63 protein-coding genes (2 of these 63 only partly in view) are annotated in these 55,541 nt (G+C 62.0%); 39 read left to right on the top strand and 24 right to left on the bottom strand.

Features of this window, described 5'->3' with window-relative positions; translation table 11 throughout:
* The 13 genes from BOS5A_RS13935 to BOS5A_RS13875 all read right to left on the bottom strand — a co-directional run.
* On the bottom strand, positions 1 to 992 hold the 5' portion of the coding sequence (locus BOS5A_RS13935) for a hypothetical protein (RefSeq protein WP_070157085.1). It extends 865 nt beyond the left edge of the window; 992 of the gene's 1,857 nt are visible here — the first part of the coding sequence; its start codon is at positions 990 to 992; its stop codon lies beyond the left edge, outside the window.
* Positions 993 to 1,243: 251 nt separating this feature from the next.
* Positions 1,244 to 2,260: a TraU family protein gene (locus BOS5A_RS13930; RefSeq protein ID WP_070157086.1), complete on the bottom strand. Its 1,017-nt coding sequence runs from the start codon at positions 2,258 to 2,260 to the stop codon at positions 1,244 to 1,246.
* Positions 2,257 to 2,943 carry a conjugal transfer protein TraW gene (locus BOS5A_RS13925; RefSeq protein ID WP_070157087.1) on the bottom strand — a complete coding sequence of 229 codons (687 nt, stop codon included), beginning with the start codon at positions 2,941 to 2,943 and terminating at the stop codon, positions 2,257 to 2,259. Before BOS5A_RS13925 ends, BOS5A_RS13930 begins: the two co-directional genes overlap by 4 nt.
* Positions 2,933 to 3,166, bottom strand: coding sequence for a hypothetical protein (locus BOS5A_RS13920; protein ID WP_124810436.1), 234 nt, complete (start codon positions 3,164 to 3,166; stop codon positions 2,933 to 2,935). Before BOS5A_RS13920 ends, BOS5A_RS13925 begins: the two co-directional genes overlap by 11 nt.
* A complete protein-coding gene (locus BOS5A_RS13915) occupies positions 3,163 to 3,489 on the bottom strand; it encodes a hypothetical protein (protein WP_070157089.1) in 327 nt (108 codons plus the stop codon). The genes BOS5A_RS13920 and BOS5A_RS13915 overlap by 4 nt, the downstream gene beginning before the upstream one ends.
* A gap of 5 nt (positions 3,490 to 3,494) precedes the next feature.
* On the bottom strand, positions 3,495 to 5,993 hold the full coding sequence (locus BOS5A_RS13910) for a TraC family protein (protein WP_070157090.1): 2,499 nt from the start codon (positions 5,991 to 5,993) through the stop codon (positions 3,495 to 3,497).
* On the bottom strand, positions 5,990 to 6,652 hold the full coding sequence (locus BOS5A_RS13905) for a TraV family lipoprotein (protein ID WP_070157091.1): 663 nt from the start codon (positions 6,650 to 6,652) through the stop codon (positions 5,990 to 5,992). Before BOS5A_RS13905 ends, BOS5A_RS13910 begins: the two co-directional genes overlap by 4 nt.
* 35 nt (positions 6,653 to 6,687) lie before the next feature.
* Positions 6,688 to 7,992 (bottom strand): TraB/VirB10 family protein, encoded by a 1,305-nt coding sequence (locus BOS5A_RS16180; protein ID WP_070157092.1) that lies wholly within the window; start codon positions 7,990 to 7,992, stop codon positions 6,688 to 6,690.
* Positions 7,989 to 8,720 carry a type-F conjugative transfer system secretin TraK gene (locus tag BOS5A_RS13895; protein WP_199857378.1) on the bottom strand — a complete coding sequence of 244 codons (732 nt, stop codon included), beginning with the start codon at positions 8,718 to 8,720 and terminating at the stop codon, positions 7,989 to 7,991. Before BOS5A_RS13895 ends, BOS5A_RS16180 begins: the two co-directional genes overlap by 4 nt.
* A gap of 46 nt (positions 8,721 to 8,766) precedes the next feature.
* Positions 8,767 to 9,402, bottom strand: coding sequence for a TraE/TraK family type IV conjugative transfer system protein (locus BOS5A_RS13890; RefSeq protein ID WP_070157094.1), 636 nt, complete (start codon positions 9,400 to 9,402; stop codon positions 8,767 to 8,769).
* A gap of 5 nt (positions 9,403 to 9,407) precedes the next feature.
* Positions 9,408 to 9,674, bottom strand: coding sequence for a type IV conjugative transfer system protein TraL (locus BOS5A_RS13885; protein WP_070157095.1), 267 nt, complete (start codon positions 9,672 to 9,674; stop codon positions 9,408 to 9,410).
* Between the two features lie 108 nt (positions 9,675 to 9,782).
* Positions 9,783 to 10,100, bottom strand: coding sequence for a hypothetical protein (locus BOS5A_RS13880; RefSeq protein ID WP_070157096.1), 318 nt, complete (start codon positions 10,098 to 10,100; stop codon positions 9,783 to 9,785).
* A 177-nt stretch (positions 10,101 to 10,277) separates the two neighbouring features.
* Entirely contained in the window at positions 10,278 to 11,042 is a 765-nt protein-coding gene (locus BOS5A_RS13875; protein ID WP_070157097.1) for a DsbC family protein, read from the bottom strand.
* Positions 11,043 to 11,578: 536 nt separating this feature from the next.
* Here BOS5A_RS13875 and BOS5A_RS13870 point away from each other — a divergent pair.
* From BOS5A_RS13870 to BOS5A_RS13845, 6 genes are all read left to right on the top strand, one after another.
* The gene (locus tag BOS5A_RS13870; protein ID WP_070157098.1) at positions 11,579 to 12,118 is read left to right on the top strand and encodes a hypothetical protein; all 540 of its coding nucleotides are present in this window, start codon (positions 11,579 to 11,581) and stop codon (positions 12,116 to 12,118) included.
* A 111-nt stretch (positions 12,119 to 12,229) separates the two neighbouring features.
* Positions 12,230 to 12,649, top strand: coding sequence for a helix-turn-helix domain-containing protein (locus tag BOS5A_RS13865; RefSeq protein WP_070157099.1), 420 nt, complete (start codon positions 12,230 to 12,232; stop codon positions 12,647 to 12,649).
* 8 nt (positions 12,650 to 12,657) lie between these two features.
* The gene (locus BOS5A_RS13860) at positions 12,658 to 13,263 is read left to right on the top strand and encodes a GntR family transcriptional regulator (protein WP_190287314.1); all 606 of its coding nucleotides are present in this window, start codon (positions 12,658 to 12,660) and stop codon (positions 13,261 to 13,263) included.
* Between the two features lie 186 nt (positions 13,264 to 13,449).
* Positions 13,450 to 13,590, top strand: a complete 141-nt coding sequence (locus tag BOS5A_RS13855) for a hypothetical protein (protein WP_171905893.1) — start codon at positions 13,450 to 13,452, stop codon at positions 13,588 to 13,590.
* A gap of 68 nt (positions 13,591 to 13,658) precedes the next feature.
* Positions 13,659 to 14,339, top strand: coding sequence for a lasso peptide biosynthesis B2 protein (locus tag BOS5A_RS13850; protein ID WP_070157101.1), 681 nt, complete (start codon positions 13,659 to 13,661; stop codon positions 14,337 to 14,339).
* The gene (locus BOS5A_RS13845) at positions 14,327 to 16,072 is read left to right on the top strand and encodes an asparagine synthase-related protein (protein WP_083277012.1); all 1,746 of its coding nucleotides are present in this window, start codon (positions 14,327 to 14,329) and stop codon (positions 16,070 to 16,072) included. Before BOS5A_RS13850 ends, BOS5A_RS13845 begins: the two co-directional genes overlap by 13 nt.
* On the opposite strand, the gene BOS5A_RS13840 is transcribed toward BOS5A_RS13845, so the two are convergent.
* The 6 genes from BOS5A_RS13840 to BOS5A_RS13815 form a co-directional block, all read right to left on the bottom strand.
* Positions 16,057 to 18,141, bottom strand: coding sequence for a prolyl oligopeptidase family serine peptidase (locus tag BOS5A_RS13840; RefSeq protein WP_124810434.1), 2,085 nt, complete (start codon positions 18,139 to 18,141; stop codon positions 16,057 to 16,059). The two genes, BOS5A_RS13845 and BOS5A_RS13840, sit on opposite strands and share 16 nt — an antisense overlap.
* Positions 18,142 to 18,149: 8 nt before the next feature.
* On the bottom strand, positions 18,150 to 20,705 hold the full coding sequence (locus tag BOS5A_RS13835; protein WP_199857377.1) for a TonB-dependent receptor: 2,556 nt from the start codon (positions 20,703 to 20,705) through the stop codon (positions 18,150 to 18,152).
* Between the two features lie 149 nt (positions 20,706 to 20,854).
* A complete protein-coding gene (locus BOS5A_RS13830) occupies positions 20,855 to 21,922 on the bottom strand; it encodes a FecR family protein (RefSeq protein WP_070157106.1) in 1,068 nt (355 codons plus the stop codon).
* Positions 21,915 to 22,394, bottom strand: a complete 480-nt coding sequence (locus BOS5A_RS13825) for an RNA polymerase sigma factor (protein WP_234419338.1) — start codon at positions 22,392 to 22,394, stop codon at positions 21,915 to 21,917. Before BOS5A_RS13825 ends, BOS5A_RS13830 begins: the two co-directional genes overlap by 8 nt.
* Positions 22,395 to 22,739: 345 nt before the next feature.
* A complete protein-coding gene (locus tag BOS5A_RS13820; protein WP_070157108.1) occupies positions 22,740 to 23,135 on the bottom strand; it encodes a hypothetical protein in 396 nt (131 codons plus the stop codon).
* Positions 23,136 to 23,237: 102 nt separating this feature from the next.
* Complete coding sequence (locus tag BOS5A_RS13815) at positions 23,238 to 23,444, bottom strand: hypothetical protein (protein ID WP_124810433.1); 207 nt, start codon at positions 23,442 to 23,444, stop codon at positions 23,238 to 23,240.
* A 515-nt stretch (positions 23,445 to 23,959) separates the two neighbouring features.
* Here BOS5A_RS13815 and BOS5A_RS13810 point away from each other — a divergent pair.
* The 4 genes from BOS5A_RS13810 (at position 23,960) to BOS5A_RS13795 (ending at position 31,829) form a co-directional block, all read left to right on the top strand.
* Positions 23,960 to 24,898 (top strand): DUF7146 domain-containing protein, encoded by a 939-nt coding sequence (locus tag BOS5A_RS13810; protein WP_070157236.1) that lies wholly within the window; start codon positions 23,960 to 23,962, stop codon positions 24,896 to 24,898.
* Between the two features lie 33 nt (positions 24,899 to 24,931).
* Complete coding sequence (locus BOS5A_RS13805) at positions 24,932 to 26,923, top strand: ParB/RepB/Spo0J family partition protein (protein ID WP_070157234.1); 1,992 nt, start codon at positions 24,932 to 24,934, stop codon at positions 26,921 to 26,923.
* Positions 26,924 to 27,015: 92 nt separating this feature from the next.
* Entirely contained in the window at positions 27,016 to 27,384 is a 369-nt protein-coding gene (locus tag BOS5A_RS13800; protein ID WP_070157233.1) for a hypothetical protein, read from the top strand.
* A 152-nt stretch (positions 27,385 to 27,536) separates the two neighbouring features.
* Entirely contained in the window at positions 27,537 to 31,829 is a 4,293-nt protein-coding gene (locus BOS5A_RS13795; RefSeq protein WP_199857376.1) for a strawberry notch-like NTP hydrolase domain-containing protein, read from the top strand.
* A gap of 66 nt (positions 31,830 to 31,895) precedes the next feature.
* Here the strand turns inward: BOS5A_RS13795 and BOS5A_RS13790 are convergent, their stop codons facing one another.
* A complete protein-coding gene (locus BOS5A_RS13790; RefSeq protein WP_070156500.1) occupies positions 31,896 to 32,861 on the bottom strand; it encodes a MucR family transcriptional regulator in 966 nt (321 codons plus the stop codon).
* Positions 32,862 to 33,025: 164 nt separating this feature from the next.
* On the opposite strand from BOS5A_RS13790, the gene BOS5A_RS13785 reads away from it, so the two are divergent.
* The 17 genes from BOS5A_RS13785 to BOS5A_RS13710 all read left to right on the top strand — a co-directional run bounded on the left by BOS5A_RS13785 (position 33,026) and on the right by BOS5A_RS13710 (position 44,316).
* Positions 33,026 to 33,529, top strand: coding sequence for a hypothetical protein (locus BOS5A_RS13785; RefSeq protein ID WP_070156501.1), 504 nt, complete (start codon positions 33,026 to 33,028; stop codon positions 33,527 to 33,529).
* A 238-nt stretch (positions 33,530 to 33,767) separates the two neighbouring features.
* Positions 33,768 to 34,106 carry a hypothetical protein gene (locus tag BOS5A_RS13780; protein WP_151955602.1) on the top strand — a complete coding sequence of 113 codons (339 nt, stop codon included), beginning with the start codon at positions 33,768 to 33,770 and terminating at the stop codon, positions 34,104 to 34,106.
* A gap of 68 nt (positions 34,107 to 34,174) precedes the next feature.
* On the top strand, positions 34,175 to 34,879 hold the full coding sequence (locus tag BOS5A_RS13775; RefSeq protein WP_070156503.1) for a hypothetical protein: 705 nt from the start codon (positions 34,175 to 34,177) through the stop codon (positions 34,877 to 34,879).
* A 3-nt stretch (positions 34,880 to 34,882) separates the two neighbouring features.
* Positions 34,883 to 35,158 (top strand): zinc finger domain-containing protein, encoded by a 276-nt coding sequence (locus BOS5A_RS16295; RefSeq protein ID WP_070156504.1) that lies wholly within the window; start codon positions 34,883 to 34,885, stop codon positions 35,156 to 35,158.
* A gap of 45 nt (positions 35,159 to 35,203) precedes the next feature.
* On the top strand, positions 35,204 to 35,518 hold the full coding sequence (locus BOS5A_RS13770; protein WP_070156505.1) for a hypothetical protein: 315 nt from the start codon (positions 35,204 to 35,206) through the stop codon (positions 35,516 to 35,518).
* Positions 35,519 to 35,529: 11 nt separating this feature from the next.
* Entirely contained in the window at positions 35,530 to 36,543 is a 1,014-nt protein-coding gene (locus BOS5A_RS13765) for a deazapurine DNA modification protein DpdA family protein (RefSeq protein WP_070156506.1), read from the top strand.
* 100 nt (positions 36,544 to 36,643) lie between these two features.
* Positions 36,644 to 37,840 (top strand): DUF932 domain-containing protein, encoded by a 1,197-nt coding sequence (locus BOS5A_RS13760; protein WP_070156507.1) that lies wholly within the window; start codon positions 36,644 to 36,646, stop codon positions 37,838 to 37,840.
* Positions 37,841 to 37,850: 10 nt separating this feature from the next.
* Entirely contained in the window at positions 37,851 to 38,468 is a 618-nt protein-coding gene (locus BOS5A_RS13755) for a hypothetical protein (protein ID WP_070156508.1), read from the top strand.
* Between the two features lie 102 nt (positions 38,469 to 38,570).
* A complete protein-coding gene (locus BOS5A_RS13750; protein ID WP_066044522.1) occupies positions 38,571 to 38,777 on the top strand; it encodes a hypothetical protein in 207 nt (68 codons plus the stop codon).
* Between the two features lie 73 nt (positions 38,778 to 38,850).
* Positions 38,851 to 39,723: a Mom family adenine methylcarbamoylation protein gene (locus BOS5A_RS13745; protein WP_070156509.1), complete on the top strand. Its 873-nt coding sequence runs from the start codon at positions 38,851 to 38,853 to the stop codon at positions 39,721 to 39,723.
* A gap of 101 nt (positions 39,724 to 39,824) precedes the next feature.
* A complete protein-coding gene (locus BOS5A_RS13740; RefSeq protein WP_070156510.1) occupies positions 39,825 to 40,124 on the top strand; it encodes a hypothetical protein in 300 nt (99 codons plus the stop codon).
* 344 nt (positions 40,125 to 40,468) lie between these two features.
* On the top strand, positions 40,469 to 40,963 hold the full coding sequence (locus BOS5A_RS13735) for a hypothetical protein (protein ID WP_070156512.1): 495 nt from the start codon (positions 40,469 to 40,471) through the stop codon (positions 40,961 to 40,963).
* A 57-nt stretch (positions 40,964 to 41,020) separates the two neighbouring features.
* Positions 41,021 to 41,707, top strand: a complete 687-nt coding sequence (locus BOS5A_RS13730) for a DUF5983 family protein (protein ID WP_070156513.1) — start codon at positions 41,021 to 41,023, stop codon at positions 41,705 to 41,707.
* 11 nt (positions 41,708 to 41,718) lie between these two features.
* Entirely contained in the window at positions 41,719 to 42,231 is a 513-nt protein-coding gene (locus BOS5A_RS13725) for a hypothetical protein (RefSeq protein ID WP_223806385.1), read from the top strand.
* Between the two features lie 89 nt (positions 42,232 to 42,320).
* Positions 42,321 to 43,406, top strand: a complete 1,086-nt coding sequence (locus tag BOS5A_RS13720) for a phosphoadenosine phosphosulfate reductase domain-containing protein (RefSeq protein ID WP_234419337.1) — start codon at positions 42,321 to 42,323, stop codon at positions 43,404 to 43,406.
* A gap of 110 nt (positions 43,407 to 43,516) precedes the next feature.
* On the top strand, positions 43,517 to 43,978 hold the full coding sequence (locus BOS5A_RS13715; protein ID WP_070156515.1) for a hypothetical protein: 462 nt from the start codon (positions 43,517 to 43,519) through the stop codon (positions 43,976 to 43,978).
* 17 nt (positions 43,979 to 43,995) lie between these two features.
* A complete protein-coding gene (locus tag BOS5A_RS13710; RefSeq protein ID WP_070156516.1) occupies positions 43,996 to 44,316 on the top strand; it encodes a hypothetical protein in 321 nt (106 codons plus the stop codon).
* Between the two features lie 145 nt (positions 44,317 to 44,461).
* On the opposite strand, the gene BOS5A_RS13705 is transcribed toward BOS5A_RS13710, so the two are convergent.
* Both BOS5A_RS13705 and BOS5A_RS13700 read right to left on the bottom strand, forming a co-directional pair.
* Positions 44,462 to 46,708: a tyrosine-type recombinase/integrase gene (locus BOS5A_RS13705; RefSeq protein WP_199857375.1), complete on the bottom strand. Its 2,247-nt coding sequence runs from the start codon at positions 46,706 to 46,708 to the stop codon at positions 44,462 to 44,464.
* 11 nt (positions 46,709 to 46,719) lie between these two features.
* Positions 46,720 to 47,784 (bottom strand): tyrosine-type recombinase/integrase, encoded by a 1,065-nt coding sequence (locus BOS5A_RS13700; protein WP_070156517.1) that lies wholly within the window; start codon positions 47,782 to 47,784, stop codon positions 46,720 to 46,722.
* A gap of 418 nt (positions 47,785 to 48,202) precedes the next feature.
* On the opposite strand from BOS5A_RS13700, the gene BOS5A_RS13695 reads away from it, so the two are divergent.
* From BOS5A_RS13695 to BOS5A_RS13670, 6 genes are all read left to right on the top strand, one after another.
* The gene (locus BOS5A_RS13695; protein ID WP_124807287.1) at positions 48,203 to 49,480 is read left to right on the top strand and encodes an ATP-binding protein; all 1,278 of its coding nucleotides are present in this window, start codon (positions 48,203 to 48,205) and stop codon (positions 49,478 to 49,480) included.
* 46 nt (positions 49,481 to 49,526) lie between these two features.
* Positions 49,527 to 49,871 carry a DUF5983 family protein gene (locus BOS5A_RS13690; protein WP_070156519.1) on the top strand — a complete coding sequence of 115 codons (345 nt, stop codon included), beginning with the start codon at positions 49,527 to 49,529 and terminating at the stop codon, positions 49,869 to 49,871.
* Positions 49,868 to 50,074 (top strand): hypothetical protein, encoded by a 207-nt coding sequence (locus BOS5A_RS13685; protein ID WP_223806386.1) that lies wholly within the window; start codon positions 49,868 to 49,870, stop codon positions 50,072 to 50,074. The genes BOS5A_RS13690 and BOS5A_RS13685 overlap by 4 nt, the downstream gene beginning before the upstream one ends.
* 161 nt (positions 50,075 to 50,235) lie before the next feature.
* Positions 50,236 to 50,481 (top strand): hypothetical protein, encoded by a 246-nt coding sequence (locus BOS5A_RS13680; protein ID WP_151955600.1) that lies wholly within the window; start codon positions 50,236 to 50,238, stop codon positions 50,479 to 50,481.
* A gap of 138 nt (positions 50,482 to 50,619) precedes the next feature.
* Positions 50,620 to 51,588 carry a hypothetical protein gene (locus BOS5A_RS13675; protein ID WP_083276931.1) on the top strand — a complete coding sequence of 323 codons (969 nt, stop codon included), beginning with the start codon at positions 50,620 to 50,622 and terminating at the stop codon, positions 51,586 to 51,588.
* A gap of 65 nt (positions 51,589 to 51,653) precedes the next feature.
* A complete protein-coding gene (locus BOS5A_RS13670; protein WP_070156521.1) occupies positions 51,654 to 52,154 on the top strand; it encodes a hypothetical protein in 501 nt (166 codons plus the stop codon).
* An 87-nt stretch (positions 52,155 to 52,241) separates the two neighbouring features.
* Here BOS5A_RS13670 and BOS5A_RS13665 read toward each other — a convergent pair whose 3' ends face one another.
* Positions 52,242 to 52,637, bottom strand: a complete 396-nt coding sequence (locus BOS5A_RS13665; RefSeq protein ID WP_070156522.1) for a hypothetical protein — start codon at positions 52,635 to 52,637, stop codon at positions 52,242 to 52,244.
* Between the two features lie 143 nt (positions 52,638 to 52,780).
* Here BOS5A_RS13665 and BOS5A_RS13660 point away from each other — a divergent pair, with 143 nt between their 5' ends.
* Positions 52,781 to 52,984 (top strand): DUF5818 domain-containing protein, encoded by a 204-nt coding sequence (locus BOS5A_RS13660; protein ID WP_070156523.1) that lies wholly within the window; start codon positions 52,781 to 52,783, stop codon positions 52,982 to 52,984.
* A 125-nt stretch (positions 52,985 to 53,109) separates the two neighbouring features.
* Here the strand turns inward: BOS5A_RS13660 and BOS5A_RS13655 are convergent, their stop codons facing one another.
* A complete protein-coding gene (locus tag BOS5A_RS13655; protein WP_070156524.1) occupies positions 53,110 to 53,328 on the bottom strand; it encodes a hypothetical protein in 219 nt (72 codons plus the stop codon).
* Between the two features lie 168 nt (positions 53,329 to 53,496).
* On the opposite strand from BOS5A_RS13655, the gene BOS5A_RS13650 reads away from it, so the two are divergent.
* From BOS5A_RS13650 to BOS5A_RS13630, 5 genes are all read left to right on the top strand, one after another.
* Positions 53,497 to 53,760, top strand: a complete 264-nt coding sequence (locus BOS5A_RS13650) for a helix-turn-helix domain-containing protein (protein ID WP_030539266.1) — start codon at positions 53,497 to 53,499, stop codon at positions 53,758 to 53,760.
* 21 nt (positions 53,761 to 53,781) lie between these two features.
* Positions 53,782 to 54,090, top strand: a complete 309-nt coding sequence (locus tag BOS5A_RS13645; protein ID WP_070156525.1) for an alkylphosphonate utilization protein — start codon at positions 53,782 to 53,784, stop codon at positions 54,088 to 54,090.
* Complete coding sequence (locus tag BOS5A_RS13640) at positions 54,090 to 54,392, top strand: DUF167 domain-containing protein (protein ID WP_070156526.1); 303 nt, start codon at positions 54,090 to 54,092, stop codon at positions 54,390 to 54,392. Before BOS5A_RS13645 ends, BOS5A_RS13640 begins: the two co-directional genes overlap by 1 nt.
* A gap of 7 nt (positions 54,393 to 54,399) precedes the next feature.
* Complete coding sequence (locus BOS5A_RS13635; protein ID WP_070156527.1) at positions 54,400 to 55,137, top strand: YoaK family protein; 738 nt, start codon at positions 54,400 to 54,402, stop codon at positions 55,135 to 55,137.
* Positions 55,138 to 55,206: 69 nt separating this feature from the next.
* Positions 55,207 to 55,541: the start of a hypothetical protein gene (locus BOS5A_RS13630; protein WP_070156528.1), read on the top strand. It continues 1,180 nt past the right edge of the window; 335 of the gene's 1,515 nt are visible here — the first part of the coding sequence; the start codon lies at positions 55,207 to 55,209; its stop codon lies beyond the right edge, outside the window.

Raw genomic sequence — 55,541 nt, 5'->3', positions numbered from 1 at the left:
CAGTCATCGGCGAAGAACTGTGTGAGGCGTGCATCGACGATCCGGTCCGGCTCGCTCACATGCAGTGTCATCCGGAAATCGATGAGCGTGCAGCTCCCGCCAGCCAGACTGTTGTCCGCCGGGGACCCCATCAGGAAATCGAAGGACGATCCGTTCTGGATCGTCGAATAGCCGCCGGCGGTCCGGCTGATAATGTCCTCCGCGCCGGGCTTGAGCACGGTCGCCCGCCGCTCGATCGTGCAATGCCGATATTGCAGGGATGTGCCGGTGCCGATCGCCGAACCCTTGAGCGCCTGGAACACGCTATTGCCGGTCGAGGCGGCATAAGCGTCGGAGGCGATGGTCGCGGGATTGGACCGGTAGGCGGTCTGGGGCAAAGCGGGGTTGGACGAGCATGCGGTCGATTGCGCGCCCACATATCGGATCGCCGGACCATCGATCACGGCTTCGGCGACGCCATAGCGTGGGTCAGCGGTCGTGAGTGCGCCGATCATCCCGCCGCCCAGATCGCGCAGGACCGAGGGCATATTGCCCCAGGCAAGATTGGCGCCGCAGCTATTGTTGATGCAGTAGCAGCCGGCGAGCTTGGGCATATCGACCGCCGTCAGCTTGAGCGCGTTGGCTGCGTCCACGTCCCAGCGGAAGAAGCTGCACCCGTTCCAGCTGCCCGGCTGGCAGGAGACCACACCATTGGCGCAGATGCCCGACACGGGGACGGGAAGCTTTGACGTGCTGTCGACCGTACCGTCGAGATCGGTGTCGCGCGCGATCGTGACCGAGCCCAGGTCGCCGGTCCCCGAGGGTTGGACCAGCACCTCCAGCATCGTCGCGGTTTTCTGGCAGGCGATGTTGGGCGCGAAGGTGCGGCTGTTGTCGACCGTGGAGATCGACTGACCCGCAAGCCCCGGCGTCACATAATTCTGCTGGAGCGCCTCGCTGTCGCTGGTCTTTGTACGCGACGCTTGCGCTGCGGTGCGCGCACGGTCTTCCATCGTTTGTGCCGAGGCGGATGTGGCGAAGGGAATGGCCAGCGCGACCGCGACGACGGAGCAGGCGGAGAGGATACGCCTTTTCTGCCGACGGGACATTGCGGCCGCGCTGGCCGGGGGTGGAGCGACGCCGCCAGGGGGGCTTGGCGGCGCCGCTCCTGTCCCGCACGGCAGCCCTCGGCCGTAGGGGCCTTGGCGAACAGACCTCCGGAATGGATGGCTGGCGCGTGCGGGAACGGGGGAAAATGATCGGCTCATGGCACCGGTATCCCGGCGCAGCAGATCACCTTTTCGAAGAGCATGAACTGGGCATTGTCCTTGCCAGGCGCATGCTTGGCCGAGGACCAGAGCGATCCCGGACGGCCGATATTGACGCACTTGCCGCCCTTCACGGGCTCCATGATCTGGAGCTTGTAGCGGCTCTTGGTCCACACTGGCTGCGGCACGAACGAGCAGCCATCGGCCGAACTGATCGTGAGCGCGCCGAGACGGCCCATCATGAACACACCGCGCGCGGCAAGCCCCGCCCATGCCTCGACGCTGTCGTCGAAATGGATGTCGCCGGCGATCGGATAGGTCGCGCCCCAGCTCCCCATGCACCAAAACAGCGGGTCGATGACCTTCCCGGCCGCCGCCGCCGCGCTGTCGCCCATGCAGGCAAGCCCGGCGGCGGGATTGCCGAACAGGATGCCCTCGGGCTGGATGATCGCGCCCAGCGTCCCCGACTGCCAGGTGGGCAGCACCTCGGTCATCATGGCCACGTCGAAGCCGTCATTCTCGAGGCAGGGCAGGTCTGTGAACATGTCAAGCATCGCCCAGACCGGCGAGATGTAATAATGCATTTGCGCGAACATCTTGCGGGTGTTGGTGCCGTCCGAGATCGACGACTGGCTGCCCTGGAGCTTGCCGCCGGTCGGCAGGAGATCGGCGCCCAGAGCCATCATGCAGCCGGGTTCGGTCACGACATCGACCATCCGGTTCGGCGACCAGTAGGAGACCTTGACGCCGAACCAGAACTGGATGCCCTTGCGGCAGGCACAGAGCGGCTTGGACGCGGACTGCGCGTCGAGCGCCTTGTCGAGCTTGTCGAAGCTTCCGACCCGAATGCCTCCGACCGTGATCGGAAAGATGCAGGTCCAGCGCACCTTGGTGATGGGGTTGAAGACGGTGCCCGCCTCGCATTTGGAGGCGCGCGCCGGGCTCGGCCAGGCCAGCGTCATCGCAAGCCCGATGAGGAGGCCAGTGACGAAGATGGGGAGGCGCCCAATCATCGCGTCGCTCCTTTCGCCGCGACCACGGTCACCCGGCTCTTCGGACCATATTCGGTGAGCATGAGCCGCGTGCCCGACTGCTCGACGATGACCGGCGCCACCGTCAGTCCGAACCTCTGCTTGACCCGTTCCTCCAGGATGTAGATCGGACGCCCGGTCTTTTCAGAGAGGTCGATCGCGTCGCCATTCTGTGACCCAAGCGCCGAGAGCAGGATGAAATCGCTGGCCCGGGCATTGCGCAGCGCCCAGCCCAGGTCGCGGGGGTGCACGACGACGAGGCGCTGTGGCAGCGTCACATAGGTCAGCGGATTGAAGGTAAAGCCCTTGGGGTAGAGCGTCTTCCCGTCCGGCAGCGTGATATCGAATTCGAGAGTGTAGAAGGGCACGACGCTGCGCACCCGATCGGCGCCCGCTACTCCCAGCGGAGCAGCCTTAAGCGCGGTCCACTTGTCACGCGGGCCAAAGGCTGTGCTCATATCGCCCGGCAGCGTCGCGACCTTGCCCTCGATCTCGGCAAGCGCATCCGGCTCCGCGATTGGCCAGGTGCGCCCGATGGTGCTGCGTGTGCCGCCCGCCACCGGCCCGGTGAGCGCCAGCGCACTGGCTGCGGCCAGGGCGTTGCAGGCGAGAAAGGCAACAAGGATCGGGCCAGGGCGAAGCCGGCGGAGCAGGTTATCGGCCATGACGCTGTCTCCAATGTCCTTCAGGCGGCTCGGGGATGCCGATCAGGGCGGCGACGAAGGCTGAGACGGCAATTGGCGTGAGGATCCAGATCAGCATGCCGGACTCACGGTCGAGCGATGGCGACATCAGCAGCAGCGCGCTCTGGATCTGCATCAGCAGGAAGCCGCTGACCGTTAGACGGATCGCCGCCTGCGAGGGCGTGGAAGAGGTAAGCCCATTCATTTGCCGCGTCTCCGGCGAAGGCGGCTCATCAGCTTAGCGGTGCCGGCCGACAGACTGAGCAACAGCAGGCCCGTCGCCATGCAGGACGCCGCGACGAGCAGCGAGGCGCGAAGCACCATCATGGTCGGTTGCTTGAGAAGGAGCCCGGCCACCAGCACCAGCAGGCCCATCATCACGGTCTCGATCATCACGAGCCGGAAGCGCCACTGAAAGGACTCCGCCTCGAACCGCTCGGCGAGCCGCTGCTCGACGATCAGCTCGATGGCCTCATTGTCGGACCAGTTGAGCGGCAGCTGGTCGGGGTGCGGGGTATAGCGGGCCATGACGGTCAGCCCTCCACCAGGCCGGGCACGGTCGGCGCGCCCAGGATTTCGGATGGATCGACGCCGGCCAGGCGGCAGACCGCCTCGAGTGGCGACAGCCCCTGGCGCATCAACGCCTCGAACGCCGCCACTTCGTCGGGCGCGCTCGTGTTGATCCAGTAGGAGAAGGGATCGACCACGAGCCGGGCGATGCCGAGCCCGAGCGGCGAGTCGATGAACACCTCGGAATAATTGGGCTTCGAGTTGCGAACCGACTTTAAAAGGTCGAGGACGAAGCCCGAATAATCGAGGATCTTGTTGTCGACGGCCCGGTCGTAGGTCGAGCCCTGCAACAGGAAGCGGGTCGCGGCATTTTCGAGGATGACCTGGCCCGTTCCGCCAAACAGCGTGAGGTCGTTCATCGACTGGAGCACGATACCGAACGAGCCCCGATATTTGCGCGCGCGGCGATAGCCCTGGCCGAACGCCTCGGCGAGGCGCGAGAGATCCTGCCCGTCGGTGCGCGTCATGAATTGCGCGGCCTCGTCGCACAGCACAAATCGCGGACGGTCGCGGGCGGAGAGATAGAGTTCCTGCGTGACCGCGTTCACCACCACCATGACGATGACGTTGAACAAGTCGGGCATCGACTTCAGGCGCTCGAGTTCCAGCACGACGAATTCATCGTTGCGGATGTCGAGCGTCGAGGGGCCGTTGAAATAATGGCCATAGGCGCCGCCCGACCCGAAATCGCGCAAGTTGAAGGCGAGCTCACGCGCGACGGGGACGAGGTGATCGACGCTGTCGAGCGCGGTCTCCACTTGCGAGGGATAAGTACCGAGCCACTCGCGCACCGCGTCGATGCCATGGTCGGCGCGACCCGTGTCGATCGTCCACTGGACGGCCGACTTCAGCAGATTCCATTCCGATGTCGTGACGCCCTTGCGGGTGGCCGCATTCGCCATCTCGGCGACGATCGCCACAGCCATGGTGATGGCCGACTGCTTGTCGTCGCCGTCGAGCGCCAATCCCATATCGAAGGGGTTGAGGACGAGATGCTCTTCGCCAATGTCGATGTACCGGCCCGAACAGAGGGTACAGAGCTTGCGGTAGCTGCCGCCGATATCGATGATGCGGATCAGCGCGCCGCAGGCGAAATATTGCTGGCACAGATTGTTGAGCAGGAAGCTCTTGCCGGCCCCACTCTCGGCCGAGACGATGAAGTTATAATTGTTGATGCGCGGATCGAAGAGGTCGAGCGTGACGAGCTGGCCCTTGCGCCCTGTGTAGAGCAGGGCCGGTCGCCCGCCGCCGCGGAAATCCGTCTGGATCGGCGCCATCAGCACCGCAGCCTTGACCGGCATACGAAAGTCACGCTCGAGCAGGCGTAGCGTCGTTCGGTCAGGGTAAAGCCCGAAAGGCAGGCTCATCACCAGTAGCGTCGGGTTGAGATAGCTCTCCTCCTGCATCGAGAAGGGCAAGGGTTCGCCCTCCCACAGCCGCTTGGCGCGCGCGGCGAGATCGCGGGCATGGGCGCGGTCCCTGCCGAACACCCAAATCGTGGGAATGACGCGGACGAACTTGCTGTTGCCCGCCTCGTCAAGGATCCAGCCGATCTCCTCGATCTGCTTGCCGACCTCGACCGCGAAGCTTCCGGCTGCCTTCTGCGCCGACAGAATTTGCGCGCGCTTATGAATCTCGAACTGCGAATGATCGAACAGGATGTTGAGCGTGTAGAGAAACGGTCCGCCGATCTGGTCACTGTCCTCGGACGCCCCGCGCATCCCGCCCATGAAGCGGTTGGCCCGTTCGGCGGTGATCCGCCGCGCCGGCGCCTTGGGGGTCAGGCAGCGCGCGACCTGATTGCCGAGGAACACCTCCGCGCCCTCGAACACGAGATCGGGTCCCGCATCGATGATCTGTTTCGCGATCGGCGGCGCGCCGACGGTGGTGCCATCGGCAAACACGCCTGGCGCCGGGTTCGCGACGCCGTTGAAGACTCGACGATAGAAGGCGACCATGTCCTCGGGCGGCAATCTGCGGATGCCGAGTTTCGACAATTGCTCCTCGACCTGTCGGCGCAGATCCTCGCCGAGCGGGCGCCTTGTCTTGATCGACAGCAATGTCCGGAAGTTGCGGACCGGGATGCCGTGCAGCGCTTTGAGGCCATGACGTCCCTCGCTCAGATAGGCGCGGGTATGGCGCGCGGATGCCTGAATGAGCGGATCGTCGCGGATCTTGAGGTCAAGAAACGCATCCAGCGCGCCGTCGATCAGCGGGTCCGCGAAGGTGTGCAGCTGCAGGACCGTGCCGTCGGGGAAATGGATATTGAGCAAGCCCTGCAGCGCGCCCTGGACATGGGCGAACATATAGGCGGTCGGCACCAGCTCCCAGGCATGACCCCAGGTGTCGTCGATGCACAGGAATGCTTCCGTATCCTCATCCCATGCGACGAGCGGGAGATGATCTGAAAAGCTGTCGCGCCGGACGGCACTGCGCAACCGCTTATAGCTAAGCGCGCTCATGGCTTCGGCTCCGGTGCGGGCGGGGCGTTCGTTTGGGAGACAGGCGCCGGGGCAGAAGGAGCGATGACGGACTCCTGAGCCGGTGCAGGCTCGCCGTCCGGCGCGTTGGTATCGCGGACCTGGCCGAGGATCGGCGCCTGGGATGCGCGGTCGGGCGAGGCGATGAGGGCGCCGCCTACCACCCAGACAGGCTTGTCGGTCACCGAATAGACATAGCGCGGCATATAGAGACGGTCGGGGCGCTGGCGATCTGCATAGGGCAGGATCAGCGTGCGCACCGTGCGCGCCGGCTTCAGCATCGGCGTGACGGGCGCCTCGATCAGACCCTTGAGTTCGCGATAGACGCTGTCGCGGTAGCTGCCATAGGCAGTGCCGGCAGCCTCGGCCTGTGACCGCATGCCCGCTCGGTCCGCATCCTGGCCGCGCAGCATGGCGCGGTCGTTGGTGACTTTGGGGTCGGACTTCGACGCGACGCCGGCCACAGCGTCGGCATAGGCGCGGTCAGGATGGATGCACTGACCGTGATCGCTGTTCTTGCAGTCGAACTTCTCCGAATAGGGCGACATCATCGAGCCGACCGTGGCGCAGCCGCCTAGGGCAACCAGCAGGCTGAGCGAGAGCAGCGAGCGATGAAGAGACTGATGGGCCAGCAGATGCATGGCGGAGACTCCTATGGACTGGGGCGCGGGGAGCATCAGAATTTGCTCCCGACCGATGGCTTGATCTCGAGGGCGAGGCCCTCCTGGATGACGACCACGACGTCCTTCGCCGCGCCGACTTCGACGACGGGGCCGGCCTGGCGGGCCAGATCGAGATAGAAGTCGGTGAGCTTGTCCGACGATTTGGACAGCCCTCCGGCAATGCCGGTCTTCACGGCGTCGCCGGCATCGAGGCTCCGCACGCTGCCCAGCGCTGACGTCGACAGGCTGCCGAACGATCCTTCGACGCTCTGTGAGATGCCGGCGATCGTGCCGGCGATGAACGAGCGGGCGAGCGTCGCGCCGGCACGGGTCACGACCTTGCCGGACAGGCCCTTCTTGCCGTCGGCATCGACGAAGAAACCCTTGATCGCCTGATCGACGACTGCATGACTCTCAAAGTCCACGCAGGAGATCGAAACCAGCTGGATCTCGACCCGCTCCTTGGCGAGGCTGCCGGTCGCATTGCCGATGACGAAGCAGCCGGCGAGATTGGCCTTCACCTCGTTCGGAAGCACGGCGGGCGCCTGGACCCGGGCGATGATCGGCTCGGGGTTACTGGTCGCGTCCCGGCTCGCCAGCGCGTCGATGCCGGTCAGCAGCCGCGCCTTCATGAAACCAGGTGGCAAATAGATCGTCCGCTTCCCTTTTTTTGATGCAGCCCCGCCGCTCGCGCCTCCCTCCGCTCCTTGCGCGGCGGTCGCCGCGCCGATCGCGCCGATCTGGCGCTCGGTAGGCGGAGCAGGCGGTGCCGGGGGCGCGGCAGGCGGGGTCGGCGGTGCTGGAATTTCGTCCGCCGCGCCCTTTGCCTCGCGAGGTACGGGCGGATAGGCGGGCGCCTCGCCGGGGATCGCGGGCGGGAGATCACCGCCATCGCCTGCTGCTGGCGTGTGAGCGCCAGCGCTGCCACCGGGAACGACCTTGCCCTCCTCGATCGCGGTGACCCGGTCGCCGAGCAAGCTCTGTCCGTCGAGGATCTTCTGGAGGTCGCCGCGCAGTTTCACCTCGAGGCTATCGCCGCGAAGCCCTGCGCCCATATCAAGATTGCTGGCCTGGGGCGCCTTGGGCGCTTCCTTCTTTCCGCTAGAGCTGGCGGTGTAGAGGCCGAGGCCGAGCAGCGCGATCGTCGAGACCACGCCCAACTGCTTGGTGCGCAGCTTCTGATCCGAGGTAAGTTTCGACCACTGCGCCCTCAGATCGAGCAACGCGGGGCGGGGCGACGTATCGTTGAGGCTTTCGTCGCCACCGGCACGGGGCGTCGCGGCCGGAGACGTCTGCGGAGTGTCCTCTGGCGTCGTCATGGCTGAACGCTCCTGCGAACGACGATCAGCCGCGCAGTCTCACCTGGACCCAGCGTGAGGCGATCGATCGTGATGGCGAAGATGTCGGCTCCGAGCGCGGTATCGAGAAAGTCGCGCTCATCGAGCGTGGTGGTAGCAACAGCGCGGACGAGATATTCGCTGACCGACAGGCCCGCACCCTCAACCTCGAGGCGGCGTCGTTCCGACAGCGAGGCGGTCGGAAGATCAGCGAGGATCAGCCGGTCGCGCGAGGGCGCCACTTCGGAGAAGGAGGCCGGTACCCGGTCCTGCAGGATCGCCAGCGCAATCCCGACCGCCCGTTCCTCTTCGACCAGCGGTCCCAGGAGCGCGTCATTGGCGCGGGCGCGCTGCGCGCCGCCGGGAACCAGCGTCACCGTTTGTGCCGGAATATCGGCCGGTTCGGCATAGAGCGGGTAGATCGCGCCGTTGCACGAGACGAAGAATTCGGAAGGGGTCGTCACATAGGTGCGCGTCTTGGCCCCCATATCGTCGGTCTCGAGCACGAGGAACTTGACCCAGGCGTCCGAACCGCCGCGCTCGACGGCGAGGCCCTTTTCGGCCGAAAATTTGACGTCCTCGATTTCGCCGCCCACGCAGACGATATGATTGACGTCACGGTTGGACAGCCGGATGCGGCTTGTCTGGTCGGGCAAAGCCGCGATCGACTGGGCGAGGGCGGGCGAAGCGGCAGGGATTGTCGCGGCCAAGATCAAAAAGGCGGGTGCCCCGGCAAGGCGGACACGCCTCGCCCGATTACCGGATATCGGCATTGAAATTCTCCTCCTGCAGGGCGGTCAGCCAGAAACGGCCATTCTCGAGCGCGTAGCGAATGCGCAGATTGCCCCGGAACTTGCGGATCACGCCGCCGATCACGCGGACTTTCTCGACGGGGACAAGGATCTCGCTGCCCGTCCAGGTGACGGGCTGGTCGCCCCGGATATAGGTTGCGATCGAGAGCGTCGGATTGTTGCCGAGCTCATCGAGCAGCCGGTTCAGGCTGTCGCGCAGGCCATTATAGGCGCTGGGATGCGCGATCCGCAGCAGCTCGTGGAACTGCCGGTCAGCCGAATAGGCGGAATAGGTGCCGGCAAGGCCGACGATGTTGAAGGTGATCGCCCGGAGATAGGCCTCGGAGGGCTTGTTGCCCGTCACATAGAGGTCGCCGTCCGCGCCGAACGGGACGATCACCGTTCGTGTGTTCTGGTTCGAGGTGTAGATGACCGTGCCCAGGACCGCGGTGATGCCGAAGAGGCCGGCGATCGCGACCTTGAGAAGTCGATTTTCCTCGAAGAGGTTGGCCGATCCCTGCAGGTAGCGGTGCAGGTGCCAGCTCGGCCGCGTATCGCCGATCATATCGGCCTGGGGCTTGCGCCTGAAGGGAAAAGCCATCTCGCTTACTCGAAAAAGCGGGTCTGGGTCGGACCCGGATAGTTGCGGAAGCGGGCGAGGCCCCAGCGCCAGGCCAGGTGCGGGATGAACCCGCGCGGCTTGGTCCGCTTCCAGGGGATGAAGAGGAGAAGGGCGCCGATGAGAGCCCAGCCGATGATCCCGCCGACGATGACCGCGACGAAGATCGTGGACATCACGACGATGAACTCCTGACTGTCGAACCAGAGGATCTGGAGCGGCCGATGCAGGAACTGTGGCAGACGTTCGTCCACGCCCTTCTCCCTTGCTTCACCACGCCGCTGGGCGTGGGTTCCGGAAGGCGACCATCGCCTTCCGTCTCGTGAGGGCGGCCGGCCCGCCCGGCGCGCCCGGTCCTGGTCTCAGATCAACATGCCGAAGGTCTGGAGGATCGAATCCGCCTTGATGAGGCAGACCGCCGCCACGATCGTCGGGATGCCGATCATGATGTTCGAGAAGAGCCGCGAGACACCGAACAGGAAGGCGGCAACGCCGCCCACGAAGCCGAGCGGACCCTTTACACCCTGGTTCACGACGATGTCGTAGATGTCGTAACCGAGGTCGCCTGCGGCAGGGGCCTGGAACGCGTAAGCGACGCTCGTACCAGCGATCGCGGCCAGGAGGAAAAGGACCGCCGCGTCGATCGTGCGGAACGTCCTTCCCCGAAGCATAGTCAACATATGCAGTCTCCTTGTGCGTGGGGCCGTCCAGGACATGCTTGCCGGTACCGATCGGTGGTCGTGTCCGGCCGGCGGCAGTGCTGGACGGCCCCTGGAGGCGCGCTCCCGCCGGCATCTCGGTCCCGGCGGCGCGTTGAACGCGCACGCGAGGTCCGCCAAAATCGTCAACTGTCGCCGTCAGGGGCTGGGCTTGGGTTTGGGGCTCTCGGCGTCGAGAAAGGCCTCGAGCTCTGCTTGCTGGAACCCCGACACGAGCTTCCCATCGACGAAAAGCGTCGGCGTGCCCGACACGCCCATCTTGCGGACCGTGTCCGCGTCGCGTGAAACCTTCTCGGCACCTGCCCGGCATTTGAGCAGCGATGCGGGCTGCGCGCCGGCATAGACCGCCTTGAAGGTCGCCTGGGGGTCAGGCGAGCACAGGATGTGCTCGGCCTTGGCCGCCGCTTGCGGGTGGATGCCGCTCACGAAATAGACGAGGCGCTGGACCGGCTTGCCTTCGGCCTCCTTCGCCAGCCAGAAGCGCTCGAGCGCCTGGCAATAGGGACAGTCGGGATCGGTGAACTCAATCACCTTAGGGGCGCCTGCGGGGCCCACGACCAGCGCATCGGCAGGATTGATGGCGCCGACGCGCTTCCTGGCGCTGGTGTCCTGCGCCAACGCTGTCAGATTGACGCCATTCTTGTCGTAGATCGCTGCGAAGAGGAGATGCTGGCTCTCCGGCGCGAAATAGATGACTCGTCCACCCGCAACGGCCTGATATATTGGGCCTTTGACAGGCGCCGAACCAAAGTCCTCGAAGGTCAGGTTGGTGAAGGTCTGGCGCAATTGACGCTGAGCTTCTGCGGCCGCGGCCGTGAGGGGCTCGGCACCGCTATCCTGAGCGTAGGCGGGTGCCGTTGCACAGAGCAGGGCAGCCGAGATCAGCTTAGCGCTGCGGAACATGGTTGGGCTCCGGACGAACGAGGGAGGTGCACGCGAAAAGTCGGCTGTCGAGCGTTAGCGCGCTGCCGATCTTGATTGCGGCAGGGGCGACAGGCGGCAAAGAGCGTGCGGTCTTTTCGCGGATGGAAAAGCCAAGGTCGCTTTGAACGACGGCGAGCTGGGGGCCGCGAGTGCAAGGGTAAGCCTCCGCATCGGGCCGATAGGTTTGAGCGCTGGCCGGTACAGCGCTTGCGCAGAGCAGCAGGGCTGCCGCAAGCGCCGGTAATGGGCATGGGAAGTCCATGGCACATGTCTCCTCGTGGCGCCGCGAGGCGCTCGGGTTCGGGGTTTGGTTAGGCCGGGTGGATGGCCGGGACTTGAGTCCGCAGTGGCCACCGATCCGGTGCGTCCCAGGGCATGACGATCAGGTATCGCCGCTGCAATAGGGAGGGCACTGAAGTGCCGAAGCGGTGAAACAAAGCATCGGAACGACGAAAGTGAGGAGTTGATCTCGCGATGCGTTGAAAAGATCAAATTTGGAAAGAAGCGGCACTATAATGCCGTTTCTGCTTCCATTCGTCGTGAAAATGCTCCCGTTCGGCTCGCCGGCGCGGGACAATGCAACAGCTAAGGCAGGAGAAGGAGTGATGGCTCGAGCTAGACGCAGTTTCAAACTCCGGCTTTCGCCGGCAGGGCTCGACGTTCTTATCGACTCGCATTGCCACCTGATTCGCGTTACCCGGTCCCTGATTGCGTGGGGAACGACCCTTCATGTTGCGGTCGAACATCTCAGCACCTTGTCAACCACCGAAATCGTCGACCAAATGCAGCTCCAGGAGCTTGATTGTCTAGGTGGCGCCGAAGAGCACCATGTCGGAGCGTCCAATCGGCTCTGGGATATCGCCACAAGCATTACCGAACGGGTACAGAAGACATCGCCCGAGGGTCGCCAACCCAATCTCGGTACAATTTATCTCCTGGCGCTGATGCAGATCCCCAAGGCAGGTAAATCAGACCTGATAAACGCCTTCGATCGCGCATTGCAGTCTGGAGCGCGAACACCGGCAAGTCGGGAGGTTGATGATCTTGCCGGATAAATAGCGACAAAGTGGCCGAGGTTGTGTCTTGACGGTGGTGGTAAGTACACCTTAGCTTTCAATTTAACGAATTGCCTTGGCGGGCGGTATCTCCCGTAAGGAGACGCGGACATGTCGCATGATTTAGCGACTTCCGTTGCCGAATGTCCAATCCTGTACGTCAAAGTGCAGTCCGGGCGGCAAATTGAAGAGGCACGGAAGAGACTTCGCCTGACGCAACGCGATCTGGCGAGAGAACTTGGCATGGGTGTACGCTGGCTTCGCGAGATCGAGGCCGGCAATCCCCGCTCGCGGCTCGACGACCATCTGCTCTGCGCCTACAGGCTCGGACTATCGACGGGTCATATCCTGATACCGCTGCTTTTTGCGGGCCAACGGATGTGCTTTCCGCGACAGCTCGCGATGGGCGACCTCAGCGATCTTGAGCGGATGTGTATCGAGATGATCGCGCAGCGGAACCTTGATCATCTCACGCGCGCCCTCACCCCGGCCTGGCAGGTGGCGGCAATTCCTGCGGGTGCTGGATTATGATGTCAGCGATGGATCCGCCGCTTCAGGAAATGCTCTACAGATCATTGAAAGAAGATTACGCTGCGGGCGTATTTTCCCCAGGGCGCCGGCTCGATGTGCAAGAGATTGCAGACCGATATCGCGCAAGCAAAACGCCTGCGCGGGAAGCCCTCTGTCGGTTGATGGGCGAGGGATTGATAGAGCCGCACCCCGACGGTGGTCTTCGATTACCTATGTATAGTGGTGAAAGGTTGGCCCACCTATATGCGTGGAACATGAGCCTTCTCATGGGTCTGGTTCACGAAGTCAGACTATCAGCGTTGAAACGAGCAATTGAAGAGGCGACCCCGCAGAATCTGCAACGGACGCCCGTAGCAATCTCGCACGCGGTGGGTTCGCTATTTCTTTCCCTTGCATCGGCGACGGGCAATGAGTTTGCGGTCTTGTCTGTCAGCAACCTGAATGAACGGCTCCATTATGTCCGAATCGGCGAAATTCAAGATCTCCGCGACGCCGCGAAAGAGGTCAGAATTTTGACAAATATTTCGGTGACGGATCTCCAAAAGAGCATGCGGCGCAGGCTTGAGGCTTATCATATGCGGAGAATTGACCGGCAGAAGTCCGCTTTCAGATGAGCGGAAGACCGTCAGCCTGTCTAAAATCTTCGTGTAATCAGCATCTTGGACAATTTGTCGTGCTTTGGAAAGGGAATCGTGTGGATTTCCAGCCATCTTGTCGGGGTATATTTCGGGAGATCGCTCAGAGATCAATTTATCCTCCTTTGGCCACAAATCAGTGCGGCAATTGAAGAGGAATGAACCATGCAACGGAAGAACGACAAGCGTGACGTGAAGCGCCTCGATCTCGGCGGGGTCATGCAGCAGACCAAGGGCGGCGCCATGTCGGTCAACGACAACCAGAACGGGCTTCGTCCGATCTTCGGCGGTCTCTCCGCCGACTGACCAGGATGCCTCGGAACGTCCGTTGGCTCGATCGCTGCGGACGTTCCCTTCTGTATGGAAAGTTAGCGATGGACCTTCACATCAAGCCTGGATTGCACTTTTGCACGGTTGATGGTCGGACCATCTTTCTTGATGAGGATACGAGCCGGTATTTTTGCATTCCTGAGGATGTCGATCGAGCATTTCAACGCCTGATCTTAGCGAACGGAAAGCGCTGCGAGATCTCCGAAGATGCCTTGATCGCCGACCTGATATCCCTGGAGATAATTCAAGGCGAAAATGCAAGGAAAGGCGGACTGACGACACCCGCTTCTGTCGTCGAGCCGAATGGCGATCTTGGTCGGCTTTCCATCCATGATGCACCAGCAATCGAAATTGCTGCAGCCCTCTTCGAACGGCTGCGCTCAAAGCGGATCGCGGCACGCCGAGCCATCGCTGACGTTCGACGCCTGATAGCGCAAGAGCGCTTGCGGTTCGCCCACCGACGTTCAGCGTGTATTCCGACCTCGAACCTTGCCGTGTCAGCGGCCTTCGAGGTCAGCGATTTTGTGTTTGGCCGCCATGATCGTTGCCTACCGCGGGCGATTGCGATCATCAGACGGTGCTTGCGTGCGGGCCACAATCCCTCCCTAGTGATCGGTGTGCGGATCAACCCGTTCACCGCCCACTGTTGGGTGCAGCAAGGTTCGGTCGTTGTTGGCGATTCAATCGACATCACGCGGATATACACCCCGATATGCGCGCTGTGAGCGCTCCGCGATTTCTGATTGATCGGGCTATTCCCGACCGGAGGCGGGTCGAGAAAGCTGCGGAACGCTTCCGGCTCGAATTATGCTTCGATGCATGTGGAGTCCGGGCTTTCGTGTCGCCCGGCTACGGCATTCGCCTCGGTGGAGATCGTGGCGTAATTCTCGGGACACTCTTCGACCGCCACGGTCCACCAGAACCCATAGGCGAAATGAAAATGGATCAGCAGAAGCTGATCTCTGCTAGAGGCGAGCGCGCCCTCCTTGAGAACTATTGGGGATCCTACTGTTCTCTCTTAAGTGATGGAACTGATTTCAACGTTATGCGCGATCCATCTGGCGGGCTGCCGGCCTACCATTCGGGCGCTGCTGGTTCCTGCGTGATAGGCTCCGATCCCGAGATCATAGCCGCCACTGGACTTTGGAAACCCGCAGTATCGTGGGAAGACTTAGCGATCCATCTATACACGCGGGGGCTACCAGGCCCCGTGACGCCACTTAAGGGGTTAGCTGAGCTGCTGCCTGGCACTGCATGCAACATTTGCGATGCTTCGATGAGCGTTAAAGAGTTGTGGTCTCCCTGGGATTATACACCGTTGGGATTCGTATCCGATATCTCCGACCAGGCAGAAATCCTTCAACGAACTATCCAGAACGTGGTTTCGTCATGGTCTTCGAAATATCCCTCAATCCTGATCGGTGTTTCTGGGGGACTAGATTCATCCATCGTCGCGGCCAGTATCCCAGCTCGACGAACGGAAGTTGTGGGTGTTACCCTCGTTACCGACGATCCAGATGGCGATGAAAGGCTCTTTACGAGGTATCTTGGGCGTGAGATTGGGCTAGAAATTCTCGAAATACAGTATGATCTGGCGGACATAGATCTCGCCACGTCGTGCGTTGCCCACCTTGCCCGTCCGATTGGCCGAAGCCACGCCTTGGCGTATGATCGCGCGATACACCGTGTCGCTCGCGAGCGACGCATTGAAGCGTTTTTCAGTGGAAACGGTGGCGACAATATATTCTACTATACTCAATCCGCAAATCCCGTCGCTGATAGACTTCTCGTTGGCGGTATAGGTATCGGTGCCCTTCGGACGGGGCGCGACGTCTGCCGACTGACGGGCTGCACGCCTGTCGAAGCTGCTGCAGCAACGATCAGATCGATCCACGAGCGAGGAAAAGGATACCAATGGCGACCTGATTCTCGCTTCTTGCATGCCGATCTGGTGGCTCGCCTCGCCACAAAACCGGTGAAGCATCCCTGGCTATCGGATGGTCGCGCGCGCCTGCCGGGAAAGGCAGCGCACATAGCCGCCATTTTGAGAATACAATCGGGTCTGGAGGGATATGACCGTCGGCATCCAGCGATGATCAACCCGCTTATGAGTCAGCCAGTTCTTGAGACGTGCCTTGCCGTGCCGTCCTGGGCTTGGGTTGAAGGAGGAAGAGATAGGGCTTTGGCTCGACGCGCTTTCAGCCGCATCCTGCCCAATCGGATATTTGAGAGGCGATCTAAGGGCGGTCCTGATGGGTTCGCGAACCAGATCATAACCTTGCATCGAGCCGAGATTCTTGAGCGGCTGACCAGCGGCCATCTAGCGCGCCAGAAGATCATCGACTGCGATGAAATCGTCTCGGCTCTCTCCAATGATCAACCGACCATGGGAGCGGATCAGGCGCGCCTGTTGTCCTTGATCGATACCGAAGCCTGGGTGTCTCACTGGAGCCCATAGCAACCCTTTTCATCAGAGTCAGATGGTGATGCAGGAATCCATCTGCGAAGCCATTCCAGCTGCCGTCTCGCGCTGTCGAACCGAAGCGCAGGTTCAAGAATCTGATGGCCGGTTCTTGGATAGATCGCAAGCTCGACGGGCGCCGAACCGCGGGTGTTGCCGGTACGGAAAAACTTCAGACAATCAGTGGGTCCCAGACTGTTCTCTCCGCATTCCAGGAGTACAGGGGTTTGAAGGGCGTCGATCGAAAGCAGGGGCGATTGTGATAGAAGTCGTTCCTTCTCACCAATGTCATAGGGATTTCCAAAACCCATGTTGGCGTAGGCTGCTTGTTGGTTTGGTCCGCCATATTCCAGCAACGCTCTGCTGTAGAAATCGACAACGCCTTCCATTGCTATGGTCGCTCGAAATGCATGCACGTTGCTGGCTGCATAAGCGGTAAGGATTCCGCCATAGCTGAAGCCAGCTAAAGCCATTCTGGATCGAGGAGTGCCGAGCCTTTTCGCCGCATAATCGACCCCTCCCAGGACGTCCTCCAGCGGGCCTTCCACATAATCCTTCCGGTCGCGGATCGCGGCTTCAAAATCACGTCCATATCCGCCGCGCCCTCTCGTGTTCGGGATCAATATAGAAAAGCCGTTCATAAGAGGGCCATAGGGAAGAAAGGGGGCGTCATCATTATAGCTATCCGGTGTAACCATGGCCGGCCCGCCTGGGACGGAAACAAGCATTGCCTGATCTGCTTGGCGACCGACTGCCCGGATAAGCACGCCGCTTATCAGGTAATCGCCGTCCTTGCTTTGCCATGATACCGCCTCAGCGCGCCAAGGAAGGCGCGGGCCGCCCGGCTGAAGGCTCAGCGCTTTTGGCGACCATAAATTCCCGGCGGTCGTGATGACTTCCCCGGGATTTTCGAGGCTATGCCGGGTCATGAGCAGCGAACCACCAATCCCGATTTTGCTTCCGCCGAAGCAATTTAATGACTGCCGCCCCAAGAGCGCCGCTGTTCCCCGAATGGCATCGACCTTGAAAACCGGACATTCCATCTGACGCATCGCGACATAGGTAAGATGTTCGGCGTCGATCCAGGTCGGAAGATAGGGGGAACCTGTCGTCTCGTCCGGCTTCGATACGATCACCTGCTCGTGGCCGGAACTACTCTGAACGACCAGTTGCAAGCCGCCTTTCAGCAGGTCTCGGCGCTCCGAGGTCAGATAGGCTATCCTTCTTCCGTCAGGAGACCAGCGCGGGTCAAGATTGGGTCCCGGTCGGTCAGACAGAACCTTGATCGCCCTAGTGACGAGATCCCACACATAGATGTTCGGCCCGGCAGGGCTCGACCTGTCCGCTCCCGATAGCTGCGCGCTGAACGCAATTTTCCGGCCATCGGGCGACCAGGAAAAATCGGCATCAAGCCCGACAAGATCATAGGCAGTCGGCACCTCGTCGACGACGGCACCGTTTGATGAATCAAGGATCGCGACACTTTGACGGGGCGTGCTTCGGCTCGAGCCATCCCAATCCAGTGATGGTTGAAAGGCGGTGCGTCGCAGACCGGCTTGGGCAGTCGTGACCAGTACGGCCAATGATTTCCCATCTGGAGACCAACGCAGATCTGCAATGGCTGCATTTTCCAGGCTGAATGCTCGGGATCGATTATCCGACAGATCGAAGACTGTAACGCCAGTCGTGACCTTCCCCCCCAGAACTGCAACGCGAGTTCCATCTGGATCGAACGAGGGGCTTGGCAACCGCAAATTAGCTCCGTCACGGGCGGTCTGGAGCACGCTTACGAAATGTCGTTTGAGACCGTCCTTCAGGTCGATGGTCCACAATCTGTCGGTGATCGAATTGTCGGCAACGTTCGCAGATCGCTCAACATAAATCAGGTGCTTGCCGTCTCGCGATACATCGAACTGTGGCCGTTCCATCCACGAGCCCGGTATGCGTGGACGCTCAATGGCGTAGGCCGTAAGCCGTTCGAAGCAGGAATTGTCACTGGGCAGGGCGGCCGAGCCTGAATATGGCACCAGGCACGCCAGCGCGAGCAGATGGACTGCCTTGTTCATGACGCTCACTAGAATAGCTTACGGATCGTCACAGAAACCTGCCGTCCGATCACCGAATAGTTGGACGAGTCATATGGCGGCAGCGATGGATCGGAGTTCTCGATTGAAGCTGGCTTCTCATCCAACACATTGAGAACCGAAAGCATGATCTCGGTCCCGGCGAGTATGCCACTGGTTTTATCGGCCTTATATCTTAGCGTTGCGTCGAATGACGTGAACGATCCCACATTGAGCTCGGGGAGCGATCGAGTGTCGCTGGTTCCCCCAATATGGTTGACGAATAGAGAGGCGTCGAAGGACGTGCGGGAATATGTAAGACCTCCTTCGGCGCGCCAGTGCGGTGGGTTGAAAATGGTGCCGGCCAATCGACTGAATGGCAAGCCAGTTGCCACCTGGCGGCGGCTCTCGAGGTAACTCGCATTCGCTGATAGCTCCAGCGTCTGTGATCCACCGATGGAGAACTTATATTGGCCGGAGAGATCGATGCCTCGGGCGTTCTGGCGAGCTACATTCTGGTCCGTGGCGTCGATGATCGCCGCGAGGCTGGCTGCATCAAACGCTGCGCCAGTAAAATTGGAAAGTCCTTGAGGAAGACGAGCGATTTCTGCCTCTACAGTGGCTGACGACGGCGACAGGCGCACAAGATTGGCATATATCGGATTGTTCAGAGCGGCCGTTGCGCCGACAATTGGTACCGAAACTCTATCCTTGTACGCCACGTCAAAATAGCTCGCCTGCAAATGCAGGCCTGAAAGCGCTCGCGGCGTCAACGAGATGGTTGCCGTCCAGGTTTCAGCCTTCTCCGAGCTTAGGGGCGTGCCCCCACCAGCCAGCAAAAGGACGGGAAGACCGCTCGGATTATCGGAGAAGATTGAACCGGGCAACAATACGCCTTGTCGTATCTGGTTCTGTTGATAAAGAGTTGGCGCCTTGAATGAACGGCCCCAACTGCCCATCAGACTCAAATCAGGCGATGGCGCATAGCGAAAGCCGAACTTTGGGGTCGCAACCGATCCGACCGCCTCATAATGCTCGAACCGGCCCGCCGCTGTGAAATCAAGCCGATAGAGTAGTGGCCGGCTGTTTTCCGCGCCAATGACCGGGATCGTCAGTTCGCCATAGGCAAACTGGACGGCCCGCCTCGTATGAAACTGTTCGGTCACGATCGTGGGTGATCCGGACGGCGTGTTGGATACCTCAACACCGAGCCCCAAGGATCGGATTCCGCCTCCGGCCGCAAGCTTGACCTTCCCCCCTGGCAGCTCTGCAAGAGTCCCCTGGACCCCCACTTCCAACGCTTTCAGGTCGTTTCCGTAAACAAGGCGTCCCGGCGTCTCGATCGAAGCAGCGTATCGCCTTGAATGAAGGTCCGCTTTGCTATCGGCGATCGTCCCTGAGAAATTGAGCGACCAGACTGGCGTCAAAGCTATGGTCAGGCTCGGCGAGACCGAATAGGTGCGAACGATGGGGTTGGACCGGAGTCCGTTTTCCGTAACTGCCCCTGTATTCAGGTACGGATTATCATATTTTGAATTGCGCCGGCTGAAGGTTCCATCGATCTTCAATTCTACGCCTTCCGCCATCTGCTGATGGCCGGTAGCGACGATGCTGATTTGCCGCACGCTGGGTACAAGCGTCGCGCTCTCGTCCATAAGGGCCGTGTAGCTGCGCTGCCCTGCGCTAATGCGCTCCGAAGATAGATAGTCCGCTGCAACCATGAAGCCACCGCTCGACCATGTCGATCCTGTCACCGCCGAGACTTGAGCTTGTCTGCCGCCGCCATCTGTCGTCGTTGCAAAGCGCGTTGAGATCTCGGTTCCGCGGAACTCCGGACGCAGAATGATGTTCGCGACGCCGCCAACTGCATCGGAGCCATAGAGCGCGGACGCGCCGTCTGCCACCACTTCGACACGATCGACCGCGGCTAACGGGATCGCAGAGATGTCCACGCCCTGAGCCAAGGCGTCGTAAGCCAGTCGATGGCCGTTGAGCAATGTAAGCGTCGCGTCCGGACCAAGTCCACGCAGATTGAGCGTGGAGGAGGAACTCACATTATTGTTGTTGCCCTGAGCCCCGCCGCCGGCGACATTCGGATTTTGACCACCATTGTAGTTTTGCGGCAGAAGCCTGATGTAGCTCCCAAGATCCGTCGCGCCCTGCTTTTCAATTTGGTCTCTGGAACTGATCGTGACTGGCGATGTCGCCGGAGCGCCCTTGATCCGCGAGCCCGTAACCACGATGTCGCGCTGATCCGCCGGGCGATCCGCTAGATCCCCCGACGGCTTCGATCGCCCCCGGATGATGATGACATCCTTCCGGAACTGCGCCACCAGGTCGGAACCTGCCAGCAGCGCCCGAACCGCTTCGTCAGCGCTATAGGTTCCGTGCAGCGCCGGAGCACTCCGTCCCAGTACTGCCTCGGAAGTGAAGATGATGTCCTTTCCCGACTGGCGGCTGACCGCCTTGAGGGCTTCCCCGAGATCGCCGGCCTCGATCTTGTATTCGACGCGGCGTTGCTCCTGGGCAAGTGCGGCGGCGCCCGGAACAAGCGTACCAATCGCCACCGCAGCGAGGAGTGCACAACGAAACCGTGACCGAGACCGCATCTGGACCATTCTTGCCCCCTATGAAATTCCCGACAATCTGGCGGGAGTTTCAGGGAGCATCGCAACAAAACTGCAATCTACGGGGTAGGGGGTGTAAAAATCTCGGACTATCTTTTGCGAAGCGTGATTTCGTCCGATTTGGTTCGTTCGACGTCGAGATCGAACAATATCGCGAGGCGGTCCGCAACCTGATCGGCATTGTCCACGCGAAAGCGCCCGCTGACCCTGAGAGCCCCGATGACGGGGTCTGCCAATCTGATCGAGGTCGCCGAGTCCCTGTTCGCTTCGGCAACGACGGCGGACAGCGGCGTGCGCTCATATTCCCGGATCAGCGGCTGATCCGGTTTAAGCATGACGGGCTCGATCGCGGCCTTGCCCGAAATGCTCGGGAGCGCCACCGGGGTTATGGCCGCGAAGCTCAGCACCTCGCCGGGCTCCAGTCTCGCCACCGCGGCGGCTGCGCCCCGGCCGCCTTTCGCGCCCTGCGGGCGCTCGACGTCAACAGCGCCTCGCAACAAACGTACCGTGACGCGCTTGTCCCTGCCAAGAATGACATCGAACACCGTGCCACGGGCCGTCACGCTGCCGCCGCCGGCCAATACAACGAAAGGACGGCCTTCATGTGCAACCTCGAAACGCGCGCGACCGCGCTTGAGCCTCAGTTCGCGCCTGCCCTCGCTGAACGTCGTCGACAATTCGCTGCCCTCGTCGAGCTCGACGAAAGATCCATCAGCGAGTCGAATGTTCCGTCGTCCACCGACCACCGTATCGTAGACACCCCGTTCGATGCCGGTGTGGGCATCCACCTGTGCCACCAAGGGAGTCCCACCTGCCGGGCCGCGCAACTCGCTGTTCGCGAACCAACTGCCGGTGCCGAGCGCAAGAAGAAGGCTGGCTGCGATGGCCGCCCATTTCCAATTATGACCTGCCGGCCCATTGTCGTTGGCTTCAGCTTCGATTTCTTCCCTCTGACTGGCGAGGAAGCGCCCCAATGCAAAGATTTCGCCCGCGCGCTCATAGGCATCGCGGTGCGATGCACCCAACGAGAGCCAGTGTTCAAACTGGGGCCGATAGCTCTGGGCATCGGGGCCGCGCATGCGCGCAAACCATAGCGACCCTTCGCGCGTCAACTGATCCATACGAGGCAGACCCTCCGGCTGTTCGTTCTCAGCCATTGGAATTGCCAATGCTCTTGCCGATGCGCGTAATGGCCTCCGCCACATGCCACTCCACAGTTCGGATACTGATGCTCAGCTGTTCCGCAATCTGCCTGTATCCGAGTTCTTCAACACGATGTAACAAATATACCTCTTTCGTCCTGGGCGGAAGGCCGTCGATAGCCAGACGATAACGCTCCCGCATTTGGTTCAACTCCGCCGTTGCATCTGGCCCGGCCGCTTCCTGGCCGGCTGCGCAGACCACGGGGTCCAAGGAACGGCTCCTGGCCCAGGCTCGCACCCGATCAGCGAGGAGATGCCGCACGATGCCGTGCAAATAGGCACCGGGATTGCTCCAGGCTGTGGCCGATCGTGATGCTGCCAGCCTGGCGAAAGCCTCCTGCACCATGTCGTCGCGGTCGTCCTCGAGCCAAATTCGTCGTCGGAGAAAGGAGCGCAGCTTCGGTGCTTCCTCGCGATATATGGCCACGAACTGGCGTTCCTCGTATACAGCGGCCGCAGGCGCGCACGCGCCCTCGTTTTGTTGTACGCCGTACATATGCTCAGGCGCACCGGACGAGATCGAAGGGCACCGACGTACGGCCGCCTTTTTGAACGGAAGACAGCATGACAAAACCACCCAAAGGTGGCGGGCAACATTGTCCAACAATTGCGCTCAACCGCCTTGGATGAGCCCATCATCATGCTTGGAAGGAATATCCTGCAGCCGGATCCCAGCCATTTCCCGACCGCATGAGAACTGTGCATCGGATTTTCACCTCTGGCAAGGCGCGAAAATCGGATGTCGCAATGCCGCGATGCAGCAGGCGAACCTTCACTTCTGAGGCCTACGATGCATGGGCATGTCGGCAGCCATCTCGACCAGTCGATCGAAGAAGCGATCGAGCATCTCGTTCGTTTCCTCTCTCAGTTCGACGATGATCCTGCGCCCATCGGACGGATCACGATGAAGGTCGACAAAGCCACGTTCTGCCAGGCGGTGGACAATGCGTTGGGAGTTTCGCTCCGACGCGCTTGATGCGCCTGTGAGCGATGTCAGCGATCGCGGATGGACGCTCCTGCGGGTGTAGAGATCGAGTAACATCTCGAATGCAGGAATCGTGAAAAGATCCTTGCCAAACTCGTCGGCGCGCAGTCGTTGTACCTGTTCGGTCAATCCAATCATGCTGCATCGGCTGACCGTCGTCGTTATTCGTTGCCCCTCGATCATTGTGCGCTCTCCAGTCCCGAGAGCCGCGCGGATCGCAGCCGATAGGTCTTCAATCTGATGCGAATGGGCATGGGAAGCTCCTTTCTCATGCGAGAAGGAAACTCACGTCGCGTCGCTCATATTGTAAATTTTTGCGTGTAAATGCTGCGCAATGCCCTTTGCTCCATTCTGGATGATAATATGGTCATCAATAATCACTGCGACGGGAGCAATCACATCGCCCAGGTCAAGGCGGAAATCTCCCGAACCGGCCGACGTGATGCTGCGGATGCGGCGTGTGTTCGCCAACGCGGAACGAAGCGTGCCCACAATGCCCGCCGACGATATGGGAAGGCTGCAGCCCTCCACTCATTGACAGAATGTTCTTACGTTGTTCCATTCAGGGGATGACCCGACTCGACGAATCAACGCTGTCGCTTCATTTGGAGGTTGCCCTTGCGAGCGCCTCGCCAAGCTTACGGAGCGAGCTAGTCGGGACGGACCGCGTCCGCCGCAGAGTCGCTATTGGCGACGACGCCCGGCATCTTACCGAGAGGCTGCGGCGTTTCGATATCACCTACCCAGAAATCGGCGAGAGGCTGGAGTCCCAGCCTATGTTGTTTGCCGGAGATCTCGGCCCATTGGGGTAGGTGGCCGGGAGCATGGGTGCTCGCCATAAACTTAGACCAGTCGCACCATCGCGGCCAAGGCGATGGAGGGGAGTGGGCGGAAATTGGTTGGGTGATCTGCGGGTCGCCCGTCCAATGCTTGCCCGTCTCTTCCCATCTGCCGTTCTTCACGTCCGATGAGGCCACCGGCGGGCAGCCCATTTTCGGGACACGCCCATGGCTCGTACCATAAGCAAATATAATCCGGAACTCGAGGCTATCGGGTCCGATATCGTGAAGCGTCTGGGGGGCGTCTGGAAGCCGGGCGGTGCGATGTGCCGTTGTCCCGCCCATGCCGACCGCAGTCCCAGCCTCTCTGTCCGCGTGGGGGACCATGCACTGCTCTTCAAGTGCTTCGCCGGCTGCGATTCTCGCGACGTCATCAATGAGATCCTGCGCCTCGAAGAAAAAGCACTGCACCATGTGGACAAGGCCTCTCAGGCCTCGGCGGGAATGCCAACGGACCTGTGGCGGCGTCAGCAGGCATTGCGGATATGGGATGAAGCCAGGCCATTGATCGGCACACCCGCCGAAATCTATCTGCGGCGCAGACGAATAGCGCTGCTGCCCCGTGCCTTGCGTTTCCATCCCCGGACACCTCTCGGACAGGGGGACGACGTTGAGTTCCGGCCCGCTATGATCACGGCTCTTCACGACGGCGGCCTTCATGATGAGGGGCGCTTCATCGCCATCCAGCGCACATTCTTCGATCGGGACGATGCGCGGCGCGCCCGCGATCTTGCCGATCCACGCATGACGCTTGGCCGCCCCGAGCGCGCGGCAGTCATGCTGGGCACTGCGACGTCGATCCTTGGACTCGCCGAAGGGGTCGAAACCGCAATCTCCGCAATGATCCTGTTCGGGATTCCGGTCTGGGCCACGCTCGGCAGCGAGCGACTCCATCAGATTGCGATCCCCGACCGCGTCAGGCGCCTGATTCTATTCCCTGACAATGACATCGCCGGCGAAATCGGCGTCGCCCACGCACTCGAAAGCTACGCGATGCCGGGTCGCGATATCGACACCGAGTTCCCGCCGCCCGGCTTCAAGGACTGGAACGACGTGCTTCGGGCGGGAGGGGAGGGAGTGGGGGAGTGGTGGCGGAAAGTGGCCTGATGGTCAGGCTGTCCCCGCCAGGAGACTATCCACATGACCCAACTACCCATCCTCGTGGCCGCGGCGAACCTCGCCAAGTCCCCGAGCAACGTTCGAACTGTCGGCGATCCCGTCGCCGATGCCCAGCTCGAGGCGAATATTGCCGTCAAGGGCGTCCGCCAGAACCTCATCGGCGTGCCTGTGTCGCGCAAAAAGGGACATTACCGCATCATCGCGGGCGGACGACGGCTCGACGCGGTCCATCGCCTGATCGAGAAGGGCGTGTTCGCTGCCGACTATCAGCTGGCGGTCCTCGTTCTGGGCAATGCCAAGGACGCGATCGAGACCAGCCTCGAAGAGAACTTTTTCAACCTCACGATGAACCCGGCCGATACTTGCCGGGCCTTCCAGGACATCATCGAGAGCGAGAAGAAGACCCCCGAAGACGTCGCCAAGCGCTTCGGCCTCACCGAGCGGTTCGTGCGCAGTCGGCTTCGCCTTGCCGATCTCGCCGATCCGATTTTCGAAGCTCTGCGCAACGGCGAGATCACGCTGAATGTAGCCGTTGCCTATGCCAGCAATAGCGATCGTACCAAGCAGGCTGAGGTGTTCGAACTCCTCAAGGATGGCTATTACCGGGCCAACGTCAACGAGATCAAACGTCAGCTCGTTGAGGACACTTATGTCGGCAGCGATCCCAAGGCGCTTCTGGTCGGGCGCGATGCTTATATCGAGGCAGGCGGCCGGGTCGATCTCGACCTGTTCACCGACTCGACGACCGAGCGCTGGATCGACGGCGATCTCCTTAACCGTCTCGTGGCGGACAAGCTCGCGGCCGCCGCGGAAGACCTGCGCACCCGTGAGGGGCTGGCGGAAGTCCGCATCATTCCCTCGACCCATGTCAGCTACAACGACACCTGGGACCTGCGCCCGCTCAAGGGCGACGCGCCCGAACTCACGGCGGAGCAGCAGGCGCGTCTCGAGGAGATTGAGGCTGAAATCGAGGCCGCCAACGAAGCCTGGGAAGATGCTGATGAAGACGGCCAGGTCGAACAGGCCAACCGAGTCGAAATGCTCGAAGCGGAATATCGCGCGATCGAGAAACCCGTACCGATCATCTCCGAGGAGCAGAAGGCGGGGGCGCTCGCCTATGTCGTCATCGGTCATGACGGCCAGCCGCGCCTTCACGAGCAACTCTATGTCGCTCCGGTCGACGAGCCTGATGATGAGGAGCAGGACGAGCAGGCTGAAGGCGAGGTCGACAACGACGATGTCGTCGCCACCACGGGGAGGTCCGCGTACAGCCAGCGTCTCAGCCTGGAACTGGCCGAGATGAAGAGCGAATTGCTGCGCGTTCATATCGCCAGCGATCCGCGCTTCGCCCTCGATCTCGGAACGTTCTGGATGGTCGACAAGGCGACCCGGCATTCCAGCGGTTTCGACCTTGCGACCGAACTCAAGGCCGATAAGCCCTTCTCCGGGCTCACCGGCTACCAGAGCGGCACGCTTGCCGCCGAGGAATGGGGCAAGATCGACGAGGCGCTCGATCGCAGCTGGACCGAGGCTGGCGATGCCTGTCAGCGCTACGACGCCTTCTGCGCGCTTCCCGATGAGGTTCGTGCGGCCTGGCTCGCCTGGGCAATCGCCCGGACGCTCCACGCAGTCGTCGCGGGCAAGACTGGCGAGGCCATGATCGACCATCTCGGCACCAAGCTCGAAATCGATGTAGCGGCCTGGTGGCGTCCGACCGCGAACAACTATTTCGATCGCCTGAGCAGCAAGGCGGCGATCCTCACCCATCTCGAAGAGATTGGGGGCAAGGAATTGTCGAGCCGCTACGGTGCGTCGAAGAAGCATGATCTCGCGACCTCGGCCGAGAAGATCTTCGGCGGCTCCGTCCCCATCGAGGCTGAACTGCGCGAAGCGGCTCTCGCCTGGGTGCCTGACGTCATGCGTTTCAGCGTGCCCGCCATCGCGCCTGAGCCGGTGCCCGCAAATGACGAGAGCGTCACCGGCTCGGATGACGAACTCCAGCAGGCCGCCTGATCCAACGTCCATGGGACCGCAGCCTCGCGTTGCGGTCCCTTTTTTCGTCCACTTGCGCCTCAAGCGGCGAACCAGGTCCGAGGAACCAGACCATGGCCGATATCACCCAGCTCCCCATCATGACCGCACGCGACGCCGAATCGATCGGTTTCGCCCGTTTCAACGATGTGCCTACCATGCCGATCGATATCCCCGACGGGAACTTCACGATCAGCGCACGCACCAGCGATGGGCGCCGCATCACCTTCTTCTTCGGCGAATATAAGCGCGGCGCTGCGCCGAGCTTCATCGACATCCAATATCACGACAATGGGACCACCATCCCCAATGCGAATGGTGGGACATCGCCCAGCTTCGACCTGTTCACCATCGGTCGCGGGGGCCGCAATGCTTATGACAGCCGGCACCATCCGTCTGAGGAGAAGCCGTCGATTGCCGTGATCCTTCTCGGATCATCATAGGGCGCCACTAAGTTCTCCGTCTCACCTTCTGCCTCCAACTCAGGGCCTGGCCTCATGCCACGGCCCTGTTTTCATGCTGACCGCACACCGGGAGGGAAGGGGGAGGAGGAGTGGTGGGCCGCGATGGTCCTGATCCAATCCGGAGTTCCGCCATGTCTGTTCCTTTGCTCGCGCTCGCACATCCCGACGAGCCTGAAACTTCCAAGACCACGCGTCTTCTCGACGTCGCCACCCGGTTGTCTGACCTGCTCCGACGCGGCCACTCTATTCGCCGCCAGGACCTCAAACGCCTGATGGAGGAAGCCTTCTCGGCCTCCGACGCGACCGGCAACTGGTCGATGCGCGACGCTTATGATGCGCTCGAGGCGGCACAGGTTATCCTCCTCAAATCACCTGGAGGCTGGACCGGCATCGTTCCGGACGGCGCCGATGCATTCGCCTCGCTTCGCCGCTTCGAACGGGCGCTCCCCACCCAGACCTATCGCAGCGAGCATCAGGTCGAGATGCAGCAGTTCAGTACGCCGATCTCGCTTGCCTGGCTCGCCGCGCAGGCCGCGCGTATCCGCAAGGACGACCAGGTGCTCGAACCCTCTGCCGGTACCGGCATGCTGGCCGCTCAAGCGGTTCGGCTCGGTGTCGCGCTGACCCTGAACGAGCGCGATCCCGGCCGCGCCGCGCTGCTTGGAAAGCTGCTCGGCGATCCTGTCACAACCCACGACGCCGAATTCATCAACGACCTGCTACCCCCCGGCGTTTCCCCGAGCCTCGTGCTGATGAACCCGCCCTTCAGCCGGAGCGACGGTCGGGGCAAGGACCGCTTCGCCGGCGCCCGTCATTTGCGTTCCGCGCTGCTGCGGCTTGCACCGGGCGGCCGCTGCGTCGCGATCATGCCACCCAGCTTCGCAGCGGATGGTACAGCGGCCACCGGCTATACGATGGTCTGCGAGACCGCGAAGCCGCGTGTCGAAATCACGATCCTCGGCAACCCCTATGCCAAGCATGGCACCAGCATCGCGGTCCGCCTGATCATACTCGACAAAGGCTGGACAGGGCCAACGGAACGCTTGACTGCCCAAACGATCGAGGAAGCCGCGGCGCTGGTCGCAGGCGTCCCGCCGCGCCTTTCCGTGCCCGAGCCGGAGCCGCCAGCACCGGCCGTCATCCCCCTGCGACCGCGCGCCTCCGCCAAGCCATCGCCGTCGACGATCTTCGGCGGCATCCAGAAGCGCGCGCTGGTTGTCCCCGACCGCATAGCGGCCGATGGAAGTGCCAGTCCGGTCGACTATACGATCCGCGCAACGCCGCTGCCAGCGGGCGATCCGCTCGGACATTACGCGCCCTGGCGGCCTGCACGCATCGAAATTCACGGCGCAAGGCCCCACCCGGACCAATTGGTGGAGTCGGTTGCCATGGCATCCGTGCTGCCGCCCGCGCCCAGCTATCGTCCGATGTTCCAGCCGCAGGCTTTCGCGGCCCTGTCTGACGCCCAGCTCGAAACGATCATCCATGCCGGCGAAGCGTGTGAGCGCGATCTCAAAGGCACCTTCTCCCCCAACAAGGCGGGCGACCAGTTGCACGAGGATGCGGAAGGCGCGGTTTACCGGACGGGCTTCTTCATCGCTGACGGCACCGGTGTCGGCAAAGGCCGTGAAGGCGCGGGCATCATCCTCGACCAATGGAACCGCGGCCGCCGCCGGGCGATCTGGATTTCGCGCAGCTCGGCCTTGATCGAGGACGCAAGGCGGGACTGGAGCGCGCTCGGGGGCGTGCCGATCGATATCCAGCCGCTCGATGCGTTTCCCCTCGGTGAACCCGTCGCCATGGCTAGCGGGATCGTCTTCCTCACTTATGCGACGCTCCGCTCTCAGCGGCATGACCGCGCATCGCGTCTGCAACAATTGCTCGATTGGGCGGGGCCAGACTTCGACGGCGTCATCCTGCTCGACGAATCGCATGCACTCGGGAACGCGGCCGGCACTGAGACCGAGTTTGGCGCGGCCAAGGGGTCCGAACAGGGCCTTGCCGGCGTCCGGCTGCAGATCGCGTTGCCGCGCGCCCGGGTCATCTATGTCTCCGCGACCGGAGCGACCAAGCCGGAAAATCTGAGCTACACCGCGCGGCTCGGCCTGTGGGGGCCAGGCACCGCCTTCCGGGACAGAGACGCTTTCCTTGCGGCAATGGAGGAGGGCGGTATCGCGGCGATGGAGATCGTGGCGCGCGACACCAAGGCCATGGGCCTCTACACGGCCCGCGCACTCAGCTTCGCCGGGGTCGAATATGACCCGCTTGAGCATAAGCTTACACCCGCCCAGATCGAGATTTACGACGCCTATGCCGACGCGTGGGCCGTGATTCATCGCAATGTCGACGCCGCATTGAAAGCCGCCAATATCGTTGATCGCGCCTCGGGCCGAACCCTGAACGCAATGGCTAAGGGATCTGCGCTGAGCCGGTTCGAAAGCTCCAAGCAGCGCTTCTGGTCGGCATTGCTGATCTCGATGAAGATGCCGACGGTCTTCAAGGCGATCGAAACCGAACTCTCGGCCGGCAACGTCGCGGTTGTTCAACTTGTCAGCACCGCCGAGGCTATCCTCGACAGGCGGCTGGCTGAAATCTCTCCGCAAGAACGCGCTCATCTCGATCTGGAACTCTCGCCCCGAGCGACCATGATCGACTACCTCAAGAACGCCTTCCCGACACAGCAGATGCATGTCTTCGCCACCAGCGACGGTTCGCTCCGATCAGAGCCGATGCGTGATGAAGCGGGCAATATGGTCGAATGCGCCGAAGCCTTGGCCACGCGCGATGCGCTGATCGAGGAACTCTGCGCCATGCCGCCGGTTCCGGCTGCTCTGGACGCGCTGCTCGCGCATTTCGGTACGAGCCAAGTCGCCGAGGTGACCGGCCGATCGCGTCGCATCGTCATCGGCAGCGACGGTTCCCAGAAGCTTGAACGGCGCGGCGCACGCGCCAATCTCTCCGAGACCCAGGCATTCATGGACGGGCTGAAACCCATTCTTGTCTTCTCCGACGCCGGTGGCACCGGTCGTTCCTATCATGCTGACCTGACCTGCAGGACGGCCGACAAGCGCCGCGTCCATTTCCTGCTGGAACCGGGCTGGCGGGCCGATGTCGCGATCCAGGGTCTGGGGCGCACCCATCGCACCAATCAGAGCATGCCGCCCGTGTTCCGGCCGGTGACGACCGACTGCAAGGGCGAGCGACGCTTCATCTCGACCATCGCGCGCCGTCTCGACAGTCTGGGCGCGCTGACACGCGGGCAGCGCCAGACGGGTGGCCAGAACCTGTTCGATCCTGCGGATAATCTGGAAAGCGACTACGCGCGAGAAGCCCTCACTCAATGGTATCATCTTCTCCATGGCAACAAGCTCTCGAGCGTGAACATGGAGCGCTTCCAGGGCATGACCGGCCTCAAGCTCACCGACGAGGACGGCACACTTCTGGAGAAACTGCCGCCGATCCAGCGCTGGCTCAACCGTATCCTCGCGCTCAGGATCGCGACCCAGAACGCGATCTTCGATGAATATATGGGCCTGATCCAGGCGCGCATTGATGCGGCGCGCGAGGCCGGCACATTCGACGTCGGGGTCGAGACCATCCGCGCCGAACAGATCATCACCCGATCCGAGCAGACGCTGCGCACCGATCCGGTGACCGGGGCCGAAACCAGGTTGCTGCGGCTCGAGCTTCATCTGCGCCCGCGCGTCATGCATTGGAAGCGGCTGATGCAGATCTGGGACGGCACGAGCGAAATCGCTTATCTCTGGAACAGCCGGTCCAAGCGCGTCGCTCTCAAGGTGCCGTCCTGGTCGATCACGGACGAGGAAGGGCGCATCGTGTCCATGTGCCAGCTTGTTCGTCCGACCGGTGGAACCCGCATGCAGGAAATCGCGATGTGGGCCAGCCTCTGGAAAGAGATCGACCGCGACAAATTTCAGCAACTCTGGGAAGCCGAAGCGAACGAGGCGGAAGCCAAGGTCGATATCGAAACCGTCAACGTCGCGACCGGGCTTCTCCTGCCGGTATGGCACCGACTTCCACAAGATGATGTCCGCGTCTGGCGGATCGACGATGGTCAGGGAACTTCGATCCTCGGGCGGCTCATCCCTGCGGCGGCGATGGCGGATCTGCAATCAGCGTTTGGTCTCGACGGCACGATCGCGCTAACCGCTGCCGAACTTGGCGCCGCCGCCCAGAAAGGCACGGGTATCGCAATCCCAGGCCTGGGTGGCGCGACAATGGCAACCGCGCTCGTCAACGGGTCACGTCGGCTCGAAATCCGCAATTACCGGCCGGAGGATCGCGAACGGCTTAAGGCGCACGGCGTGTTCAGCGAGGTCATTCAGTACAAGACCCGGCTGTTCATTCCACTCGACCGGTCGAACGAGGTCATCGAGGCGATCCTGGCGATGACGCGGACCTGACCCATCTGAAGTCTGATCGACACTTGAAAGGCGGTCCGGGAACTCTGCGCGCCCGGACCGCATCGATCAACTTGCCGCGAGCGGGGTTTCCGGCGTGGGCTCAGCCGCTGGAGCCGCTTCAGCGTCCGTCTTTTTCGCCCGAATACGCTTCGGCTTTGGTGCCGCATCCGCGCTCACGACAGGCGCCTTGACCGTAGAGCCCGTGGAGACCTTGCGCTTAGGCTTTTCTGTCGCGGGCTTCGGTGCCGCCTCTGCAGCCTTGACCGGCGGGTGACGCTCCTGAGCGGTCTCTGCTGGGAGCGTGTCGGCAACGGAAGACTCTGTTGCCTCGGCAACCAGGGAGGCAGGCTCGCCCGCGGCTACAGGCGCTGGAGAGGCCTTACGCTTAGGCTTCTTGGCCGCAGGCTTCGGTTCGGCCTCCACCGTCTTGGTTCGCGGGCGACGTGCCGGCGCGGCCTTTGCCGGGGGTGTCTCAGAAACAACAGGCTCGGTCGCCTCGGTAACTGGGGGTGAAGACACTTTCTCGGCAACAGGCGAAGGAGAGTTTTTACGTTTGCCGCCGAGGCCCAGCTTCAGTGCGACTTCCCTCCGGGCCGCCGAATATCCGCGCGCAACCAACGGATAGTCCGCCGGAAGGCCATAACGGCCGCGATATTCCGCAGGGGTCAGCCCGTGCGCTGACAGATGTCGTTTCAGGGCCTTGTAGGGCTTGCCATCAATCAGGCTCAATATGTGATCGGCCGAGGCCAGGCTTTCCTCAATGGAGACCATCGGCTTATATTCCGGCACGGGCACCGGCGTCGTCGGTGCAGCCGCTGACGTTTCGGGCGCCGCCACGGGCGTCTCCTGCGCAACATCTTCAGTCGCAGGAGCGGCGGCTGGTATCGCAACAGGCGCGCCGCCCAGGAGGGCCCGCCGTGTCCCCTCCACGAGCGCCGGCAATTCGCCACTCGGCACCGTGTTGTTCGCGAAATAGGCGCTGAGTAACGTCACGGTCAAAGACATGACGCCCGAATCTTCGGCTTCGGCCATGTAACATCCTTCTTCTTGCTGGAAACACAGGTCTTGAACCAGACGCTCTTGCGCAAGCGTAAACGAACTCGTGCCTTCATTCGGTGCTCAAGTCAAAGGGAGGGGAGGAGGGTGGATGTGGGTGGCGCGGCAATTGGGCTGCCCACTATGTTCATGGAGGCCCCATGGCCGACCACTTCATCCAGGGCTCATTCGCCTTCACCTGCTCGATCGCTGAAGTCGCGCTGATCGAAGAAGCATGGCAGCTTGCCGCCGATCTCATGGGGGATTTTAAGCCCGACCCCATCAGTGACGAATTGAAGGCAGTCTTTCCGCCGACCATTGGCGATAAACCGCTGAGCGGGTTTACCGCCATCTTCGATGACGCGAACTTTCCCGACTTCGGCGCCGACATTCGGGTCGCGAATTCCATCGAAGATCCGAAGACCTGCACGGTTACCATCTACAGCACGATCGATTTTCAGCCCTGGCCGATCGCCGGGGTGATCCAGCGTTGCTGCCAATCGTCGCTGGCGATTGCCCCGGTCGGGTTCGACTGGAGCTTCACCTGTACCAAACCCTATCTCGACAGTTTCGGCGGAGGGTGGTGCGCGGTTTTCCCGGACCGGATCGAAATGGAATTCACGCGGGAAGCGCTTTCAAAGGCGCTTGAGGGAGGCATTTCATGACCCACCGTGATCATTGGGAAGACGATCCCGACCATCCCATCGACGACTGGAAAACCGAGGTCGCTAACGACGATACCGTCTTGGCTATTGCGCATGGATCGACGCCCGGTCGGAAATGCTCGCCTCTGACGACAATCCTCGAACGACCAACGCCGCACCGCGTCGTGACGCCGTTCGAATTCGTGCAACCGATCGACTGGGCAACATCGCCTATATCCACCGTGAAGCGAACCGCCCGATGCGGTGCACACTCGCAAATGGCGTGTCCGCGGCGCTCTTCTACGCCGGCATCACAGTCGATGAAATGACGTGTCGCTTCGCGCTCGACGATTGCGAAACAGCCGACCAGGCGCTCGCGATCGTCAGGCGCTACGGGTCGCTCGATCATGGCTATTGCCACGCCGGACCGCCGCCGGGCTGGGATAGTTCAACGGCATCTCCAACAGCGCTTCATCTGCTCTCAAACCTGCTTGGCGCGATCGATCGCCTGGCGGCCACCACGCCCGAGGTCGCGGGCCAGATCGATGAGGTCGCCGTGAAGCGCGCCCGCGCCTTCATCGCGATGGAATTACCATAGGGGCCCCTGAGGCCTGACAACAGCCGGCCGCAGCACCGGCCGCCACAGCTTCAACACGGAGAAAAACCATGATCGACGTTTCGACGCCGGGCGCGTCCACGCGCCTGTACAGCCAGACCCCGTTCGATGAGCGGGGCAACTTCCATTATGAGGGCGACCTCTATCGAACCGGCGACAATCTCTCGACGCTCGCCGCGCGCATCGACGGTCATCTCAAGACCAAATTTCCCGACACGCGCTTCGCGATCAAGACCGAAAAATTCGCAGGCGGCCGCAAGATCATTGCCGAGATACTCGACACGCCAGCGGACCTTACCGGGCGTGACGCGCAGAACGACTTTTTTATCGCGGTGCGCGACCAGATGGAGCGCTTCGGCTATACGCGCTCCAACCTGCTCCAGGATTACCACACCTGCTCCTTCTACTGCGAGGCACGGGTCGGGCAGGCCTATTGGGCAGCATTGGCCGCGCGTCGGGGAGCAAAGAATCCCGTCGAAGCCAAAGTCTCCCTTGCCGCGTTCAAGAAGCAGGTCAGAGCCGGTGACAGCCTGAAGCTCGTCGATGCGCCAGCCGGACACCGTTCGCTCGGAACGACGAGAGCAATCACACAGGTTCGCTCAGGAGATCTCATTCTCGAGGGCCGCTCCTATCTGAGCTTTCCGCGCGCCTCCGCCTTCGCCTGCGACGGGAAGCTCGTGCGGATTTCGAACGGCTCGGAATATGATCCCGATTCACATCTGCTCTATGAGTGGCTGCGCCGGGACGCCGCCTGAGCCATGGCCTTCATCGTCAAGGGACCGGCGGTCTGCAACAAGCCAGGCTGCGGCAAATGCTGGGACGTCGATCCCGTATTGCTTGTCCCATGCCCGGATTGCCACGCGCCCGCAGGCGCTGGCTGCCGGCGCCCCAGCGGCCACAGCGGCCCGTTCGTCGAACTTCATGCCGCTCGCGACCTCCTCGCAGACCGCGAGGGCAAATATGGCCCATGCCCCCTCGGCATCTGCGGCCGTGCAGTCTGTGACCGTCAGTCGAGCCTGCCGCTGTTCGACTGAGCACAAGCCCACGTTTTGTCTCCTCCATTATCTTGAAAGCGAAAGATGCCCGACACTCTATTCCATCAATTTGCCGACAGCGAAGGTTGGAGCGAGGCCACACAAATCGGCCTTCTCCTGCGCTATATCGGCACGCAGGACGATCTGGCCACCTTCGCCGACTTTCTTGCCCACTGCCGCGACAGCGAACCGGGAGGCGTGACCGACCCGGCGGATCGCTTCATGTGGGAGGTCATCGAAAGGCTCGGCAATCCCGGCCTTGCCCTCAATGCGGCGTTCCAGTCCTTTTGCGCCAACGCCTTCGACCTGTTCACCCCACGCCAGGCCGCCGAACGCTGGTGCTGCTGGTCGATCGGATAGCGAGGTGCCCCATGACGATCGACATCATCGTCGGCCTTCCACACCTGGGCAATGGTACAATCCTCAAGCGCGCCGTCGACATGCGGGTGCCAACGCTGATTTCGGCCAACGCGCTCTCGCGCTGGAGCCGGCGCAAAGGTTGGCCGGAATGGCAGGGCTGGAACCTCGGACAACTCGACAATGCTCGCGGACTGGCCAGCCTCTCACTTGATTCCGCCGGGTTTGTCGCCATGGCACGCTATGGTGGTTTCCCCTGGTCGACCGGCGACTATCTCACGCTCGCGGCGAGTTATCCATTCCACTGGTTCGCCAGCATGGACTATTGTGTCGAGCCCGAAATCGCCTGCGACCGCGAGGAAGTGCTCGATCGGATATCGCGCACGATCCGCGCCAATTTCGATTGCCGGTCGGGCGCGCGCGATCTCGGCATCGAGCACCGCTTGATGCCGGTGATCCAGGGGCGGCGGCCCGAGGATTATGAGCGCTGCCTCGACGGCCTCGCACTCGACTATGGTCGTACGCCCCTGATCGGCGTGGGCAGCATGTGCCGCCGCCATGCCTCGGGTCCGGAGGGGCTGATCGCTGTCTTCGATCATCTTGACCGAATTCTGCCGAAGGGGGTCATGTTGCATGGCTTCGGAATCAAGGGCACCGCTCTCTCCCATCTGAAAGGGATCGAGCATCGGATCGCCTCGATCGACAGCCAGGCTTATGGCCAGGCCGCAAGGCACGATGCCTTCGCGCAAGGGATCCCGAAGACCGACACCCTTGTGGCGCAGCACATGCAGGCATGGACGGCCAGCCAGTTCGCGCGCCTTCGCGGGGCTCCGGTGCTCCGCCAGTCCGAATTATTCCTGCCACAGTCGGATCCAACCCCGGCCGACCCCTGGGAGCAGGCAATTGCTCAGGCGCGCGCTGAAATCCGTTCTCTCGTCGAGGACGGCGACATCGGCCACGAGGACGTGACGACGCTCTGGGTCGAGCAATGGGCGGCCGACATCTACCGGGACAGTATCGCACGCTAGCCCTGAACCGAGGCGCCACGCGCCGGGATGGGAGGGAAGGGGGTGGGGAAGGGTTGGCCGGTTCGAAACGGATCGGGCCGTTCCAACCAGGAGATGTCCCATGGCAACGCTTGCCCAGCATATCGACGCGCCCCAGGTCTCGGGCGCCTACAAGGTCGACATATCCCGCGGTCGCAATATCGGACGGGTCTCGTCCGAATGGTATTCGCGTCCCGACGACGAGAAATTCCTGTCCCTCGACGATCTCTATGAGAGCGTTCGACGCCGCGCTGACCGTGCGCGCACACGCATCGTCGAAAGCCGCGACGTCCGCGTCGAGGCGAGCATGGACAATGCCGAGCGCCTCAGCCTCATCGTTCCCGGCGAAGCCGAGCCGATCGCCCCCACCAACTGGTCGTTCGGTCAATTGTCGAGCCTCGTGGGCGCTCCCGCCTCCTATCTGCGCAACCTTCCCGCCGCGCTCGCCGGCATCAATCTCCAGCATGGCCTCCTTAGCCATCGCGGCGAGCAGGTGAAGCTTCTCAAGACCCATGAGGGTCGCGCTGAATTGCGGGCAGTTACCGGACCCGATTACGGCCGGATCTGGGACCATGAGCTGGTCGCGGCTGTCATGAAGATCGCGGGCAACGGCGTTTCCGATACGCGCTGGAAGGTTCCGGGCGTGCTCGACTGGCGCTCGATGCGCTATAACCCCTATGTCGACGTCACGCACGAGACGACGACCCTCTATGCGTCGGATCGCGACGTTTTCCTGTTCCTCGTCGACGACACGCATCCGATCGAGGCAGGGAAATTGCCGAATGGCGATCCCGATCTCTTCTTTCGCGGATTTTATTGCTGGAACTCAGAAGTCGGCTCCAAGACATTGGGAATTGCGACTTTTTATCTGCGCGCGGTTTGCATGAATCGTAATCTTTGGGGCGTCGAAAATTTCGAGGAGATCTCCATCCGCCACTCGAAATTCGCTGCCAACCGCTTCGCCCATGAAGCAGCGCCCGCACTCGAGACCTTCGCCGACTCCTCGGCCATGAGCTTCATCGAAGGCATCAAGACGGCACGCGGCCGTATCGTCGCACGGTCCGACGAGGATCGCGACTCCTTCCTGCGCAAGAACGGCTTCTCCAAGGCGGACACCGCGAAGATCATCCAGTCGGTGATCGCCGAAGAAGGCCATCCGCCCGCCAGCCTGTTCGATTTTGTCCAGGGCATCACCGCGCATGCACGCGCGAAGTCCAACCAGGACACGCGGCTCGAGATCGAGGGCAAGGCGCGCAAGCTCTTTGCCAAGGCGAACTGAGGAGGACGCCGTGCCGAGCTTCACGATCGAAAGCACCTACCGGCTGCCGATTTTCCGGCACCGGACCTATCAGGCGGCAACCGCCGAAGATGCCTGCCGGCTCGCCGTCCAGGACAACGACTGGGAAGGCCAGAAGGAGGACTATGAAAATAGCGGCGCCACTTACCTGACTGGTATCTGGCCCGGTGTGGATAGCGCCTATGCGGCCCCCTCGCTGGCGTTACCTCCCGGTTTCGCCGAAGGTGATAATCCGCCGCTGGCGAACGGGACGAAACCGGTCACGCCAACAGCGGCTCCGCTCATGCCGCGCTGTCGTCATTGCGGCAGCGCGGACATCTGCCGGGACGCGAACGCCATCTGGGACGAGACCACCCAGCAATGGTCGCTGCTCGCGACCTATGACAGCCAAACCTGCGAGCGATGCGGCGCGGACAGCAACAATCTCGCCCTCTGGGTCCCGGTCGCCGAGGCTGGCTCGGCCACGGCTTTCCTGTGGGAAGTGATCCAGGCGCTGGAAACCACGTCCCTTGCCTGGGAAGCCGAATTCCAGCGCTTCTGCACCGAGAGCCATGGCCAGCTGACCGCTGATGAAGCCGCCGCCCGATGGCGCAGCGCCGCAGGCGCCTGACCATCGAGTCCGGCCCAACGGGCCAACCTTCAACACCCGTCCACCCCGAGGCGGCTTCGACCCAGGTCGGAGCCGCCCTTTTCATATCGAAAGGATCCGATCATGCACGCATCCGCCCAGGTCGAAATGCAGACCTTCACCGTCACCGTTGAATTCTCCAGCGGTGGCGAACCCTACGCGACCGAGACCTATACGGTCGAAGCGACCGACTGGTATCGCGCCCAACGCGACGCGATCGAGATGTCGGTCTCCAGCCCCTACGACAATGCGCGCATCCCCGATCTCACGCGTCGCGTGATCGCGCAATAGGCAGCCCGGCTTACTCCCGCCGCCGATCGCGACGCAGCGGGAGGAGTCGCGACCGCAACCGGAGTTGCCGCTCATGATCATCACCAGAAGCCAACGCTGGCGCGATCGGCGCTGCCGCTGGGTGCCCGGCGCCACCGAGATCGATCCCCGGCGCTTCGCCGTCGATATAATCGATACCGTCAAACAGGCAGCACCTTTCGTACGCCAGCATCACTATGCCGCCTCGATGCCTGTCACGCGCCTGTCGGTCGGTCTCTTCCGAAACGGCGCCGGTGGGCAATCCGACCTGGTCGGCGTTTGCGTCTTCGCCCACCCGGTCAACAATGCCAGCGTCCCGAAATCAGCAGGTCTCCCCGATCCGCGCAGCGCCTGCGACCTCGGGCGCCTCGTGCTGCTCGATGACACAGGCGGTAACGCCGAAACCTGGATGCTCTCGCGCGCCTTCAAACTGCTGCGTCGCGAGAAACCGGAGATCGTGTCGGTCATCTCCTATGCCGATCCGATCCGTCGCACCGACGAACAAGGTCAGGTGTTCATGCCCGGCCATGTCGGCACGCTCTATTGCGTGATGGGCAGCCGCTATACCGGACGCTCGTCAGCGCGCATCGATCTCATACTGCCCAACGGCCAGCCGATTTCGAGCCGGGCGATCTCCAAGATCCGCAACGACGAATGCGGTCAGCGCTATGCAGCCGAACAGCTGGTGGCCGCCGGTGCTCGGGCCCGTCGTTCGGGCGAAGATGCCGCCCACTGGCTCGCCGATCTTGAACGTGTCGGTTTTCTGCGCCGCCGGAAGCACCCGGGCAACCACACCTATTTATTTCCTTTGACGAACGCCGCCCGGATCGCCGCCCGCAAGGTGCCAAGCCTGCCTTACCCCGTGCTCGATCGCGCGGCGACCGGGGGTGACGTCACCGTACTGCCGTTATTGGCTCATGCCGCTTGACCGTAATGATATAAAGGACGTGATCCGTCTGGCGGCGCAATGCGCGACTATTATGATTTTCCGACCGCTTAAATGATAAAGCGCCGACGAAGGAGAACCAAATGCCGTTCCGTGAAGGTCATATTTATCCGCTCAGGAATCCAGAACGGTTTATTGCGGCATTGGGCGAGATCATTTGCCATCGCCGGACGCCCCTTCTCGGCATGGCCCTTGAGCTACCACCCAGCGCATTCAATCACGCGCTTCTCGCATATTATGGACCAATCCCGGCGGATGCAGTCACGCACGACGCCTTCATCACGACCGATCAAGGCGAGGTGCACCCGAATATGGATAAGCCGATTTCCATTCGTCTCGATGATGTCGTGCTGGAGGAAGGCCGGCTCCTTCGTCGCGACTGATCTAACGTCCCTTCATCCGTGATTTCCGCACGCTGATGACGATAATATCGTCGGAACAGCCGGGTTGCGCTTCCGACATGCTGTCGCCCGTTAACGGCCGTAACATGACGGCTTCCGGAACGGACCAAACCATTTCTATCTGTTCCCACTCACCAATTCGGCGCGGATCGCGCCGCCGGCGGTACCTAGCCTGCCTTATTCCATTCTCGATCGCGCCACGCCCGCCGGAGACGTGACGGCGCTCCCGCTGCTCGCCCACACAGCCTGACGCACGCGTATCCAGCCGGAGGGAAGGGGGCAGGGATGGGTGCCGGTCAGGGATCGGCGCAACGGAGAACCCCACCATGCCCGACCATGACGCCCGCGCCCTCCTTGTCGAGGCGCTCGATTTCTTCAACGACCATCCCCGCTTCAGCCTGCGACGCGACCGGCGTCGGACGAGCTACGAGCTTGCCGCGCGGATCGACGCTTTCCTTGCGCCGGACACGGCCGTTTACCCCATCGTGGCTGCCGCCCGCGAACGCTGGGCTACTGCCCATATGTTGCGCATCGACCCCGACGAGCAAACGGTCCAGCGTGATGGCGACGGCTATTGGGTGCGGGCATGGGTGCGCGTTGATGCAGCCGGTCTGGACGAAGCCGGTGCCGCGCAGATCGACCGATACGCCAGCGCGTTTACCGCACTGCCAGAGATCACCCGCCAGGTTTTCATGGCCGATCTACTAGGCGACGAAGATTTTACCGCGATCGCGGCGCGCCTCGGCATCACCACGCACGAGGTCGAGCAGCATATCGCCGACGCGCTCGTCGCCATCAGCCGGGCGCTCGACCGGCGCTGATGACACGCTCCGGTCGGACGCCCCGCCGCGCACTCGACACATCCCAAGGAAAGAATCATGACCCAGACGACAAGGCACGATTTTGCGCGCCTGCTGGCCCGCGCTCGCACTGCGATCGCCGACGCAAACCCGGCAGGACATATCCTGTGCGACGAATTGGCACAGGCCGAACGGCTCGTGGAAAACCACGTAGTTCCCTGGTCGGCGGATATCCACGTCGCGTTCATCGACCATCGTCATGGAGGCGATCTCTATGCCGCCTTCACCCGCGAGGCGTTAATGGCAGAGGTCGCCTCATTCTGCCGAGAATGGTGGTCGGAGATACGCGACACGCGCGATCCCGCGACGCTCCCTGATGAAGACGCAGGGTCGATCTACTTCGACGCGCACGAAGAAGAATATCTCTGGACCGAGCGCATCTCGGTCGACGCGCCGCCGATCGGCTCGCCGAAGGCATTACGCGTCGGTCGCCATCTCGTGATCAGCACCAGCCATATCCGTCCCGCCACCGCCGACCTTCTCGACCAATGGGCGCCGATGGTCCCGGAATCGCGCCCGCTTGGTGTCGCCGAGGCCGGCTATGGCTGGTTCGTCCTCACCGATCCGCTCGACGGCCTGGAACGGGAGATGGTCCCAAACGAGCTTTGGGCCGCCATCGAATTCGCGCGCGCGCAGGGCTGCCGCTGGCTTCTTCTCGACCGCGACGCGGATTGCATCGACGGTCTTGAGACCTTCGAGTGGTGAGGGCCCCTGCGATGACCTGCCGCTCCTCCAGGGCCGAGGTTCGCAATCCGGTCCTCGGCCTTCCCGCCGCACGCCTCCTCCAGGCTATGCCAGCCGATACCCGCACCTTGCTCGCAGTGCTGCTGCTCGACCTTGCCGCCGACGCGCGCCACCGTTCGCGATCGAGCTGGGAGAGCCGCAAGGTGTTTGTCGCTGCCTACTGGGCTACCGTTGCCGTCTATGCCGGACATGTCGCCCGGGTCCTCGGCGGGATCCGGCAACGGGGTGCTTCGCGCAAACCCTTTCGCATCGCCCAAAAAGGCTATGCCGAGCTTGCCGCAGCGAGCTGGAAGGAAGCCTCCGACCTCTATTGCGAGCGCCGCGACCGATTGGGTCTGGGCGCCAGCATGTACCCCGAGGCGCTGCTGTTGGTGGCCGAAACGCCTGTGGGGCGAATCAGCTATAACGGCCGGATCTGGATGCCCGGCGACTGGGAGCCCGGCACGGAGCCCCTCTACGACAACAGGTTGCCTGCCGGACACTGACTGGCGCGCAGTCGCGCCGATCCACCGTGAGGAGACACCGCATGGGCGCAGCTCTTGCGCGCGGCTTGCTTGCCGCGCCTGATGATCCTTTGCCTGCGATCGACGATAGGGTCATAGCCGCCGCGCGGCGCGGAGCCTGGTTCGCCTTCAATCTCTCGGGCGGCAAGGATTCCACCGCCTCGGCCCATGCCGGACTCGCGCTGCTCAACGCCCTGGGCCATCCGCGTGATCGCCGGATCGCGATTCACGCTGACCTCGGCCGGGCGGAATGGCGCTCGACCCCGGCGATGGTCGCAGCAATCGCCGACAGGCTTGGGCTGCCCTTGCTGGTGGTCAGCCGATCGGCAGGCGACATGGTGAGCCGCTGGGAGCAACGCTTCCTGTCGGGCAAGCGCCGCTACGAGGCGCTCGAAACCTACAATCTCATCGGACCCTGGTCCTCGGCATCGCTGCGCTTCTGCACGTCCGAGCTGAAAGTCCAGGTGATCGGCCCTGACCTCGCACGCCGCTATCGGGGCGAAACCATCGTTTCGGTCATCGGCCTGCGCCGCGATGAAAGCCCGAGCCGTCGTGCCACGCCGGTCTCCCGTGCCGACGAACGCTTCGCAAAGCCGGGCAACGCCGCCGGCACGCGCATGCTCAGCTGGCATCCGGCCGTCGACTGGAGTGCCAACGATGTGTTCGGCATTCATAAGCGCCACGGGCTGCCGTTGCACGAAGCCTATGTCCAATACCGGACAACCCGGCTGTCCTGTGCTTTCTGCGTGCTTGCATCGGCGCACGACCTAGCTGCCTCCGCTGCCGCCCCTGGCAACTTCGATCTCTACCGCCATCTGGTGGCGATCGAGGCGGACTCGACCTTCTCCTTTCAGCCTCAACGATGGCTCGCCGATGTTTCGCCTCGATGGCTGTCGGCCGCACGTCTTCACGAGGTCGCGCGTGCCAAACTGCGAGCCCAGGAACGCAGGGCGCTCGAAGCGGCCATGCCCCCGCAGTTGCGCTATGTGAAGGGCTGGCCACCCCGCATGCCGAGCATGGCCGAGGCCTCGCTGATCGCGAAGGCCCGCGCGCCGATCCTGGCCCATCACGGCCTTCCTGACCATTTCCCTGACGCTGCCGCGGTCCAGGCCCGGTTCGCAGACCTCCTCGCCGTGAAGTCCGAACGGTCCCGCTAACGAGCCGGAGGGGAGGACTTTTTTTGAAGGGGCGTCGGGCGAATTTCGCTCGGCGATCTCCCTGCTGCCGAACGCGCAGCCCCAAGCCTCCACCATCAAAGGAACAACCAATGGACGTCATCGTCTCTCGGTCCCGCACCCCGGGCACCGCCTCGACCTACCACTATCGCGCCCTCGTGCCGCTCACCGAGGTCGCGGCCCGGCGGCGCCCGCGCTGCGTCGTCATCCAGGCCCAGATCGGCAATGGCCGGGTGCCCTCGACCCGCATCGCCGACGTCGTAGCGCCCGCTACCTGGTATGAACGTGAGTTGGCCACGCCCCTGGGCCTTGCCGCGCGGCTCAACCTGGTCGCGCGGCGAATCGAGGCGCTCATCATCCACACCGTCTTTCCCGAGATGACCGCTCGGTTGCCCCCCCTGATGCTCGCCCTGGACTTCGATCCCGGCGAGGCCAGCTACCGCGTCGCCGTCGCCGATCTGAACGCAGCCTTCGACCGGTTCGCGCCCGGCATCGACACGCTGATGGCAGCCGATCTCGGACTCTACCAGGGCTGCGACCTGCGCGCCGCCTGACATTGAAAGGACCCGTCATGGCTCAATATTCCCAAGCCAGTCTCGAGACCGCCGCCTGCCTCTGGGAGGCAGTTCTGACCTTACGCACCAGGCCGATCACCGATCCCGATGCGATCGGCTTGGCTCCCGCGATCGGCAAGTCGTTCGATGCGCTAGGAACCGCGGCGCTGCGACTAACGGTGATTGGCTGGGCCGATGCCGTCGAGGCTGCCTGGCGCGAGGTCCAGAACGATTATCCACTCTGCTTCGACTGGGATTTCGTTCCCGACTGGATCATCGACCACATCGACTGGACCGATCCGTTCCATCCCGCCGTGATCCAAAGGGGAGGGGGATGAGGGCTCATGTGGCGGGGAATTGGTCTCCGCCAGACAGGAGTCGCATCCCATGTCCTTTCCCGCCATCATCCGGCCCGAGGTCGGCCAGTCGCTCATCACCAAGGTCTCGCGCCTGTTCAACGGCACGCTCGGCGACGTGCTTCAGTTATGTGGAATTACGAGTCACGCGTTTTCTTGAGGTTTTCTGGGCCTTTTGCCGCAGCTTGGCCGGGGTCGGACCGGACGGGGTAGGTTCATCATCGAGACGCGCCAGCAAACGATCGATAGCAATGCGATCGCCATCGGCGGCTTGTTGCTCTTCGGCAGTGACAGGGATTGCCTTCAGGAAGTGATCGACGTTGTCCTTTGCTTCCAGGAGCTGTCCTCGCGACGATGCTTTTGGAATGTAGAAGTCGCATCGCGCGCATGCCATCCGATGCGGGCACCTGTCGAAGAACTCGAAGCTGCACCAACCATGTCCGAGATCATAGTGAAGCCAGGGGACACCCTCCTGCGGATTTTTCATCTGATCGCGGTCGATCAAAACTTTGACCACGCGAGCGTTGCGCTCGAAATACCCTGCGTCGGTATACGCCTTGGCCAGCTTCGTCGGCGTGATCTTCACGTAATGCTGCGTCGAATGCGGCGACCTATGGCCAAGCCACTCCTGAAGTTCCGAGAGCGTCATCGGTTCTTCACTGTTGAACAGCTGGCTGGCAATGGTGGCCCGTGCGCGATGACTGGTGAGTTTGCCCCGAACATCATGATCGGGGATGCCGGCCTTTCTACATAGAATTGGAATCAGTCGGACATTTATGAAGCCGTTGGCCATCGGGATGGCTCGAAATTGGAACAGGAATTGGACAAGGTCGCCAGTTTTAGGATCAGGGTATGCCGGTTGGACCGGACGTATGGCCTGCCATGCTTCAATCGCCTCGCCGACAGCCGGGTCAACAGGCTTGGTATAGCAATTTCCGGTTTTGTGATCGGGAACGTCCAACAAACAGATCGGCGGGCCCTTGCCGGAATCCATGGGCTGCCAGCGGATGCAACCAAGCCGCAACCGACGGATTTCGTTGTTTCTCAGCGCTGCGAACAGCCACACGACCGCTATCGCGCGTATATATTCCACGTCGAAAAGCAGGCCGCTGCTGTTAGCGCGAGGAACATCGGACTTCTCGAGATTGAGGCCGGCCCAAAGCAGACGCGCCCACAGATCATCGGCAATCACTCGGGGCTTGGGGCCGAGTTTAGCGCGGATACTTTGCGGTATCGCAAAACTGCGGCCCGGATCGAAGGAGCGTTCAATCCAACCCCATTCCTGACAATCATAGAAAAAGCCACGGACCTGGCAAATCAAGCCTGCGATCGTGCTTGCTTTCACCGCTTCACCCGCCCGCGGGTGCGGCGCTGCCGGTGCCACATATTGACCGACGCGCAATTTGGCCATCGCTGATACGAATTCTGCCGCAACTGTGCGCGTCCATTGTGCGGGCGATACGATCTCAGGATGATGGGCAGCCAGCCAGCGCCCAACCTTATAGAGTGTGGTTCGATGACCTCGACGGGTTTCGATAGTTGTCGTTTGCGTCCAGCGTTCAATCCAACCGCACCATTCGTCTGCCACACCGATGTGTATGCTTTCTATTTGTTTCGTTCTCGGCGGCGCACGCTCGAGCGGCTGTTCAAGGATGCCTTGATTGGCCAAGACTTTAGAAATCGCGTAATAATAGCGCCGCTCCACGTTTGATCCCTCGGCGCGATAAAATTCCAGAATCTCCGGATTCAAATCTTCGAGGCGCGGGCTTCGATTCACGAGCAGAACCGATGACACGAACAACTTCATGTATTTCGGATCGATACGATAGCCCCACCGGACGAGAGGCGTCGTAAGCCGCTCGATCGCAGATGCCACCGACGCGCTACCAAAAATTCGGTTAGCCAACGATTTCCTGTGTGTTGAGGCCAACGTCGAATAGCTGGTGAACCAGTTGTGGAGATAGGCGATCGCTGCGATGTCCACACGGACGCCAGTAGCTACCTTCCTCTTATTTCTGTCGAAGAAATCGTGCGTTGTGCGGCCGAGCACTTTTGCCCAATGCTGTTCCTTCCAGCCCCAATATGTACGATTCAACAAGAGGCACTCTCTCAGGAGCACCATCATTGCATCGTTTGGGGCCGCCGCCTCCGATCCAATGATAGCGAGCGCGTCTTCGATTGGTTTCATCAGACGTAGGAGCTGCTCCCGCTCCTGCGTGCGATATTCAAAGCGGCTCCATTGGCCCAGCACGCGCTTTTTCAGCCACGCTTGAATGGCTGAACGCTCTCCCACGGTGAGCTTCGGCGATCGATCATATTCGGCCGTTGCGAGTGGATTCGGCCAATGCCGCGTAGCGGGCTCGGGATCGTCCATTGTCTGCGGATTCATTGGCCGCGCTCCGGGCTGCTTTCGACCAACATGCGCGTTCGCCATGCGTGGATCTGCTCCATGGAGCCGGCCAGTTTTCTGGAGAGATCCCTGCCAGAGAGGTGGATATACTGCTGTGTGGATGCGAGGTTCCGGTGTCCGGCGAGCTGGGCGATCTCATGTATGTCCCAACCTACGCGAGCCAGATCGGTCAGACAAAGATGGCGCAATGTGTGGGTCGAAAACTTATCGAGGTCGGCCGCGACCGCGATGCGCCTGATCACCTTTGACCAGGTCCACAGCGTGATGGGCTTTCCGTAATTTCGACGCGATTCAGAAAGGAAGAGCCTGCCGCGATCACGGCCCACCCGACGTCGATGCTCAAGATAGGCGGAAAACAAAACACCGGCGGTTTCCGAGTAGGGAACAATACGGTCTCTGTTGCTCTTGCTGGTTTCGCCCCGGATCAGGATCAGACGATGTGCCGGATCGATGTCGCGCGTCTCAATGGCGCAAAGTTCCTCGCGTCGCAGCGCGGCATCATATGCGATCGCCAGCATGCATCGATTACGGATAGGTTCACCTTTGGCGCACAGGAGAAACCGCTGCCATTCTTCATCCGAAGGGATCCACGGTAAACGCTTGTGCCGCCGGATCAGACCGCGGTCGCGCTTTGAACTGAACGGCCTGTTCGGGACAAACCGGCCACGTCCAACCGGATTGTTCGTACGGATGCCCTCTTCAACGAGGTAGTCGAAGAACAGACGAATGGCTGTAAGCCGCTGTTGCAGCGTGGCGCTGGAAAGGCCGGATGTAGATTGCGTTGCGTCCTGTACCGACATCCTGGCGCCGGGAAGCATCCGCAGATGACCCACGTAGTTGGCAATGTCGGGCCGGGTTGCAGAGATCGCCGCAACCTCGTTGTCCTCGCACCATCGTAGGAACTGCTCGAGACCGCGGCCATAGGCCTCCACGGTATTGAAAGCCAACCCGAGCATGTGCTGAATATCGAGCCACTCTTTCCCCTGGGGATGCCCGAAGGAAAGCGGAAAAAGTTGCCATCGGATATTCACAGCGGTCATGTGAGTACCCCGTCCGGTCCGACCCCGGCCGAGCTGCGGCAAAAGGCCCAGAAAACCTCAAGAAAACGCGTGACTCGTAGGTCTTAGCTTCTCACGCCAAGCCACGAATTCCAAATAACATAACGAACTTTTCCAGAATAGCCGTCGCGCCGGTGCCCGCGCGATCCATGTCGCGGTTTACAATCTCCCAGCCGGCACCGCACTGTCCATCTACGATGACGGCTCCGGGATCGACGATCCGGCCAACCTCCTGAGCCTCGGCGATTCGGGCTGGCAGGAGGATATTCGGACGCGCGAGGATCCCGCCGGCATGGGGGTATTCAGCCTCGCCGGCCGGGATGTGGTTGTCCGCTCATGGTCGAAGGCGGCGGGACGGGGTTGGGCGGTCCATATCCCGGCTGACGGCTGGGAAGGGGGTGTGCCGCTCGCGATCCAGTCGTGCGGGATCGTGCACGGCACCGAGATCCAGATCATGCTGCCGCCCGCCTGGGATGAGCAGCTTGGGTCGGCGCTGCGCCTCGCGGCCCAATATTTCCCGCTCCCCGTTCATTTCGAGGGCGCGCAGCTTCCGCGCGAGGACTTTCTGGCCGGCGCCGACCAGATCGAGGAATGGGAAGGCTGTCGTATCGGCATCTTCCATGACGGTACCATGGAGGCAGTCCATACCCCCCGGATCAATTTCCACGGCGTGACGGTCGCTTCCAGACTTCCCGCCCTGAGCGAAATCGAAAAGCCTCTTAACTGGCGAGTGCGGGTCGATATCGTCGATGCGCCGGCGCTCCAGCTCGTGCTCCCCGCGCGCAAGGAAATGGTCGAGAACGACGCGCTGTGCCGGCTCAGGGAAGCGGCCGAAATCGCGCTTTACCGCGCCATCTGCCGCGAGAAATCTCATCGGCTCTCCTACGAGGCCTGGGCGCGTGCCCGCGACCTTGGGATTGCTCTTCCCGAAGCCGACCGCTGGCTCAATGCCTGGACGCCGAACATTGCCGACACGTCCAACCGATACCAGGGCGCGGCCATTCGATCGGGCCCTATGATCATCATGTCCGACCACGAACCCGACATCGAGCAAGCGCTTGCCCGCGCACTTGCGAACGAAACACCGCTCGGTGGTCCCCTGGTTCACGAGAACCGCGATTTCGAGGACTATCGCTGGTATGACGAATTGCCGCGTCTCCTGTCCTGCAGTTTCACCGTGCAGCGCGATGGCGTCCTTCATCGCTATGCCGACGATATCGCCCTGCCCGAAGAATTTGAGTCCGGACCGGTCGAGAATATCTCCGCCGAAATCCTTCTGCGGTCCGGCGGCCCGTCGCCGGCAGAACCAACCATCTACCGCGTGCCCACGGACATGCTGGTCTGCAACAATGCCTGCTGGACGCTCGACGAGGCGACCATCCTCTTTGACGGCAAGGCCAATGTGCAGCCGCACGCGCTTGCCGACCTGATGCACGCCAGTTTGTTCTGCTATTCTGACGATTGCGGGCACGATAGCTGGGATACGCAATCGCTCGCGTTCGAGCATGAAGCGCGAAATCTCGCCAACCTGTTGCTGCTGGGTGAGGACGAGGCGCTTCTCGCCCAATTGCGCGACGCGGTCTTCGAGCACGTTCAGTGGCTCATTCCCGACAACCGCAGCCTGACCATCTCCGGCGACAGGACGACGATCTCGCTTTCGCTGGATCAAGCGGCCTGAGCCCGTCGCTCCAGCCGTAACCAAACCATCTCGAAGGAGATCCCTGATGCGCCATGCCACACTCTTTGTCTGCTCGACCGCTCATTTGCCTGTCGCCGAGCGTCGTCACATCGATCACCTCATCGCCGTCGCGCCACGCGGGCCGGACGGACGTGTCGAGGTCGGCCATCTCGATCTGGTGATCGAGCCCTATGCCTACGGCTTTTTCGTCCACACCAGCGTCGTCGGGTGCGGCGGTGAGGCGCCCGACATCAGCCAGGAGTTCTGGGCGATCCTGAGTTCGGCATTCGACAGGGATGCCTCCTGGGTCCTGTTCGACCGCGACGAACCCACCTGCTCCGAACTGCCCATCTTCGCGGACCCCAACCAGCCCGAGGAGCACCAGTCATGACGGACCTCTGCTCGATGCAACCCTGTTCGTCCAAACGCGCAGCACTTGCGTCCTTCGATCATGCCTATGCCGTCGCGCTCCGGATGCGGCACGAGACGGGCCGCCCCCAATTCGTGCTGCGCACCGGTGATCCGCTCCAGCCGTTTCGCGTCTCCAGCACGGGGCCACAGCACCGTCAGGCGCTGATGACGCTCGTCGCCTGATCCGGCGCCTGCACGTGCCGGCAACGGCTCTCTTTAACGAGGACAACCACATGAACGATGGAATATTGCGTCAGTCCGCAAATGAGGCCTGCGACGCGCCACCGCCTGCCATCCAATATCTGGACCTCACCGAAGATGAGTTTGTGGACAGGTTCCAGCCAGTGCCCAATCATCTCCTCGCAACGGCGGGGTTCGACTTCGGCCGGGGCGGATGCCTGTTCGAAGCCTCCGGCCCGGACCTCAAATTCATCCGCTCGCAACCTGCGGCAAATGTCTGGACGATGATCGAGGGCGACGACGGTCTCGAGATCACCGATGGCATGCACGCCGTCAATCGCCTCGGCTATCTCCTGACCGAGCAGCCATGTCCCCCCGATACGATGGTGAGTGTGCCACTCGACTTCTAAGCGGCCACTCCTCCCGTCTCTCGGGGCCTCGGGAGCCAATTGATCGTCGCATTCCGGCCGCCCGGCCTCCGGGATCAGGCGCCAACCGTCACGGCGACGTCCCTTATCGGCTCCCGACCTCCTTCCTGGAGATCAGCCATGTACGATCCGAAGCGACCGCCGACCGCGGCGGCGAACGACGACGCTTGCCTTACTGTCCTATCCGGCGTCCCTGTGATTGCCGCATGGGGCATGGGCGTCGACAGCACCGCGATGATCATCGAATGGGTCGCGCGGGGGCTGCCCCTGTCCGCCGTCCTCACAGCCGACACCGGGGTCGAGCGCGAGGAAACCTATGCCTTTCTGCCGATCTTCCAGCGCTGGATGGACCGGCATCATATCGAGCATCATGTCGTCCGCTATGTGCCGAAGCGCTTCAAGCACTGGCCGCCCTATTTCTCGCTCCTGGAGAACTGCCTCACCAACGCGACACTGCCGTCGATCAGCTTCGGCCGCCACAGTTGCAGCCAGAAATGGAAAATACAGCCCCAAGATCAATGGGTTAATTCATGGGCGCCGGCGCAGAAAATATGGGCTGAAGGTGGCAAGGTTGTCAAGCTCATCGGCTACGACAGCTCGCCCGCCGATAGTCGCCGCTATGCCCATCGCGAAGGCCATATCAGCGACCTGTACGACTATCATTATCCGCTGCGCGCCTGGGGTTGGGATCGAGACGCCTGCATCGCGCGGATCCGTGCCGAAGGCCTGCCCGTGCCGATCAAATCGGCTTGCTGGCTTTGTCTCGCGCAGAAAACGGGCGAGTTGATCACCCTTCCAGGCTGGTGCCTCCGCCTGATCATATTGGTGGAGGCTCGCGCCGCTCCGCGCCTTGTGACGGTCGAGGGTCTGTGGCGCAAGTCGACGCGTGAGCGCCCCGGCTCGATGACCCACTTCATCCGCGAACGCGCTCTGCTGCCTGCTTCCGAAATAGACGCGATCATTGCCGGCGCACCGGTTGATCTGATCGACTTCCAACGGGTCGCGGCCCAGATCCCACTCGCCGAACGACCGACGATGCGGGACTGGATCGATCGGTTCAATGCGGGTGTCGAACGGCTCGCGGCATGACGATACCGTCAATCTGTCTGCGACTGTTGTTGACTGCCAAACGGCTTCACCGAAAAACTCTCTTCATGCGACTTATCGATGACCTGGCCGCCGCGAGGCTCTATTATCACCGGCCACTCCCGACATTGCCGGATATCCTGCTGATCGACATCCCACCTCGCTTTTCGGGCGGAGGTCTGGCACTCGGCCGCTACTACCCCGTGATCCTCGAAAGCCTCGCAGAAATGCACGAATTCGAGGCATTTTTGTGCGAGCCGCGGACGACCCCGGTAGCGCCCGCTCTTCTCGACCGGCGCCCGTCTGCCTTGCGCACCCGTGACATCATCTTCGCTCGCTATGAGCCTCAGATACCGAACTGGCCCTGGCTGCTCATCTGCTTCTGGCCACAATCCTACACCGCCATGGTGCTGCCTTCCGCCGACACCTTCGCGCGGGGCAGCTATACCATCGATGCCTATTCCACCGAGGAAGAACTCACAGACGCTGAGCTTAAGCTTCTCGCTACGCTCGGACCCGAGCAAGCGCGCATCGTTCGCTCGGTGGCAACCCGCCTGGGAAATGCCTGAAAGTCACGCATCAGGCCATGCCAATGCACGCACGCATGTCGAAGATGAAGGGCGGCAAAAGGCTTGATTGTACCGAAGGTGGCCGCGTCAGTGGCGATAACCGAGGTCGGCCGCGATTGGCCGCGCCATATCTGCCCGCCGCTTCATCAAATCGGCAAGCCAGGCCAGATGCGCGGCTGCGTCCGCCAACGGCAGTTGGCAAACTTCATCGAATAGCTCATGCTGATAGGCAAGGTCGCGATCCAGAATATCACGCAGGAGAACACGGGCAGGGCTGTCCTCCTCCTCGATGCCCGCATTCGCCTCTCGGGCAGCATCGAGAAACGCCTCGGCCATCTCCTGGGCCTCGTAATAGCCGCCATCCAGACCTTCGCTCGCCGCGAGGCTCGCCAGCCGGCGGCGAACCAGTGGCAGATCAGGATCGACCGCCGCATCGTCCAGCGGCAAGTTATAATCATAGCTGGCGAGATAATCGCGGATCATGGCATGGCTCCTCAGTGTGCCTGAGAACATAAAATGAACAAGATTGCAAGTCTGAACACGCTTATGCCATGCGGAGGTAATGTCTGTTCTGTCTTTTTCATCCCGCTCGCCCCGGACAGTCTCCATTCCGGAGGCACTCGCCCATGACTGACAGCAAGGCGCCGCTGCGATTGCACGGGATACTGCGCCTCAACGAGCGTGGCCCTTTTCTGGAGGTCGAGGAGGGGCCTCTCTGGCGCCTTCAGACAGACTCGGATCTTCGGACGCATCAGGATCGACGGGTTCGGGTCGAGGCCTGGCAGCGCGGAGCAAGCATCCTCGAATTGCTGTGGATCGGTCCGGCCTGATGGCCGGGTAAGGGGGGAACTATGCCTCAAATCAGCCCGAACCTGTAACCGCCTCTGAAATGGCTTACGGACGGCAAGCGAGCAGGACAGCGCCGGGTTCGTTCGCGCGATATGAACAGGCCTCCTTACCCGCCGCCTCTCTGCCGAAACGTCGGCTGGTCACCGGCCATGAAGAGATCCTGCTCCCATCTCTCAAGCTCGGCAGCGTTGAGCGCCTCGAGCCGGCAAAGTCGGTCGACCTCCTCCCGCCCAAGCGCCTGCCGCGCGCTTGCCTCCCGGACGAAATCCTTCAGCATCATATTCTGGAGGAGGAAAAAGCCCCTGATCCGCTTGCCCGTCTTCATCGCACCACGATGCGCCGAGCGCCGCCGAATCGGTCGATCCGCGTCATTGCGATGTGCATCACGAGATCACGTCTGCCATATTCCAAATTTCCGGTTGGCATGGGTATAACATATGGACAGTGATGGTGTAAGATTGAAATATGATGTCTTACACGTCATAAGCGCAGCATGATCACCTCTCAGCAGATGCGCGCGGCGCGAGCCTTGCTCGGCATCGACCAGAAGCGACTGGCGGAACTGGCAAACGTATCGCTTCCCACGATCCAGCGGATGGAAGCGTCGGACGGACAGGTGCGGGGTGTCGTGGAAACGCTGGTCAAGGTCGTCACAGCGCTTGAACGCGCAGGTGTCGAGCTGATCGGCGAGAATGCGACCAGCCAGACCGGGGGACGCGGTGTGCGCTTGCGCCAGGCTGTCGCCGGCCAACAGTGACTGACCAAGGGACAAGGACAGATGACCGATAGCAACCAAGATTATGTCTATGATGAGGAAAGCGGCGAGTGGTTGCCAGCTTCCGAACTTGCCCAGCGCCAGCACGCCGCCGTTCAGCCAGAAGTCCGGGATGCTGTCGGCAACCTTCTCGCCGACGGCGATCAGGTGACACTCATCAAGGATCTGGACGTCAAAGGCGCTGGTCAGACGCTCAAGCGCGGAACGCTCATCAAGGCGATCCGCCTGACCGGTGACGCACAGAAAATCGATTGCAAGTTCGACGGCATCAAAGGCCTCGTGCTGCGCGCCGAGTTCGTTCGCAAGCGCTGATGGCGCGACGCCGGATACCGATGCCCTCTGCGATCGAAATCCGCGCGCTGGCGGATCGCGAAGGACGTCTCGCGCTGCGCGCCACGCCAAATGCTTCGGCCGACGCAATCCTTTTGCCATCGCAAGCCGGGAGCCTGGAACTTCTTGTACGCACAACGGCCACAGCCGAGGGCGGCAAGGCCAATGAAGCGATCCTGCGCCTTCTCGCCCACGCCCTGGGCCAGCCCGTCTCTTCGATCCAGATCGTTCGCGGCGAGACAGGCCGCACCAAAGTCGTGCGCATCGGGCAGCCGCGCGGATGATCGCGGAATGCTGATCCGCCAGGGCGACGCACGCGACAGTCGGCTGGACCGCAAGCTTGCCTTCGCGCTGGCGTGGGTGGCGGGCGGACTCAATGCGGCGGCGTTTCACGAGGTCGGCTTCTTCTCCGCCAACATGACCGGAAATGTGTCCGCCCTCTCCAGCCTGCTCGCGATGGGACAATGGGGGCATGCTCTTGGCTATCTCGCCATAGTCTTGTCCTTCATCATCGGTTCCTTGGTTTCGACGCTCGCAATCGGCTCAGGCCTGCGGCGCGGGATCGGCACCATCTACGCCCGCGTAATCCTGGTCGAAGCCGCTCTTCTTGCCGCGCTCGGTCTTGCGCGGATGGCGCTCGATCGCTCCGCAGGGGTGCCGATGCTGATCATCGGCCTCGCTTTCCTCATGGGGCAGCAGAACGCCATCGTTACCCATATTTCAAACGCGCGGGTGCGCACCACCCATGTATCGGGCATGGCCACTGACATCGGCATCGGACTCGCCAGGATGCTCGATATCCTTCGCGGTAAGGCTGGCCCCGCGGATCGCGGGGAGATTACAACCCGATTGAGCCTTCACACGGGTACGGTGCTGTCCTTCCTGCTCGGCGGAGTCGCGGGGGTGCTGGCGTGGCGCATCGTCGGCGACCTCTGTTTCGTGATTGCAGGCCTGGTTCTCGCAGCCATTGCGGCAACCTCGATGCGACGTGCCGGCCAGATCGTCCCGCAAAATGATCCGCTCGATTGATCACCATTACTTCATCGCTCGTTACTATGGCGAAATGAGGCCGCCGGCCCGAACAGTCACCGAGGGCCGATGAACCTGCTGCCACAATGGACCGAAAAAGCCGAAAAGCGCGGGCTCGACCCGCTCGGCATGCAGAATAGCGGCGTGCTGCTCTATCAGTCACTGCTCCCGGGCATCAGCAACGTCACGCTGCGCATGCGCTACTATGGCTATTATTGCTGGGTGAGCGAAACCTATGCCCGCCGGGGCGCGACCAGCGACTTCGAAGCCTGGCGCATCTGGGTGCGCCGCGCCGAGGCACTCTACGCCCTCGTGTCAGCACGGACGGGTGAGACCGGCGTCGGCGGTATCGAGTGGGCCAATCGCCGCCTCGCGACCTCGGGACGCGTGATCGACTTTGAAGC

It is taken from the genome of Sphingomonas sp. EC-HK361 (assembly GCF_902498785.1).
GTDB lineage: Bacteria > Pseudomonadota > Alphaproteobacteria > Sphingomonadales > Sphingomonadaceae > Sphingomonas.
Note: the sequence above shows the minus strand (reverse complement) of the source record. Positions and strands in the feature narration are given on the sequence as shown.

Coding starts and splice junctions, on each gene's coding strand:
- BOS5A_RS13930 (WP_070157086.1), bottom strand. CDS start 2,260: ATGATTGGGCGCCTCCCCATCTTCGTCACTGGCCTCCTCATCGGGCTT.
- BOS5A_RS13925 (WP_070157087.1), bottom strand. CDS start 2,943: ATGGCCGATAACCTGCTCCGCCGGCTTCGCCCTGGCCCGATCCTTGTT.
- BOS5A_RS13920 (WP_124810436.1), bottom strand. CDS start 3,166: ATGAATGGGCTTACCTCTTCCACGCCCTCGCAGGCGGCGATCCGTCTA.
- BOS5A_RS13915 (WP_070157089.1), bottom strand. CDS start 3,489: ATGGCCCGCTATACCCCGCACCCCGACCAGCTGCCGCTCAACTGGTCC.
- BOS5A_RS13910 (WP_070157090.1), bottom strand. CDS start 5,993: ATGAGCGCGCTTAGCTATAAGCGGTTGCGCAGTGCCGTCCGGCGCGAC.
- BOS5A_RS13905 (WP_070157091.1), bottom strand. CDS start 6,652: ATGCATCTGCTGGCCCATCAGTCTCTTCATCGCTCGCTGCTCTCGCTC.
- BOS5A_RS16180 (WP_070157092.1), bottom strand. CDS start 7,992: ATGACGACGCCAGAGGACACTCCGCAGACGTCTCCGGCCGCGACGCCC.
- BOS5A_RS13890 (WP_070157094.1), bottom strand. CDS start 9,402: ATGGCTTTTCCCTTCAGGCGCAAGCCCCAGGCCGATATGATCGGCGAT.
- BOS5A_RS13880 (WP_070157096.1), bottom strand. CDS start 10,100: ATGTTGACTATGCTTCGGGGAAGGACGTTCCGCACGATCGACGCGGCG.
- BOS5A_RS13875 (WP_070157097.1), bottom strand. CDS start 11,042: ATGTTCCGCAGCGCTAAGCTGATCTCGGCTGCCCTGCTCTGTGCAACG.
- BOS5A_RS13870 (WP_070157098.1), top strand. CDS start 11,579: ATGCCGTTTCTGCTTCCATTCGTCGTGAAAATGCTCCCGTTCGGCTCG.
- BOS5A_RS13865 (WP_070157099.1), top strand. CDS start 12,230: ATGTCGCATGATTTAGCGACTTCCGTTGCCGAATGTCCAATCCTGTAC.
- BOS5A_RS13860 (WP_190287314.1), top strand. CDS start 12,658: ATGGATCCGCCGCTTCAGGAAATGCTCTACAGATCATTGAAAGAAGAT.
- BOS5A_RS13855 (WP_171905893.1), top strand. CDS start 13,450: ATGCAACGGAAGAACGACAAGCGTGACGTGAAGCGCCTCGATCTCGGC.
- BOS5A_RS13850 (WP_070157101.1), top strand. CDS start 13,659: ATGGACCTTCACATCAAGCCTGGATTGCACTTTTGCACGGTTGATGGT.
- BOS5A_RS13845 (WP_083277012.1), top strand. CDS start 14,327: ATGCGCGCTGTGAGCGCTCCGCGATTTCTGATTGATCGGGCTATTCCC.
- BOS5A_RS13840 (WP_124810434.1), bottom strand. CDS start 18,141: ATGAACAAGGCAGTCCATCTGCTCGCGCTGGCGTGCCTGGTGCCATAT.
- BOS5A_RS13830 (WP_070157106.1), bottom strand. CDS start 21,922: ATGGCTGAGAACGAACAGCCGGAGGGTCTGCCTCGTATGGATCAGTTG.
- BOS5A_RS13820 (WP_070157108.1), bottom strand. CDS start 23,135: ATGATCGAGGGGCAACGAATAACGACGACGGTCAGCCGATGCAGCATG.
- BOS5A_RS13810 (WP_070157236.1), top strand. CDS start 23,960: ATGGCTCGTACCATAAGCAAATATAATCCGGAACTCGAGGCTATCGGG.
- BOS5A_RS13805 (WP_070157234.1), top strand. CDS start 24,932: ATGACCCAACTACCCATCCTCGTGGCCGCGGCGAACCTCGCCAAGTCC.
- BOS5A_RS13800 (WP_070157233.1), top strand. CDS start 27,016: ATGGCCGATATCACCCAGCTCCCCATCATGACCGCACGCGACGCCGAA.
- BOS5A_RS13795 (WP_199857376.1), top strand. CDS start 27,537: ATGTCTGTTCCTTTGCTCGCGCTCGCACATCCCGACGAGCCTGAAACT.
- BOS5A_RS13790 (WP_070156500.1), bottom strand. CDS start 32,861: ATGGCCGAAGCCGAAGATTCGGGCGTCATGTCTTTGACCGTGACGTTA.
- BOS5A_RS13785 (WP_070156501.1), top strand. CDS start 33,026: ATGGCCGACCACTTCATCCAGGGCTCATTCGCCTTCACCTGCTCGATC.
- BOS5A_RS13780 (WP_151955602.1), top strand. CDS start 33,768: ATGCGGTGCACACTCGCAAATGGCGTGTCCGCGGCGCTCTTCTACGCC.
- BOS5A_RS13775 (WP_070156503.1), top strand. CDS start 34,175: ATGATCGACGTTTCGACGCCGGGCGCGTCCACGCGCCTGTACAGCCAG.
- BOS5A_RS16295 (WP_070156504.1), top strand. CDS start 34,883: ATGGCCTTCATCGTCAAGGGACCGGCGGTCTGCAACAAGCCAGGCTGC.
- BOS5A_RS13770 (WP_070156505.1), top strand. CDS start 35,204: ATGCCCGACACTCTATTCCATCAATTTGCCGACAGCGAAGGTTGGAGC.
- BOS5A_RS13765 (WP_070156506.1), top strand. CDS start 35,530: ATGACGATCGACATCATCGTCGGCCTTCCACACCTGGGCAATGGTACA.
- BOS5A_RS13760 (WP_070156507.1), top strand. CDS start 36,644: ATGGCAACGCTTGCCCAGCATATCGACGCGCCCCAGGTCTCGGGCGCC.
- BOS5A_RS13750 (WP_066044522.1), top strand. CDS start 38,571: ATGCACGCATCCGCCCAGGTCGAAATGCAGACCTTCACCGTCACCGTT.
- BOS5A_RS13745 (WP_070156509.1), top strand. CDS start 38,851: ATGATCATCACCAGAAGCCAACGCTGGCGCGATCGGCGCTGCCGCTGG.
- BOS5A_RS13740 (WP_070156510.1), top strand. CDS start 39,825: ATGCCGTTCCGTGAAGGTCATATTTATCCGCTCAGGAATCCAGAACGG.
- BOS5A_RS13735 (WP_070156512.1), top strand. CDS start 40,469: ATGCCCGACCATGACGCCCGCGCCCTCCTTGTCGAGGCGCTCGATTTC.
- BOS5A_RS13730 (WP_070156513.1), top strand. CDS start 41,021: ATGACCCAGACGACAAGGCACGATTTTGCGCGCCTGCTGGCCCGCGCT.
- BOS5A_RS13725 (WP_223806385.1), top strand. CDS start 41,719: ATGACCTGCCGCTCCTCCAGGGCCGAGGTTCGCAATCCGGTCCTCGGC.
- BOS5A_RS13715 (WP_070156515.1), top strand. CDS start 43,517: ATGGACGTCATCGTCTCTCGGTCCCGCACCCCGGGCACCGCCTCGACC.
- BOS5A_RS13710 (WP_070156516.1), top strand. CDS start 43,996: ATGGCTCAATATTCCCAAGCCAGTCTCGAGACCGCCGCCTGCCTCTGG.
- BOS5A_RS13705 (WP_199857375.1), bottom strand. CDS start 46,708: ATGGACGATCCCGAGCCCGCTACGCGGCATTGGCCGAATCCACTCGCA.
- BOS5A_RS13700 (WP_070156517.1), bottom strand. CDS start 47,784: ATGACCGCTGTGAATATCCGATGGCAACTTTTTCCGCTTTCCTTCGGG.
- BOS5A_RS13690 (WP_070156519.1), top strand. CDS start 49,527: ATGCGCCATGCCACACTCTTTGTCTGCTCGACCGCTCATTTGCCTGTC.
- BOS5A_RS13685 (WP_223806386.1), top strand. CDS start 49,868: ATGACGGACCTCTGCTCGATGCAACCCTGTTCGTCCAAACGCGCAGCA.
- BOS5A_RS13675 (WP_083276931.1), top strand. CDS start 50,620: ATGTACGATCCGAAGCGACCGCCGACCGCGGCGGCGAACGACGACGCT.
- BOS5A_RS13670 (WP_070156521.1), top strand. CDS start 51,654: ATGCGACTTATCGATGACCTGGCCGCCGCGAGGCTCTATTATCACCGG.
- BOS5A_RS13665 (WP_070156522.1), bottom strand. CDS start 52,637: ATGATCCGCGATTATCTCGCCAGCTATGATTATAACTTGCCGCTGGAC.
- BOS5A_RS13660 (WP_070156523.1), top strand. CDS start 52,781: ATGACTGACAGCAAGGCGCCGCTGCGATTGCACGGGATACTGCGCCTC.
- BOS5A_RS13655 (WP_070156524.1), bottom strand. CDS start 53,328: ATGAAGACGGGCAAGCGGATCAGGGGCTTTTTCCTCCTCCAGAATATG.
- BOS5A_RS13650 (WP_030539266.1), top strand. CDS start 53,497: ATGATCACCTCTCAGCAGATGCGCGCGGCGCGAGCCTTGCTCGGCATC.
- BOS5A_RS13645 (WP_070156525.1), top strand. CDS start 53,782: ATGACCGATAGCAACCAAGATTATGTCTATGATGAGGAAAGCGGCGAG.
- BOS5A_RS13640 (WP_070156526.1), top strand. CDS start 54,090: ATGGCGCGACGCCGGATACCGATGCCCTCTGCGATCGAAATCCGCGCG.
- BOS5A_RS13635 (WP_070156527.1), top strand. CDS start 54,400: ATGCTGATCCGCCAGGGCGACGCACGCGACAGTCGGCTGGACCGCAAG.